Annotated in this window: 47 protein-coding genes; 12 read left to right on the plus strand and 35 right to left on the minus strand. The window is 71.6% G+C overall.

Annotated elements, in window-relative coordinates; all coding sequences use genetic code 11:
- Positions 1-157 precede the first annotated feature (157 nt).
- The 5 genes from ACFYY8_RS40950 to ACFYY8_RS40970 all read right to left on the minus strand — a co-directional run bounded on the left by ACFYY8_RS40950 (position 158) and on the right by ACFYY8_RS40970 (position 4,773).
- On the minus strand, positions 158-832 hold the full coding sequence (locus ACFYY8_RS40950) for an energy-coupling factor ABC transporter ATP-binding protein (protein WP_390050485.1): 675 nt from the start codon (positions 830-832) through the stop codon (positions 158-160).
- Complete coding sequence (locus ACFYY8_RS40955; RefSeq protein WP_390050486.1) at positions 833-1,987, minus strand: thiolase family protein; 1,155 nt, start codon at positions 1,985-1,987, stop codon at positions 833-835. It abuts the gene before it with no gap.
- A 1-nt stretch (position 1,988) separates the two neighbouring features.
- Positions 1,989-3,404, minus strand: a complete 1,416-nt coding sequence (locus ACFYY8_RS40960; protein WP_390050487.1) for a class I adenylate-forming enzyme family protein — start codon at positions 3,402-3,404, stop codon at positions 1,989-1,991.
- A 7-nt stretch (positions 3,405-3,411) separates the two neighbouring features.
- Complete coding sequence (locus tag ACFYY8_RS40965; protein WP_390050488.1) at positions 3,412-4,038, minus strand: biotin transporter BioY; 627 nt, start codon at positions 4,036-4,038, stop codon at positions 3,412-3,414.
- Between the two features lie 192 nt (positions 4,039-4,230).
- Positions 4,231-4,773 (minus strand): TetR/AcrR family transcriptional regulator, encoded by a 543-nt coding sequence (locus tag ACFYY8_RS40970; RefSeq protein WP_390050489.1) that lies wholly within the window; start codon positions 4,771-4,773, stop codon positions 4,231-4,233.
- A gap of 112 nt (positions 4,774-4,885) precedes the next feature.
- Here ACFYY8_RS40970 and ACFYY8_RS40975 point away from each other — a divergent pair, with 112 nt between their 5' ends.
- Positions 4,886-6,127, plus strand: coding sequence for an FAD-dependent monooxygenase (locus ACFYY8_RS40975; RefSeq protein WP_390050490.1), 1,242 nt, complete (start codon positions 4,886-4,888; stop codon positions 6,125-6,127).
- A 146-nt stretch (positions 6,128-6,273) separates the two neighbouring features.
- Here ACFYY8_RS40975 and ACFYY8_RS40980 read toward each other — a convergent pair whose 3' ends face one another.
- The 5 genes from ACFYY8_RS40980 to ACFYY8_RS41000 form a co-directional block, all read right to left on the minus strand.
- Positions 6,274-6,855 (minus strand): TIGR03086 family metal-binding protein, encoded by a 582-nt coding sequence (locus tag ACFYY8_RS40980; RefSeq protein WP_390050491.1) that lies wholly within the window; start codon positions 6,853-6,855, stop codon positions 6,274-6,276.
- 231 nt (positions 6,856-7,086) lie between these two features.
- Positions 7,087-8,271 (minus strand): ATP-binding protein, encoded by a 1,185-nt coding sequence (locus ACFYY8_RS40985; protein WP_390050492.1) that lies wholly within the window; start codon positions 8,269-8,271, stop codon positions 7,087-7,089.
- A gap of 3 nt (positions 8,272-8,274) precedes the next feature.
- Positions 8,275-8,937 carry a two-component system response regulator CseB gene (cseB, locus tag ACFYY8_RS40990; RefSeq protein WP_390050493.1) on the minus strand — a complete coding sequence of 221 codons (663 nt, stop codon included), beginning with the start codon at positions 8,935-8,937 and terminating at the stop codon, positions 8,275-8,277.
- 3 nt (positions 8,938-8,940) lie between these two features.
- Positions 8,941-9,393, minus strand: a complete 453-nt coding sequence (locus ACFYY8_RS40995; protein ID WP_390050494.1) for a hypothetical protein — start codon at positions 9,391-9,393, stop codon at positions 8,941-8,943.
- A gap of 62 nt (positions 9,394-9,455) precedes the next feature.
- On the minus strand, positions 9,456-9,950 hold the full coding sequence (locus ACFYY8_RS41000) for a hypothetical protein (protein ID WP_390050495.1): 495 nt from the start codon (positions 9,948-9,950) through the stop codon (positions 9,456-9,458).
- 321 nt (positions 9,951-10,271) lie between these two features.
- Here ACFYY8_RS41000 and ACFYY8_RS41005 point away from each other — a divergent pair, with 321 nt between their 5' ends.
- The gene (locus tag ACFYY8_RS41005; protein WP_390050496.1) at positions 10,272-10,805 is read left to right on the plus strand and encodes a shikimate kinase; all 534 of its coding nucleotides are present in this window, start codon (positions 10,272-10,274) and stop codon (positions 10,803-10,805) included.
- A gap of 234 nt (positions 10,806-11,039) precedes the next feature.
- Here the strand turns inward: ACFYY8_RS41005 and ACFYY8_RS41010 are convergent, their stop codons facing one another.
- Both ACFYY8_RS41010 and ACFYY8_RS41015 read right to left on the minus strand, forming a co-directional pair.
- Positions 11,040-11,258 (minus strand): hypothetical protein, encoded by a 219-nt coding sequence (locus ACFYY8_RS41010; RefSeq protein ID WP_390050497.1) that lies wholly within the window; start codon positions 11,256-11,258, stop codon positions 11,040-11,042.
- A complete protein-coding gene (locus ACFYY8_RS41015; protein ID WP_390050498.1) occupies positions 11,255-11,773 on the minus strand; it encodes a carboxymuconolactone decarboxylase family protein in 519 nt (172 codons plus the stop codon). The genes ACFYY8_RS41010 and ACFYY8_RS41015 overlap by 4 nt, the downstream gene beginning before the upstream one ends.
- Positions 11,774-11,875: 102 nt before the next feature.
- Between ACFYY8_RS41015 and ACFYY8_RS41020 the strand changes: the two genes are divergently transcribed.
- Positions 11,876-12,439: a TetR/AcrR family transcriptional regulator gene (locus ACFYY8_RS41020; RefSeq protein WP_390050499.1), complete on the plus strand. Its 564-nt coding sequence runs from the start codon at positions 11,876-11,878 to the stop codon at positions 12,437-12,439.
- A gap of 11 nt (positions 12,440-12,450) precedes the next feature.
- Here the strand turns inward: ACFYY8_RS41020 and ACFYY8_RS41025 are convergent, their stop codons facing one another.
- The 4 genes from ACFYY8_RS41025 to ACFYY8_RS41040 all read right to left on the minus strand — a co-directional run bounded on the left by ACFYY8_RS41025 (position 12,451) and on the right by ACFYY8_RS41040 (position 26,123).
- On the minus strand, positions 12,451-14,202 hold the full coding sequence (locus ACFYY8_RS41025) for a phytoene desaturase family protein (protein ID WP_390050500.1): 1,752 nt from the start codon (positions 14,200-14,202) through the stop codon (positions 12,451-12,453).
- Between the two features lie 9 nt (positions 14,203-14,211).
- A complete protein-coding gene (locus tag ACFYY8_RS41030; protein WP_390050501.1) occupies positions 14,212-15,879 on the minus strand; it encodes a phytoene desaturase family protein in 1,668 nt (555 codons plus the stop codon).
- Positions 15,869-25,225, minus strand: a complete 9,357-nt coding sequence (locus tag ACFYY8_RS41035; RefSeq protein ID WP_390050502.1) for an amino acid adenylation domain-containing protein — start codon at positions 25,223-25,225, stop codon at positions 15,869-15,871. The genes ACFYY8_RS41030 and ACFYY8_RS41035 overlap by 11 nt, the downstream gene beginning before the upstream one ends.
- 91 nt (positions 25,226-25,316) lie before the next feature.
- Positions 25,317-26,123 carry a sterol desaturase family protein gene (locus ACFYY8_RS41040; protein ID WP_390050503.1) on the minus strand — a complete coding sequence of 269 codons (807 nt, stop codon included), beginning with the start codon at positions 26,121-26,123 and terminating at the stop codon, positions 25,317-25,319.
- Between the two features lie 870 nt (positions 26,124-26,993).
- Between ACFYY8_RS41040 and ACFYY8_RS41045 the strand changes: the two genes are divergently transcribed.
- Genes ACFYY8_RS41045 through ACFYY8_RS41055 form a run of 3 tightly spaced genes read left to right on the plus strand, consistent with a single transcriptional unit; the run spans position 26,994 to position 30,444 of the window.
- Entirely contained in the window at positions 26,994-27,836 is an 843-nt protein-coding gene (locus ACFYY8_RS41045) for a carotenoid biosynthesis protein (RefSeq protein WP_390050504.1), read from the plus strand.
- Entirely contained in the window at positions 27,824-29,299 is a 1,476-nt protein-coding gene (locus tag ACFYY8_RS41050) for a phytoene desaturase family protein (RefSeq protein WP_390050505.1), read from the plus strand. The genes ACFYY8_RS41045 and ACFYY8_RS41050 overlap by 13 nt, the downstream gene beginning before the upstream one ends.
- Positions 29,296-30,444, plus strand: coding sequence for a glycosyltransferase (locus ACFYY8_RS41055; RefSeq protein WP_390050506.1), 1,149 nt, complete (start codon positions 29,296-29,298; stop codon positions 30,442-30,444). The genes ACFYY8_RS41050 and ACFYY8_RS41055 overlap by 4 nt, the downstream gene beginning before the upstream one ends.
- Here ACFYY8_RS41055 and ACFYY8_RS41060 read toward each other — a convergent pair.
- A complete protein-coding gene (locus ACFYY8_RS41060) occupies positions 30,377-31,003 on the minus strand; it encodes a glycerol-3-phosphate acyltransferase (RefSeq protein WP_390050507.1) in 627 nt (208 codons plus the stop codon). The two genes, ACFYY8_RS41055 and ACFYY8_RS41060, sit on opposite strands and share 68 nt — an antisense overlap.
- A 49-nt stretch (positions 31,004-31,052) precedes the next feature.
- Between ACFYY8_RS41060 and ACFYY8_RS41065 the strand changes: the two genes are divergently transcribed.
- Complete coding sequence (locus ACFYY8_RS41065; protein ID WP_352012598.1) at positions 31,053-31,694, plus strand: spheroidene monooxygenase; 642 nt, start codon at positions 31,053-31,055, stop codon at positions 31,692-31,694.
- 14 nt (positions 31,695-31,708) lie between these two features.
- Here ACFYY8_RS41065 and plsX read toward each other — a convergent pair whose 3' ends face one another.
- The 9 genes from plsX to ACFYY8_RS41110 form a co-directional block, all read right to left on the minus strand.
- The gene (plsX, locus tag ACFYY8_RS41070; protein ID WP_390050508.1) at positions 31,709-32,677 is read right to left on the minus strand and encodes a phosphate acyltransferase PlsX; all 969 of its coding nucleotides are present in this window, start codon (positions 32,675-32,677) and stop codon (positions 31,709-31,711) included.
- A complete protein-coding gene (locus ACFYY8_RS41075) occupies positions 32,670-33,605 on the minus strand; it encodes a phytoene/squalene synthase family protein (protein ID WP_390050509.1) in 936 nt (311 codons plus the stop codon). The genes plsX and ACFYY8_RS41075 overlap by 8 nt, the downstream gene beginning before the upstream one ends.
- Positions 33,602-35,062 carry a phytoene desaturase family protein gene (locus tag ACFYY8_RS41080; RefSeq protein ID WP_390050510.1) on the minus strand — a complete coding sequence of 487 codons (1,461 nt, stop codon included), beginning with the start codon at positions 35,060-35,062 and terminating at the stop codon, positions 33,602-33,604. Before ACFYY8_RS41080 ends, ACFYY8_RS41075 begins: the two co-directional genes overlap by 4 nt.
- Positions 35,059-36,108, minus strand: coding sequence for a polyprenyl synthetase family protein (locus ACFYY8_RS41085; RefSeq protein ID WP_390050511.1), 1,050 nt, complete (start codon positions 36,106-36,108; stop codon positions 35,059-35,061). The genes ACFYY8_RS41080 and ACFYY8_RS41085 overlap by 4 nt, the downstream gene beginning before the upstream one ends.
- A 191-nt stretch (positions 36,109-36,299) precedes the next feature.
- Positions 36,300-36,677: a hydrogenase maturation nickel metallochaperone HypA gene (locus ACFYY8_RS41090; protein ID WP_390050512.1), complete on the minus strand. Its 378-nt coding sequence runs from the start codon at positions 36,675-36,677 to the stop codon at positions 36,300-36,302.
- 60 nt (positions 36,678-36,737) lie between these two features.
- Positions 36,738-36,908 carry a hypothetical protein gene (locus ACFYY8_RS41095; RefSeq protein ID WP_390050513.1) on the minus strand — a complete coding sequence of 57 codons (171 nt, stop codon included), beginning with the start codon at positions 36,906-36,908 and terminating at the stop codon, positions 36,738-36,740.
- The gene (locus tag ACFYY8_RS41100; RefSeq protein WP_390050514.1) at positions 36,905-37,729 is read right to left on the minus strand and encodes a hypothetical protein; all 825 of its coding nucleotides are present in this window, start codon (positions 37,727-37,729) and stop codon (positions 36,905-36,907) included. The genes ACFYY8_RS41095 and ACFYY8_RS41100 overlap by 4 nt, the downstream gene beginning before the upstream one ends.
- Before the next feature lie 78 nt (positions 37,730-37,807).
- Positions 37,808-38,512, minus strand: a complete 705-nt coding sequence (locus ACFYY8_RS41105) for an SIS domain-containing protein (RefSeq protein WP_390050515.1) — start codon at positions 38,510-38,512, stop codon at positions 37,808-37,810.
- Positions 38,509-39,126 carry an SIS domain-containing protein gene (locus tag ACFYY8_RS41110; protein ID WP_390050516.1) on the minus strand — a complete coding sequence of 206 codons (618 nt, stop codon included), beginning with the start codon at positions 39,124-39,126 and terminating at the stop codon, positions 38,509-38,511. The genes ACFYY8_RS41105 and ACFYY8_RS41110 overlap by 4 nt, the downstream gene beginning before the upstream one ends.
- Positions 39,127-39,537: 411 nt before the next feature.
- Between ACFYY8_RS41110 and ACFYY8_RS41115 the strand changes: the two genes are divergently transcribed.
- The 3 genes from ACFYY8_RS41115 (at position 39,538) to ACFYY8_RS41125 (ending at position 41,369) form a co-directional block, all read left to right on the plus strand.
- Positions 39,538-39,687 (plus strand): hypothetical protein, encoded by a 150-nt coding sequence (locus tag ACFYY8_RS41115; protein ID WP_390050517.1) that lies wholly within the window; start codon positions 39,538-39,540, stop codon positions 39,685-39,687.
- 201 nt (positions 39,688-39,888) lie between these two features.
- Complete coding sequence (locus tag ACFYY8_RS41120) at positions 39,889-40,728, plus strand: metallophosphoesterase family protein (protein ID WP_390050518.1); 840 nt, start codon at positions 39,889-39,891, stop codon at positions 40,726-40,728.
- A complete protein-coding gene (locus ACFYY8_RS41125; protein ID WP_390050519.1) occupies positions 40,725-41,369 on the plus strand; it encodes a 4'-phosphopantetheinyl transferase in 645 nt (214 codons plus the stop codon). The genes ACFYY8_RS41120 and ACFYY8_RS41125 overlap by 4 nt, the downstream gene beginning before the upstream one ends.
- A gap of 95 nt (positions 41,370-41,464) precedes the next feature.
- Here the strand turns inward: ACFYY8_RS41125 and ACFYY8_RS41130 are convergent, their stop codons facing one another.
- The 9 genes from ACFYY8_RS41130 to ACFYY8_RS41170 form a co-directional block, all read right to left on the minus strand.
- Positions 41,465-42,133 (minus strand): response regulator, encoded by a 669-nt coding sequence (locus tag ACFYY8_RS41130; RefSeq protein WP_390050520.1) that lies wholly within the window; start codon positions 42,131-42,133, stop codon positions 41,465-41,467.
- Positions 42,130-44,670 carry a DUF4118 domain-containing protein gene (locus tag ACFYY8_RS41135; RefSeq protein WP_390050521.1) on the minus strand — a complete coding sequence of 847 codons (2,541 nt, stop codon included), beginning with the start codon at positions 44,668-44,670 and terminating at the stop codon, positions 42,130-42,132. The genes ACFYY8_RS41130 and ACFYY8_RS41135 overlap by 4 nt, the downstream gene beginning before the upstream one ends.
- Before the next feature lie 34 nt (positions 44,671-44,704).
- Positions 44,705-45,559 (minus strand): potassium-transporting ATPase subunit C, encoded by an 855-nt coding sequence (locus ACFYY8_RS41140; protein WP_390050522.1) that lies wholly within the window; start codon positions 45,557-45,559, stop codon positions 44,705-44,707.
- Positions 45,560-47,713 (minus strand): potassium-transporting ATPase subunit KdpB, encoded by a 2,154-nt coding sequence (gene kdpB / locus ACFYY8_RS41145; RefSeq protein ID WP_390050523.1) that lies wholly within the window; start codon positions 47,711-47,713, stop codon positions 45,560-45,562.
- 2 nt (positions 47,714-47,715) lie between these two features.
- Positions 47,716-49,377 (minus strand): potassium-transporting ATPase subunit KdpA, encoded by a 1,662-nt coding sequence (kdpA, locus tag ACFYY8_RS41150; RefSeq protein WP_390050524.1) that lies wholly within the window; start codon positions 49,375-49,377, stop codon positions 47,716-47,718.
- Complete coding sequence (locus ACFYY8_RS41155) at positions 49,377-49,466, minus strand: K(+)-transporting ATPase subunit F (protein WP_184713936.1); 90 nt, start codon at positions 49,464-49,466, stop codon at positions 49,377-49,379. The genes kdpA and ACFYY8_RS41155 overlap by 1 nt, the downstream gene beginning before the upstream one ends.
- A gap of 213 nt (positions 49,467-49,679) precedes the next feature.
- Positions 49,680-50,402, minus strand: coding sequence for a response regulator (locus tag ACFYY8_RS41160; RefSeq protein WP_390050525.1), 723 nt, complete (start codon positions 50,400-50,402; stop codon positions 49,680-49,682).
- Positions 50,399-51,511 carry a sensor histidine kinase gene (locus ACFYY8_RS41165; RefSeq protein ID WP_390050526.1) on the minus strand — a complete coding sequence of 371 codons (1,113 nt, stop codon included), beginning with the start codon at positions 51,509-51,511 and terminating at the stop codon, positions 50,399-50,401. Before ACFYY8_RS41165 ends, ACFYY8_RS41160 begins: the two co-directional genes overlap by 4 nt.
- Positions 51,512-51,521: 10 nt before the next feature.
- Positions 51,522-52,028 carry a hypothetical protein gene (locus ACFYY8_RS41170; protein ID WP_390050527.1) on the minus strand — a complete coding sequence of 169 codons (507 nt, stop codon included), beginning with the start codon at positions 52,026-52,028 and terminating at the stop codon, positions 51,522-51,524.
- 416 nt (positions 52,029-52,444) lie between these two features.
- Between ACFYY8_RS41170 and ACFYY8_RS41175 the strand changes: the two genes are divergently transcribed.
- Entirely contained in the window at positions 52,445-54,169 is a 1,725-nt protein-coding gene (locus tag ACFYY8_RS41175) for an ABC transporter ATP-binding protein (RefSeq protein WP_390050528.1), read from the plus strand.
- The gene (locus ACFYY8_RS41180; RefSeq protein ID WP_390050529.1) at positions 54,166-56,055 is read left to right on the plus strand and encodes an ABC transporter ATP-binding protein; all 1,890 of its coding nucleotides are present in this window, start codon (positions 54,166-54,168) and stop codon (positions 56,053-56,055) included. Before ACFYY8_RS41175 ends, ACFYY8_RS41180 begins: the two co-directional genes overlap by 4 nt.
- Positions 56,056-56,191: the final 136 nt, after the last annotated feature.

Genomic DNA, 56,191 nt, shown 5'->3' on the forward strand with positions numbered 1-56,191 from the left:
GTCAGAGACAACGTCAGAGACACTGCCGCGGGGCATGCGGTGGATGCGCGGGGAGGCGACCGGGTTGCCGGGCCTGTGAACCGTGAACCTCAACGTGACCTCCTCCCGGTGGGGTAGTCGCTGTTGGAATCCCCCGCCCTTCAGGCGGGGGAGGATGTCAAGCCATGAGCTTCCGGTAGTGGCCGATGGCCGCCTCCGGCTCGTCGTCGGCGACGATCCGTCCCTCGTCCAGCACCAGCACGCGGTCGAAGCCCGCCAGCAGCGGCAGATCGTGGGTGACCACCACGACCTGCTGCGGCAGCTCGCGCAGCAGGCCGGCGACCTGGCGGGAGTGACGCAGGTCGAGCAGCGTCGTCGGCTCGTCCATGACGAGGACCTCCGGGTCGAGCACCATGACCGAGCACAGGGCGAGCAGTTGCTTCTGGCCTCCGGACAGGTGGTGCGCGGGATGGTCGGCGTGCCCGGCCAGGCCGTACCTGTCCAGGACCTCCCGCACCCGCAGGTCGATCTCCTGTCGCGTCAGCCCTCCACGCCTGAGGGAGAAGGCGACGTCCTCGGCGACCGTCGGCATGACGATCTGCGCGTCGGGGTCGCTGAACAGGAATCCGACGCGGCGCCTGATCCTGGCCGCGTCACGGCGGGTGTCGAGCCCGAAGACGGTGACGCCGCCCGAGGTCGGCAGGGCCAGGCCGTTGACCAGGCGGGCGAGGGTGCTCTTGCCCGAGCCGTTGGCCCCGACCACGCCGATCCTGCGCTCGGTCAGCGAGGCCGTGATGCCGCGCAGCACCTCGCGCCGCCCGAACCGCACCCCGACGTCGTTCATCTCGATCATCTACACCACCTCGAACAACGCGGCGACGCCCAGGCCGCCGCCGACCGCGGCCGTGGCCAGTCCCAGTGTCCCGGCTGGGGCGCCCTGCCGTACGAGCCTGCTGAACAGTCTGGCGACCACCACGGCGCCGGTCGCGCCCCACGGATGGCCCAGGGCGAGCGCGCCGCCGTCGGCGCAGACCCGTTCCGCGTCCGCGTCGAGGGGGTCGAGGCCGAGTTCGTCGGTCACCGCGAGCACCTGCGCCGCGAACGCCTCCACGATCTCCACCGCGGCGACCTCCCCGAGACCGGCCCCGGCCCGTTCCAGCACCCGCCGTACGGCGGGCACCGGCCCGAGCCCGGGAAGCGCGGGGTCGCAGCCGACGACGGCTCCGGCCCGCAGCCGCAGTCCCGCAAGCCCGAGTTCGGCCCGCAGCGACTCCGGCACGAGGGCGACGGCCGCCGCCCCGTCGCTGACCGGGGAGGAGTTACCCGCGGTCACCGTGCCGCCGGGCACGAACGTGGCGGGCAGCCGGGCCAGCGACCGGGCGCGCAGCGGGCGCGGCCACTGGTCGTCGTCCCTGCCGCCGACCGTGACGATCTCCTGGGCGAACCGGCCCGCCTGCCGCGCGGCCAGCGCCTTGGCGTGGCTCAGCAGGGCGTAGGCGTCCTGACGTTCGCGGGTCACGCCACGCGCGGCGGCCAGCGCCTCGGCGGCGGGCCCCATCTCGGGGTCGTGCCACCCCGCGGGGACGAACGGCGCCCGCTCGTACGGCACGGCCGTTCCGCGGCGGGTCCGCAGCGGAGCGGTCGAGGCGCTCTCCACCCCTCCGGCGACGACGAGGTCCATCTCCCCCGCGGCGACCGCGTTCCCCGCGAGCAGGATCGCGGCCAGGCCGCTGCCGCACTGCCTGTCCACGGTGACGCCGGGGACGCCGTGACCCATCCCGGCGGCCAGCGCGCAGATCCGCGCGACGTTGCCGCCGGGGCCGGTGCAGTTGCCGAGCACGACGTCCTCGACGGGCGGGCCCAGGTGGGCGACGTCCCGGACGACGGCGTCGATGACAGGGGCGGCGAGCGCCTCGACCGTCAGTTCCCTGAAGGCGTGGAAGGCGGTGCCGATGGGGCCGCGGCGGGCCGCGACGACGACCGGCCGTGAGGATGGGTCCCGTCTCATGTCAGGTGAGCCGCCTGATGTCCGGGTCACCGTCGGCCAGGCGGGCGGCGAGCAGGCCGCGCGCCGGTTTGCCCGCCGGGGTTCGCGGCAGGCTGCGGACGGCGTACCAGCGCCTTGGCCGTTGCGCGGCGTCCAGGCCGCCGCGCGCCACCTCCTCAAGCGTGGCGCGTGAGGGGCGCCGGGGACCGTCCGCCTCCAGGATCGCGGTGACCACGGAGCCGAGCTCCGGGTGCGGTGAGCCGACGACCACGACGTCGTCGACCCCCGGCGCCCGTCTGAGGACCTCCTCGACGTCCTCGGGCACCACGGTCGCGCCGCCGGTCTGTATCGCGCCGCCGCCCCGGCCGCGCAGCCGCAGGACCTCCCCCGCCCGGTACGGCTCCGCCACGTCGCCGACCGTCGCCCAGCCGTCGCCGTCGATCCGCAGCGGACCCGCCCCGGTCGTCAGGTATCCCTCGGCCAGCCAGGGCGAACGCGCCCACACCTCACCGAGTTCTTGCCCCGGATCGGCCCTGACCTGGATCTCCACCTCGGGGAAGGGCCGCAGGCCGTGGCCGTCGGTGTCGGCGGCGACGAACGAGAGCTCGGTCGCGCCGTAGTAGGCGACCACGTCCACCCCGGCCCGCGCCGCCAGATCACGGACACCCGCGCCCAGCGCCGCCCCGCCGACGACCGCGGTGCGCAGCCGCCCCCGCGCTCGGCCGCTCTCCCGCAGGGCGTCGAGTACGGCGGGCAGCCGGTGCGGCACCACGTGGACCGCGGTCACGTCGCCCAGGTGGGCGGCCGGCCTTGTCGGCCAGCGGCCGGGGACGACGGCCGTGGCGCCGGCCGCCAGGGCGTGCACGGCCGCGAAGCCGTACAGGGAGGAGTTCAGGGGGCCGGGGACCAGCACGACGTCGCCCGGGCCGATCCCGGTGAGCGCGCTCAGGTGCGGGAACGAGTCCGTCCACGACGCGCGGGTGCGTACCACGGCGCGTGGCCTGCCGGTGCTGCCCGAACTGAAGCAGGCCCACGCCCGGTCCTGCGGCGAGGCCCCGGGTACCCCGGAGTCCGCAGAGGCCACAGCGACCACGGGGGCAGGGCCGGGTGCCGAGGGCAGTGGGGTCTCGACGCGGACGTGGGCCGGGACCGTCGCCATGATCCGCTCGCGCCGTTCCCGCTCCCAGGTGTGGTCGCAGACCAGCGGCGTGGCACCGGCCAGGTCTACGGCGAGCACGGCGACGAGCAACTCGGCCGGGTCGGCCAGGCTGAGCGCCGTCAGCGTGCCCCGGCCGATCCCCCGGCTCCGCAGTGTCGCCGCTGCGGCCTCCGTCCGCCTCGCGAGCCCGGCGTAGCTCAGGTCGCCTCCGGGAGCGCGCAGCGCGATCCGGCGCGGGTGCTCCGAGGCGTGTCGCGCCACCTGAAGGGCCACCGGCATGGGCGGGTCAACGCCTCCCCGCGGCCTTGAGCCGCTCGTACCGCACGGCGGGGACGGCGTCGGGGTAGGCCCGTTGCGTCCCCCTGACCACCAGGGAGGCGAGCACCACCTTGATCAGGTCGCCGGGCAGGAAGGTGAGGCTGAGCAGCGCGGCCTGTCCCAGGGATATGCCGGTGGCGGCCGCCTGCACGGGAATGCCGAGGAGGTAGACCATCCCGACGCCGCCGAGGAGGCAGGCGATCAGCAGGCGGACGATGCCCGGGGTGCGTCCGCCGCGCTCGACGATCCAGCCGGTCAGCATCGCGCCGGGCAGCCAGCCGATCAGGAACCCGGCGGAGGGCGCGACGAAGACGCCGAGTCCGCCACGGCCGCCGGCCAGCAGCGGCAGTCCCGTCGCGACGAGCGCCATGAGGACCGCTACGGCGAGTCCCGCCCGCCAGGTGCCCAGGATCGCTCCGGCGAGCATGACGCCGAACGTCTGCAGGGTGATGGGCACCGCGTTGCCGAAGACGTTCAGCGCCCCGGGCAGCCCGAGCACGGCGATCAGCGCGGCGAACACGCTGACCCTGGCCAGATCTCCGGTGGAGAAGCCTCGACCCGGCGAGGAGCCCCCCGTCCCTTCCTGCTGTGACACCGTCTTCCCTTCATCTGTCATGAGGTCGATCCCACACCAGGAGGTGCCGGGTGACGCATGGAGGAACCCCACAACATTCCACACGGCCGTCTGGGAGAACGGATACCGGCCCCCATCCGCGCACCACTCATACTCGTACGAAGGAGGGTATACGGTCACTTTAGGTGCCCGAAAAGCGCCTTTCGGTGATCCTCAGGGGGTCGCCTGGCCGAGCGGTCCGAGGGCGGCGAGCGCGGCCTCGACGGCGGCGGCCTTGACCTCCTCCGCAGGGAGGTCCGCGTGCTCGACCACGCAGTCGGACATGCCGCCGAGCGCCACGGTCGAGCGGATCCGGGCGGCGGCCGAGGGAGCGGGGCCGAGCAGGAGCACGGTCAGCTCCTTGCGCCAGCGCCACATCCGATCGACCATGTCCAGCTCGACGAGCACGGTCGGCGCGTGCAGCACCATCGAGATCTCCTCGCGGTAGCGCCAGATGAGATCGAAGTAGTCCTCGAGCAGCGGCCGCCCCTCCCCCGGCTCACGCCCGACGACGAACGCCTCCAGGGTGTCCATGACGGGTTGCAGGATGCTCCTGACCAGTTCCTCCCTTGAGGAGAAGTGGTAGTAGAGGGCCGGTTTGGTGATGCCGAGCCGGTCGGAGATCTGCTTGAGGCTGGTGTTCTGCACGCCCTGCTCACGGAAGAGCTCACGTGCCGTCGCCTGGATGCGGATCTTGGTGTCCGAGGGCCTCGCCATGAGCCAAGAGTATCGCTTACCTATCGTTCAGTAAGACTTGCGCCCCGCCGCCAACCGTGCTTACCTATCGTTAAGTAATTAACTTACCTCCCGTTAAGTAAGGAGACGGCGCATGCGGATCCTCATCTCCGGCGCCAGCGTCGCCGGGCCCGTCCTCGCCTACTGGCTCACCAGGTACGGCTTCGCCGTCACCGTCGTCGAGCGGGCCCCCTCCCCCCGTAAGGCCGGCGGCCACGCGGTCGACCTGTTCCGCCCGGCCATGGACATCGTCGACAGGATGGGACTGGCCGAGGCCGTCCAGGCGAGGAAGACCGACGCCGAGTGGCTCTCCTTCCTGTCGGAGAACGACAACCGCCCGCACACGCTCGACGTCGGCAGGCTGATGCGCGTCGTGTCCGACCGGCACGTCGAGATCATGCGCGACGACCTGGGCGAGATCCTGTACGAGGCCACCCGGCACGACGCCGAGTACGTCTTCGGCGACTCCATCGCCTCCCTGACCGAGGACGCCGGCGGCGTCGAGGTCACCTTCGAACGGGGACCGGCCCGCAGGTTCGACCTGGTCGTCGGCGCCGACGGGCTGCACTCCAACGTCCGGCGCCTGGCCTTCGGCCCCGAGTCGCGCTACGCGGCCTGGATCGGGGCCTACCTGGCGGTCATGTCGATCCCCAACTATCTGGGGCTGCGCGACCGCATGTCGGGCATCACCGGCGTCAACAGGATGGTCGGCGTGTACGGCGGCGCCCACCTGGACGACGCCCGCGCCGTCTTCCTGTTCCGCCCTCCGGCCGAACTCGACTATCACCACCGGGACATCGCCCGGCAGAAGGAGCTGCTGCGGGAGCAGTTCGCCGGGATGGGCTGGGAGGTTCCCCGCCTGCTGGGTGAGGAGCTCGACCGCGCCACGGCGTTCTACTTCGACTCGATCACCCAGCTGCGCATGGACACCTGGTCACGGGGCCGGGTGAGCCTGGCCGGGGACGCGGGCTACTGCCCGGGCCCCGCGGTCGGCGGCAGCACCAGCCTGGCCGTCGTCGGCGCCTACGTCCTGGCGGGCGAGCTGGCCGAGGCGGGCGGCGACCACACCCGCGCCTTCCCCGCCTACGAGCGGGAGATCGGCGACTACGTACGGCGCAGCCGCTCCTTCGCCGTCGGCGCGGCCAAGCGGCTCATCCCCACCAGCCCCGGGGCGCTGCGGACCCTGACGTGGGGAGTGTGGCTGATCAACCACATCCCCACCTCCGCCGCCCGCGCCCTGACCGACATGGGCGCCAGGGGGGTGCGCCTGCACGACGAGGTCAGGACGAAGGACTATTCACGCGGCCTCGCCCCCAGGACCGGCGTCCCCGGCTGATCCGCCCCTCCGGAGGGCCCCGCACGGCTGTCTCCGTGCTTCTTTCTCCTGCCCGGGCTCATGAAGCGGACCGTGACTCAGGACGCCTCCACGAGCCCTCTTCTCGGTCTCGGGCGCGCGGACCCGGGGCTTGCGCGCTCCCCGGCTCAGGCGGACCAGTTCGGATCGCGGCCGAACAGTCCGAGAAGGCGGTGCTGGAGCGGGGCGTCGTCGGGGACCTCGACCTCCGGCCCCAGGACGACGACCCCGGGGCCGAAGGCACCGGGGATGCGCATCTCATCGGGAATGTACTGAACATGGGGCCACATCGCCTCGACCTCGGCCGGGTCGATCGTGTCGTCCTGCCCGGTGGCCCGGGACAGATCCCAGCCGTGCAGCACCATGTCGGCGCTGACGACCTGGTCGATGTGCTGCTCGACGGACACGTTGCCGGTCGGGGTTTCCACCTTCCTCTCGGCGGTGGCCGGGTCACCGAGCAGGGCCTCCACGTCGGCGCGGGCCGCGGCGAAGGCGGCGAGCGGGTCCTCCGCGACCGACGGCGCGGGGCTCAGCGACCGGCCCAGGGGCCTGAGCATCACGGCGTGCATGTCGATGATGTGGCCGACGACGTCTCTCGCGGTCCACTCCTCACAGGGGGACGGGTCGGACCAGCGGCCGGGCTCCACAGCGGCGATCTTGGCCGCGAAGATGTCGGCACGGTTTCGATAGCGGGTGGCGATGTCACTCATGGGGTTCCCCCGGTTCTCGTCGGCGTCGCCAGGGACGCTACCGCGAGCCTCCGACAATGTCCGGGGCCGATCTCCAGCCCCGGTGTTCGAGCCGACGGCCGGTTTCGTCGTCGCGCAGACCGTGCCCGGCGACCCGGACGGCCCCCGCCCGCTCCGCACCGCCCGGCATACGACCGCTCCGGCCCCTTCCAGGAAGCACCACGCCGCCGGGCACCTACGGGCGCCACCGGGTCAGGCGAGGTCCAGCCGGACGATCGCACCGCCGTCCGGGGCGTTGGCGAAGCTGAGGTGCGCCCCGAGGACGCGGGCCTGTCCCGCGGCGATGGTCAGTCCGAGGCCGACGCCGTCCTCGCGTGCGGCCGAACCGGTGCCGAAGCGCTGTGGGCCGTGCTCGCGGAGCGTGACGAGCATCGGTTCGGGGAAACCGGGACCGTGATCCCTGACCGTCACGCTGAACCCGGTGACGTCGACCCGAACGGGCGGGGCGCCGTGTCTTGCCGCGTTGGTGACGAGGTTGGCGAGGATCCGCTCGACCCGCCGCGGGTCGGTCTCCACCTCGGCCTCACCTGCGACGACCACCTCGACACCCGGCACCCCCGAGGCCGCGACCGCCCGTCTGGCCAACGCCCCCGAGGAGCGGACCTCCCTGACCGGTGTCTCGGCGGAGGCGTCGAGCCGGGCCACCTCCAGAATGTCCTCGACCAGGCGACGCAGCGTCGCGGCGCTGTCCCTGACCAGCTCGGCGGGGCGTCCCGACGGTAACAGCCCTGCCGCCGTGACCAGGCCCGCGACGGGGGTGCGCAGCTCGTGGGCGATGTCGGCGGTGACCCGCCGCTCCGCTTCGAGCCTGGCCCGCAGCGCGTCGGCCATCTGGTCGAGCGCCGCTCCGACGGCTGCGATCTCGTCCCGGCCCCGCGCCTCGACCCGGGCGGACAGGTCCCCCTCGGCGATGTGGGCGGCCGTTCTCGCCACCGCGCGGATCCTGCTGCTGAGGCCCCCCGCGACCACCAGCCCCACACCGGAGGCGAACAGCGCCGCCGCCAGGCCGGAGCCAAGGAGGATGCGGTCGAGCCGGGCAAGCTCCGCGTTCTCCGCCTCGTAGGAGCGGCGCAGCGAGAGCGTCTGCCCGTCGGCCCTGGTCGCCGCCCAGAGAGTGGTGCCGTCCTGCAGGTAGGTGGCGCGCGTCCCCTCGCCGAGGGCCGCGGCCAGCGGCGCGGGAACGTCTCCGGCCGTCAGGGGGGTGTCCTGCCCCTCCTGGTAACGGACCAGGGTGCTCGTCAGCTCGGCATCCAGGCCGCGTCGTGCGGAGTCGAGTGTGACAACGGCCGTACGCGTGTGGACCAGGAGACTCAGGACCGTGGCGACGAGCACCGACATTCCCACGATGACCAGGCTGAGCTTCGCGCGCAGACCCATGCGTCATCTCCGCAGTTTGTAGCCGAAACCGCGCACGGTCTCGATGCGGTCGTTACCGATCTTGGCTCTGAGCCGTTGCACGTGGACGTCGACGACCCTGGTGTCCCCGTCCCAGGCGTAGTCCCAGACCCGGTTGAGCAGAGTGTCCCTCGACAGCACGACCCCCGGCTCCGCGGCGAACTCCAGCAGGAGCTTCAGCTCGGTCGGCGTCAGCGCCACCCGCTCGCCGCGCAGCCGTACCTCCATGGACTCGACGTCGATCGCGAGGTCGCCGAAGGAGAGCGGCGTGTTCGCCTGCCCTGGCATGGCGACGCGACGGAGCACGGCGCGGATTCTGGCGTGGAGCACGGCGGCGTCGAACGGCTTGGTGACGTAGTCGTCGGCCCCGGCCTCCAGGGCGTTGATCACGTCGATCGCATCGGACCTGGCGGAGATCATGATGATCGGGGTCTCGCCGTCCTCCCTGATCCGCCGGGCCAGGCTGACCCCGTCCAGGTGCGGAAGCATGACGTCCAGCAGCGCGACATCCGGTGGGCGGGCGCGGAACTCGGCCAGGCCGCCCAGTCCGTCGGACGCGGTCCGCACCCGCATGCCGTACAGCTCCAGGGCCATGCCAGTGGCCTCGCGGATCACCGGGTCGTCCTCGACCAGGAGCACGTCGATCATGTCTCAGGACTCCGGCACCGTGAGTTTCCCGCCGGTCAGCTCCTTGGCCTTGTCAGGAGGGAGGCCGTCGGCCCTCACCGTGAACCGGCCGTAGTATCCGGCCCGCTCGTGCCAGATCAGTTCACTGAGCGTGATCGTCCCCCGGTAGGGCCTTTCCTGGCAGTCGGGCAGGCACCACGTGCCGCTCAGCTCACCCGTTCCCACGGCGCTCTCTCCTCCCCAGGACTCCCAGCGAATCCCCGTGACGCTGTTGAACTCGTCCAACGCGAGCCTGCTCGGCCGTCGCAGCGGATCTCCCAGGTAGGCGATCACGTAGACGGGCCCTCTGGGGGGCTTGGAGGGCGGCGCCGACCCCTCCACCCGCACCCCGCCGTCCGCTCCGCACCCCGCCACCGCCGGAATCATCGTCAGAACCGCGGTCAGAACGGCGGAGCACAGGGGGGCTGCTCGCTTCACACCGGTCATCATCGTGTGGAGGGTATGCGACCCGCTGACCCCTCCGCTCAGAAACCCGCAGTTCAGGGGGTGGAGAACGGCAGCGGGAGCGTCCCGCTCAGAGTGTCCTTGGGGCTGTCCGGCCGGGGGAAGTCACCGGTGATGTCGAACTTCGTGAAGTAACGCCTCCCCCCGACCTTCCTGGCCTTGCTGAGAGTGATCGTCGCCTCGTACGGCCTGGCCTGACAGCCGGGCAGGCACCACGTCCCGCTCAACCTGCCGCCGCCGACGGCCTCCTCGGGGCCCCAGCTCCGCCAGGTGATCCCCTTGAGGGTGCTGAACTCGGAGGCGACCAGGTTCGCCGGGCGCCGGGCGGGCTCCCCCTCCTCGGCACCGTACAGATTGATCACGTAGACCCCGCTCTCCTGCGGGACCTCGTGGGAGACCGGCTCCGCGTCCTCCGGGGACAACGTCTGGGCCAGTGGCCGCCTGACCTCGTCGGCCCCGCAGGCCGCCGTGCAGGCCAACGCCACGAATCCGAGCAGCGTGACGGCCACGGCCGTTGTGATCCTTCTCATCGTCTCCCCCTTGGGCCTCGTACGCGCCGGGACCCGGCGAGGGGCGTGTCAGCACACCCCGCCCGGCACAACGGTGACGGTAGGAGGGAAACTTCTCGGTCTTCCTGCGGCTTTGTAACAGCCCTTCATCGAGAGGTTCACCGTGGAGGGCCGTCGCGTGGCGTGTCCGTTTTCCGGTCCTCCGGCAGGACGAAGCAACCGGTCTGTTCTTCCATGAGGCCGGGAAGCCGATGGGAGAGGAGAAACCAGGGTGGATGGGACGGTGTTTTCCGGGCAGGGGGCCGACGGCAGGGATCACCTGGGCGCCGGGAGGAGGGCAGCATGGCGAACGACATCCCGATCGTCGTGGTCGGCCTGATGGGGGCGGGAAAGACCAGCGTTTCGCGACTGCTCGGCGAGAGTCTCGGCAGGCCCGTGCGCGACAGCGACGAGTATCTCCGGGAACGCTACGGCGCCACGGCCGCGGAGATCGCCGAGCGTGAGGGGATGGAGGTCCTGCACGCCAGGGAGGTCGAGCACCTGCGGGCCTGCCTCGCGGAGCGGCCCGCTCCGGTCATCGCCGCCGCCTCCAGCGTGCTCGACGACCCCGGCGCCCGGGCCGAGATGAAGCCCGCCCTGGTCGTCTGGCTGGACGCCGCCCCCGAGTTCGTCGCCGAGAAGATCGCCGCCAAGCCGTACCGGCCGCGGTTCGGCATGGAGCCGCTGGTCCTGGCGACCGAGCTGCACGAGCGCAGGGCCGCCTTCTTCGAGGAGGTCGCCGACCTGCGCTTCCAGCGTCCCTCGACCTCCAAGCGCGAGGTGGCGCGAGCCGTCCTGGACCACCTGGAGCGACGGCGGTCCCGTCTGACGCCGTGATCCGGCTCGCGCGCCACCTCGTCGGCCCCGCAGGCCACCGTGCAGGCCACCGCGCAGGTCACCGCCACGGACTCAGCCTCGTCGCCTCCCCCGGCCCTCCCGAACCTCCCCCCGGCCCTCCCGACGAGGGGCGTTCCGGCACGCCCCCTCCCGGCACAACGGTGACAGCCCGCGGAAGACCTCCCGGTCTTCCCTCGGCCGCGACGACCCCCGCCGGGAGGTTCACAATGGGCATCACACGGCGCAGGCGTCCCCGGAACGGTAGGTGACCAGGCGGATCGCCGGGGCGGAGAGCACCTCGACGCGACCGCTGCCCGGCACCTCGACGTGTGCGAACCCCCCTTCGAAGGCGACGCGTGCCTCTCCCACGCGGGTGGTGGGTGCGCCGTCCTCGCCGGTCAGCAGATATCCCTCGACGAGCTCGACGGAGGCGGTGCGCCAGGTGAGGGTCATACGGTCACCTCGGGGAAGTCCAGGTCGGGCCGGGCCAGGTGGTTGAAGTGGTTGGACAGGGTGTTGAGCGCCACGTGCGCGACGATCTCGGCGAGCTCGGCGTCGGTCACCCCGGCCTTCCTGGCCAGGGCGAGTTCCTCGTCGTCCACCCTGCCTCCCGTCCTGACGACCTGCCTGGTGACGCGCAGCACCGCCTCGGTGTGCGGGTCGTCGTCACGGGCGTCGCGGGTGTGTTCGAGCCGCCGCCCGTCCATGCCCATCAGGCCGCCGCGCAGTGTGTGCGCGCTGACGCAGTAGACGCAGCGGTTCTCCTGGGCGACCAGCAGGGCGATCTGCTCGCGCAGCCTGGCCCTGAGCACTCCGCGGGACAGCGCGTCGCGCATGGCCAGATAGCCGCGGAGCGCGGCGGGGCCGTTGGCCAGCGCGGCGTACAGGTTGGGCACTCTGCCCAGTTGCCGTCGCGTCTCCTCAAGCAGGCCGTCGGGATCCTCGGTCAGCTGCGGCAGCCTCGGCATGGTGTCCTCCGGAATCAGAGCCAAAACGGTACCGATCGGTTCCGTTTGAGAAGACGGTACCGATCGGTTCCGTTTGCGTCAACGGCGGATAGAATCGACGACGTGCCGACCCGAGCCCGTGAACGCCTGCTGGACACCGCCGAGGAGCTCTTCTACGCCCAGGGGGTGCGCGCGGTCGGCGTCGAACAGATCCTGACCGTCTCCAAGGTCGGGCGCGCTTCCTTCTACCGCCACTTCCCCGGCAAGGACGACCTGGTCGTGGCCGTGCTCGAACGCCGCGACCGGCGGTGGCGCGAATGGCTGGCCGAACGGGTCGCCGCGCACGGCGGCGGGCCGCTGGCGGTCTTCGACGCGCTCGCCGAACGGTTCGCTCGCGCCGACTTCCGCGGCTGCGCGTTCATCAACACGATGGTGGAGGCGGCCGACCCCGCGGGTGCCGCGCACCGGGTCGCGGCCGGCCACAAGGACCGGGTGACCGGCTACGTCGAGTCGTTGCTCACCGCCGCCGGGCATCCCCGGGCCGCCGCGCTCGCGCCGCAGCTCGTCATGCTCATGGACGGCGCCATCGTCACCGCGCTGCGTGAGCGCTCCGCCGTTCCCGCCCTACGGGCCCGGGCCATCGCGGAGACGCTCGTGGGGGCGACCGGCGAGCCGGCCGCCCCCTGAGGATCGGTGCCCTACCGGCCGGTGGGCACGGCCTGCCTGCGGGATTCCGCCGGGGCGTCCGCCCTGCCGGGACGCGGCCCGACCGGTATCACGAGGTGGGTCGGCGGCGGAGCCGTGTCGTCGATGGAGGCGGTGAACTCCTTGCCGTCGTCACGGCAGACGAACTGCATGACGTGCCTGCCCGCCGCGGCGGCGCGGATCAGGCCGCCGGTGGTGGCCCACACGCCCGACTGGTAGAAGTTCTCCAGCCCGGGCAGGCCGGGCCCGTGCTTCTTGACGAGTTCCTCCAGGGTCTCGCCGCTCTCCACGAACGGCTGCCAGCCCAGGACGGTCCCGTCGTAGTTGCCGGTGTAACGGACCTGGGTGAGCGGCGTCGACACGTCGCGCACGGCCACCGCGTCCGTGATGCCGGGGAAGCGCCGTTCGAGGAACTCCATGAGCGCCAGCCGTGCCCGGCGCTTGGCCGCGGAGTACTCGCGGCCGCGCCGTACCGGCATGGTGTGGATCTCCTCTCCCTTGTGCTTGCGGCTGGACTGCTCCGGCCCCTCGGCCAGGGCGCGCCAGGGGGCGATGTCGCAGAAGTAGGTCGCGTAGACCACGGTGCTGTCCCCCGGCGACAGCTCGGGGTAGTGCATGCTGCGGAACTGCACGTTGATGCTCGGGTGGCGGATGCCGGTCAGGTCGGCGGCCTCCTCCTCCGTGAGCAGGTAGGTCGTGCAGGGGTCCCCCTCGGGGAAGGGCCGCCGCAGGCCGAGGAACAGGCAGAAGTAGCCGGGGAAGACCATGCCCGGCTCCTTGATGGTCGTGGTGTACAGCTTCCGGTAGGCCTCGTTGAGGTAGCGCCCCTTGAGGAACTTCGTCATCGTGGTGTGGCCGTCGCATGCGGAGACCACGATGTCGGCGCGGTGTTCGCTGCCGTCGCTGAGCCGTACGCCGACCGCGCGGTCGTCCTCGACCAGCACCTCCTCGACCTTGGCGTTGTAGGTCACCTTGCCGCCGAGCCGCAGGTAGCGCTGCTCGATCGACGTGGACAGGCCGAGCGAGCCGCCCTCGGGAACGCCCGCCGACAGGTTGGCGTGCGAGGCCAGCTGGAAGTAGAACGGCAGCACCGGGAAGGCCGCGTGCTTCTCGTAGAGAATGAAGTTGAACGCCTCCCGCAGCAGCGGGTCCTTGAACCTCGCCGAGTACTCCGTCATCAGCACCGCCATCGACTTGCGGATGACGTTGAAGTAGGGGACGAAGGAGGCCAACATCCGCAGCCGTTCGACCCGGCCCATCAGGCCGACCGGCTTCAGGAAGGGGTAGACGGCCAGGCACTTCCTGAACGCCCGCAGCCCCGCGCAGAAGTCCTTGATCAGCTTGGCGTCGGCCGGCGAGAGGTCGAGCAGGTGCGCCTGGAGCCGGTCGGGGTCGGAGTAGAAGTACACCGCCCTGCCGTCGCGTCCCCGCACGATGTTGAACACGTCGAAGTGACGCATCTGCTTGCCTTGGAGCGCGCCGAGTTCGAGCCAGATCTGGTGCATCTGGTTGCCCGGCCCGTTGCCGAGCAGCCAGCTGATGCAGCAGTCGAGGGTGAAGTCACCCCGCTCCCACGCCGTACAGCAGCCGCCGGGGATCTCGTGCATCTCGAAGATCTGGGTCCTGTACCCGTTCATCTGCGCGTAGCAGCCGGTGGACAGACCACCGAGACCGGCGCCGATGATGATCATCGTCTCTCTGTTCTGACCGGGCCGTGACACGTCCCTGTTCTCCTTGGTGATCACTGTCGCCACCTATCGCACGAGCCGCTTGTCGAGCTGTGGCATGTGGCCGAACTTCCCCGGGTGCCAGGCCTCGTCGTTGTCGCTCTCCCAGGCTTTGAACTCCAGCCCCAGTTCCTCGCACAGGTACTGCACGACGAAACGCCCGGTCGAGGCGGCGCGGATCAGGCCGCCCATGCCGACCCACTGACCGGCCATGGAGAAGCCGCGCAGCCCCGGCAGCCGCATACGGTCCTCGTTGACCAGCTTGGTCGCGAGGTCGTCGGCGTCGGAGAAGGCCTTCCAGGCGAGGATGCTTCCGTTGAAGTTGCCGGTGTAGCGCCTGGTCGTCGCGGGCGAGGCCACGTCGACCAGGTCGATGCGCTCACCGAGCCCCGGATAGCGCCGCTCCAGGAAGTCCCGGACGAAGTCGGCGACCTGCCGCTTGCGCGCCCAGTACTCCTTGCGGTTCTCCGTGCGCAGCGTCCTCCAGTAGCCGAAGTCACTGAAGTAGGTGCAGTGGATCACCGACTTGCCCTGCGGCGCGAACCCGTCGGAGTAGCGCGAGCGCAGTTGCACGACCAGGCTGCTCTGCAACGCGCCGGGCAGCCTGGCCCCTTCCTCCTCGGGCAGGAGGTAGGTGGTGCTGTGCGCGTCGCCGGGTTCGAAGTCTCCGTCGATGCCGACGAAGGCCGAGACCACCGCGGGGAACAGGATGCCGGGGCGGTTCAGCATCTCGTCGTAGAGCTTCTCGATCCGCGGGCTGGTGTACTTGCCCTCCAGCAGGCCGTACACGGTGGTGTGGCCGTCACAGGCCGAGACGACGTGGTCGGCGTAGTACCGCTTGCCGCCCCGCATCTCGACCCCGACCGCGCGCCCGTCCTCGACCAGGATCCTGTCCACCCTCGCCCGGTAGCTGATCGTGCCGCCCAGTGAGGTGTAGCGCTCCTCGATGGAGCGGGCCAGCCCCAGCGATCCCCCCTGCGGGAAGCCTGCGTTGCCGTTGTGGGCGCTGGCCATGTTGAACAGGTACGGCAGCACCGGGAAGCTCTCCGGGTCCTGGAAGAAGATGTTGCGGAAGGCCCGGCGCAGCAGGGGGTCCTGGAACCTGTCGGCGAAGGTGTGCATCTGCGTCGCCGCGGTGCGCCAGAACAGCCGGAAGGCGGGCAGGACCGTCCGCAGCGTGCCGAGCTTCTCCCGCGCCGTCTGCAGCGGCGGCGGCTTCAGGAACGGGTACAGGTCGATGTTCACGAAACGCCGCAGGTCGCGGCAGAACGACCGGATCAGGGCGGCGTCCGCGGGAGAGACCTCCAGCAGGTGCCGCTCCAGGCGGTCCGGGTCGTTGTAGAACGTCACCGACCTGCCGGTCTCGTCGGTGACCTTGTTGAACATCTCGAAGTTGGTGATCGTCTTGCCGTCGAGCGCGCCGAGCTCCCGCCACACCTGGTTGGCGTTGTTGCCCGGGGCGGTGCCGATCAGCCATTCGATGCAGTAGTCGAAGACGTAACCGTCACGCGCCCAGGCGGTGCAGCAGCCCCCCGGCAGGACATGCCTTTCGAGGACGCGGGTCTCCATCCCGCTCATCTGCGCGTAGCAGCCGGTGGCCATGCCCGCGACACCCCCGCCGATGACGAGGACCCGGGGCCTGCCTCCTGGGGGTCGTTCGCGGACGCTCCAGTCCTGTTCGGTCTCAGCCGGCATAGGTGGCGCCTCCCGCGAGGATCTCGCGGACCAGGTCCGCGTTGCGTGCGATGTGGTCCTGGCCGAGCATCTCGGCGTGCGTGCCCGAGCCGCGGAAGACCTCGGTGCGGGCCTCGGAGCTGCCGTGCCAGGTGCCGCTCTCGGCGGCGGCGTAGAAGGAGACCTTCTCCTCGTCGGAGATCACGCTGACCGCGGCGGAGACCACCCCGAGGTTCGGCGTGCGGCTGGAGAAGTCGATGTACTCCCTGGCCTGACCGAGCGTCTCCTCGGCCACGATCTCCGAGCCGGTGTGCCTGAGCAGGTGCTCGCTCAGCTCACGCTCGAAGATCGCGAGGTGCTCCTCCCCGAGCTCGAAGGACTCGGAGATGCGGTAGGAGTCCATGATGACCACGTTCGGCACCTCGCGCCCCCGGCTCTGGAGCACCTTGGCCACCTCGAAGGCGAGGTTGCCGCCGAGCGAGTAGCCGAACAGGTCGCAGGGGCCCTCGGGCCTCAGGGACTCGATCAGGTCGGCGTAGTGGGTGACCTTGTCGTCTCCCGCCACGTAGTTGAACGCGACGAACCGGTACTCGGGCAGGTGCGCCGCCAGCTGCCGGTAGACCAGGCCGTGGCCGCCGGCGGGCGGGAAGCAGAAGATCGTCCGGTCCTGGTCGGGGTTGAACCACAGGTACGGCTGCGCGCCGCCCAGCCTGCCGGTGATGATGTGCTCGACCGTCTTGGCCATGCCGTGCAGGGTCGTGACCTTGAACAGGTGGCTGACCGGGATCGTGATGTTGAACTCGCCCTGGAGCCGGTAGATGAGCTCGATCAGCTTGATCGAGCTGCCGCCGACCTCGAAGAAGTCGTGCTGCAGGCCGACCTGCTCAAGGCCGAGGAGCGCCTTCCAGTGCTCGGCCATGCGCATCTCGTACAGCGTCACCGGCGCCTCGTAGGCCCGCTCCCCGGCGTCCGCCTCGGGCGCGGGCAGCGCCGCGACGTCGACCTTGCCGTTCGGCGTCAGCGGCAGCTCGGGCAGCTCGACGAAGTAGGACGGGACCATGAAGGTCGGGAGGTACCCGGCCAGGTGCCTGCGCAGCTCGCGCCAGTCCAGGGACTCTCCCTGGGCGGGCACGCAGTAGGCGCACAGCGCGCTCTCGCCGCGCGCGTCCGCGACGACCGTGACCACCGCCTGCGCCAGCGTCGGCCAGGCGGCGAGCCGCGTCTCGATCTCGCCGATCTCGATGCGGTGGCCGCGCACCTTGATCTGCGCGTCGACGCGCCCGAGGAGCCGCACGTCGCCGTGGGCGTCCCAGCTCGCCAGGTCGCCGGTGCGGTAGAGCCGTAATGGCTCGGCCCCGTCCCCGCGGCCGAGGGTCACGGTGACGAAGCGCTGCGCGGTCTGCTCGGGGTCGCCGAGGTAGCCGGTCGCGACGCCGTCGCCGCCGACCCACAGTTCACCGGGGACGCCGGGCGGCACCGGCTCGCCGTGCTCGTCGAGGATGTACAGCGCGCTGTTGGAGAAGGGCCGCCCGATCGGCACCATCTGGCTGGGATCGAGTTCGTCGGCCGGGCCCTCGAAGTAGGCGCTGTCGATGGTGGCCTCGCTGAGGCCGTAGGAGTTGACCAGACGGGTCCGTGACCCGCACAGGGCGCGCAGGCGCTGGTACTCCTCGACCTTCCAGGCGTCGGAGCCGACGATCAGCAGGCGCATGAAGTCCAGGCGCTCGCCCTCCCGCTCGCAGTAGGCCGTCAGGCCGCGGACGATCGCGGGCACGAACTCGCCGCAGTCGACCTTCTCCTCCAGCATCGTCCGGTACAGCCGCGCGGTGTCGAACAGCAGCTCACGGCGGACAAGGACCAGGTTGCCGCCGGAGCACAGCGCGCGGACCAGGTCACCGGTGAAGACGTCGAAGGAGAAGCTCGCCATCTGCAGGTGCACCCGGACGTCCTCGTCCAGGCGGTAGGCCTCCCGCCAGGCGGCGTTGACGGAGGCCAGGTTGCGGTGGGTGACCTGCACGGCCTTCGGCCTGCCGGTCGATCCCGAGGTGTAGATGACATAGGCGAGGTCGTCGAGCCCGACCTCGGGCTCCGGTTCGCCGCCGTCCCGCGTCTCCCCGGTGTCCCGGTGCAGTTCCTCCAGGGTCAGCGTCATCCCGGCCGCCCCGGCCAGGCTCTCCCTGCCGGACTCGTCGACGACGGCGAGCGCGGCGCCCGCGTTGCGCACCATGTAGGCCAGGCGCTCGGCGGGGTAGTCGGGGTCGAGCGGCAGGTAGGCGCCGCCGGCCCGCAGCACCGCCAGCAGGGTGACGATCAGGTCGGGGGACTTGTCCAGGCACAGCGCGACCACCGCGCCGTCACGCACACCCAGGCCGCGCAGCCTGCCCGCCAGCGTCCTGGACCGCTCCTCAAGCTCGGCGTAGGTCAGCCGGACGGTCTCGCCCGTCTCCGAGGGGGCCGTGACCGCGACCGCGCCGGGGTTCCTGGCGGCGGCCCTGCTGATCAGCTCGTGCACGGGGGTCTCGTGCAGCGTCCTGCGCCTGGCGCCGCTCCAGGTCTCCAGGACCCGCTCGCGCTCGTCGGCGGCGAGCAGTTCGAGGCGGGTGGCGGGCTGCGCCGAGGAGGCGCGGGTCAGCGCGTCGAGCAGGTTGACGTAGTGCGAGGCCAGGCGCCGCGCCGTCTCGGGCAGGAACAGGTCGGTGTTGTACTTGAACACGCAGTGGAAGCGCTGCTCGGCCTCGTCCTCGTAGGCCGAGAGCGTCAGGTCGAACTGCCCCTCCTCCTCGGGCAGCTCGATGTACTCCAGGCGATAGCCGTACTTCTCGGTGGCGACCTTGTGGGCGAGCAGGATGAACATCGCCTGGAACACCGCGGAGCGGCTGGGGTCGTGCTGCAGGCCGAGCTTGTCCACCAGCAGCACGAACGGGTACTCCTGGTTGTCCAGGCCGTTGAGCACCGTGGCGTGGACCTGCGCCAGCAGCTCGGAGACCGACGGCTCACCGGCGAGGCTGACGTGCAGCGGCAGCGGGTTGACGAAGTAGCCGTACAGGGAGGCGAACTCCTCCTGGGTGCGGCCCGTCACCGGGCTGCCGACGATGATGTCGTCCTGTCCCGAGTAGCGGTGCAGCAGCAGGTAGTAGGCGCTCAGCAGCACCATGAACACGGTCATCTTGTTCTCACGGGCCAGCGCGTGGACGCGGGCGCTGAGATCGGCGTCGAGCACGAAGAACTCGGAGGCGCCGTTGTTGGTCTGCACGGCCGGGCGGGGCTTGTCGACGGGCAGGCTGAGCAGCGGCACCTCGGCCGGCAGGTGGCCGCGCCAGTAGTCGAGCATCCGCCGCGCGTCGGGGCTGGCCAGGAAGCGGTTCTGCCAGTTGAGGAAGTCGAGGTAGGTGGCCGTCAGCGGCGGCAGCTCGACCTGCTCGCCCCGGCGCAGCCCCTCGTAGATGGCCAGCAGTTCCTCGATGAAGGTGAAGGTCGAGATGGCGTCGGAGATGATGTGGTGGACCGCCTTCATGATCACCCAGCGGTCCTCACCCCGCTTGAACAGACGGAAGCGGACGAGCGGGTCCCGTTCCAGGTCGTACGGCCTGCGGTACTCACGGATGATCATCTGATAGATGTCGTCCCACTCCTCCTCCTGCACGTCGAACAGGGCGAGGTCCTCCCTGGCCTCGGCGGAGATCCGCTGCAGCGCCTGCCCGTCCTGCAGGACGAAGTTGCCGCGCAGGATGGGGTGGCGCCGGATCAGCGCGCGGACGGCGTCGAACATCAGCTCGGGGTCGAGCTCGACCCGCACCTCGACCGCGCCGCCGATGTTGTAGGCGAAGCCGTCGGGGTTGAGCTGCTTGAGGAACCACAGCGCCTTCTGGTTCTGGGTCAGGGGGTACTGGTTCTCGTCCAGGTACACCTCGACCGCGGCGTCGGCGCCGTCGTCGTCCGCGTCCGCGGCGACCAGGGCGGCCAGGCCGTCGTGCAGCTGGGTGACCAGGTCTCCGACGGAGGTGCCGCTGAGCAGGGCGACCACCGGCAGCGCGACCTTGAGGTCGGCCTGGACCCGGGCCCGCACCTCCATCGCGAGCAGGGAGTCCAGTCCCAGGGTGTTGAGGCTGACCTCGGGCTCGACCTGCTCGGCCCGCACCCGCAGCACGCCCGCGACCAGCGCGGTGAACCGCTCGGTCACCAGGAGCCTGCGCTTGTCCTCGTCGGCCTCGCGGAAGGTATCGAGGAAGCCTCCGCTCTCCGCGGGCGAGGAGGTGTCCGCGGTCGCGGCCAGCTCGGTCACCAGCAGCGGCGGCGAGTCGTACCAGGCCATGAAGACCGGCCAGTCGACGACGGTCGCGACCAGCAACTGGGCCTTGTCCTGGCCGATGACGCGTTCGAGCACCGCCATGCCCGCGTCGGGCGGCAGCGAGCTCATTCCCCGGCTGTTGCGGTAGTGGTCGATCAGGCCGAGTTCCTCGATCATGCCGGTGGCCCAGGGACCCCAGTCGAGGCTCAGCGCGGGCAGCCCCTTGGCGCGCCTGTGGTGCGCCAGCGCGTCCAGGAAGGCGTTGCCCGCCGCGTAGTTGGTCTGGCCCGCGGTCGTCAGCAGCGAGGCGATCGAGGCGAACAGCACGAAGTGCTCAAGCGGTTCGTCCCGCAGGTGGCGGTGGAGCAGGTAGGCGCCCGCGACCTTGGGGCCGTGGACGGCGTCGAAGACCTGCCGGTCCATCTCGGGGACGAGCGTGTCGCGGACGTGGCCCGCGAGGTGGAACACGCCGCGGATGGGCGGGGAGTCGTTGCGCCGGTAGTCGTCGAGCCAGGCGGTCAGGGCCGCCTCGTCGGTGATGTCGAGCGGCGCCAGGATCACCTGGGCGCCGAGCGCCTCAAGCTCCTTGACGAAGCGCACGTTGCGGCCCGCGGTGGTGTCCGGGTCCGTTTCGCGCCATCGGTCTCGTTCCGGCAGCCGGGTGCGGCCGACGAGGATCAGCCTGCGGGCGCCCCGCGCGACGAGCGTGCGGCACAGCAGCCTGCCGAGCGCGCCGAACGCGCCGGTCACCAGGTAACCGCCGTCGGCGCGCAGCCGCAGCGGGAGCGGGCTGGTCAGGTCCGCGGCCTGCGCGAGCCTGCTGGTGTGGCGTTCGCCGCCGCGCAGGGCGATCTCGTCCTCGTCGTCGGTCAGCAGCTCACGCAGCAACGCCTCGGCCTCGGCCTTGACGTCCCCGCCCGCGGGGTCGAGGTCGACGAGCTTGCCGCGCCAGGCGGTCAGCTCCTGGTGGCGCAGCACCCGGGTGACGCCCCACGCGGGAGCGCCGAGCGGCTCGGCCGCCTCGTCCGCGGTGACGGCCTGGGCGCCCCTGGTGACGACGTGCAGCCTGCTGTCGTCCCGCCCTGCGGGGAGCGTCTGGGCCAGTGCGACCAGCGAGTAGGCGCCGAGGCCGTTGTGCCCGGCGAGTGAGTCGCGGTCGGTCTCCTCGATCGGCGGCAGGTCGAGGTTCCACAGGTGCGCGACGGTGCCGAACGAGGTGCCGCTCGCCTCCAGTCCGTCGAACAGAAGGGCGAGGTCGTCGGCGGAGCCGGGGACGACCGCGGACTCGCCGTCGGCGTCCTCGAGACGGTAGGCGTCCGAGGGGCGGACCAGGTGGCAGCGGGTGCCCCGGGCGCGCAGCAGGCCCGCGAGCTCGTCGGCGACCCCCCGCGAGTCGGCGAGGATCAGCCAGTCCCGCGTGGTCTCACCGGCGTTCTCCGCCGCGCCCTCGCCGCTCTCCTCCGCGGGCTCGCCGTACGGCCTGCGGACCCAGGTCACCTCGGCCAGCCAGCCGTCGATGGTGCTCCTGCCGACCGCCGTCGAGGCCTTCTCGATGTCGGCGGCGCGGAAGCCGCTGATCCGGCCGAGCGAGGCGCCGCGGGCGTCGTGGACGGCGATGTCGCCGACCAGTTCGTCGCCGCCGCGCCGTACGACGGTCGCGTGCACCCACAGCGGCCGGTCGCCGACGGGGCGGACGCGCACCTCCTCGATCGACAGCGGCAGGCGGATGCCGGTCCCCTCGGTGTGGCTGAGGACCAGCGGAGTCAGCAGGGTCTGGAAGCAGGCGTCGAGCAGCGCCGGGTGGAAGTGCGCGTTGGCCGCGTCACCGCCGAGGGCCTCGGGCGGGCGGATGCGGGCGAGCGCCTCGTCTCCGCCGATCCAGACCTCCTCGATCCCCTGGAAGGCGGGGCCGTAGTGGTAACCCATGTCCGCCAGCGCCGCGTAGCAGCCCTCTCCCTGGAGGTGGCGTTCGCTGCGCGCCTTGATCCCCTCGACGTCGAGTGCCGGGTTGAGCCTGCGGTGCTGACCCGCGCGCACGACGCCGCCCGCGTGCACGACCCGGTCGCCCGCGCCGTCGGGCACCGTGGCCACGGTGAAGGACGCCCCCTCCGAGGAGAAGGACAGCTGGACCGTCCTGACCTCGCCCTCGGGCAGGAACAGCGCCTTGCGCAGCTCGACGTCGGCCAGGGTCGCCTCGGTGCCGCCGGTCATCGCCAGCACCGCCTGGGTCGCCATCTCCAGGTAACCCGCCGCGGGGAACAGCGCGTTGCCCTGGATGCGGTGGTCGTCGAGGTACGGCAGCGCCTCGGTGTCGAGCTTGACCTCCCAGGTGGGCTCGGTCATGGCCAGGCGGCGGCCGAGCAGCGGGTGGTCGAGCCTGCCGAGCCGTACCTGCCTGACCTGCTCGGGCTCTGTCCAGTAGCGGTCGCGCCGCCACGGGTAGCGCGGCAGCGTCACCGTCTCGCCCGAGGGGTAGAGCCTGTCCCAGGCGATGTCGACGCCCAGGTTGTGCAGGGCGGCCAGCGACATGGTGAAGCGCGCGTTCTCGTCCTCCTGGCGGCGGATGGAGGGCAGCGTCCTGCCCTCGACGTCCTTGGCCTCCAGGCACTCCTTGATCGAGTGGCCCAGCACCGGGTGCGGCCCGATCTCAAGGAACAGGCCGTAGCCGTCGTCGGCGAGGCGGTCGACGGCGGCGCGGAAGCGGACGCTGTCGCGGACGTTGTGCCACCAGTACTCCGCGTCCAGCTCGGGGCCGCGCGCGAGGCCCTCCTTGCCCGTCAGGTAGAGCGGGACCCGCGCGGGGCGTCCTTCGAGGCCGGCCAGCGAGGACAGCAGCTCGTCCTTGATCAGGTCCATCTGCGCGCTGTGGTAGGGCACCCGCACGGTGAGGAACTTGGCGAAGATCTGCTCGGCCTGCAGTTCGGCCTGCAGCCTGCCGAGCGCCTCCTCCTCGCCCGCCAGCGTGATCGCGGTCGGGCTGTTGACCGCGGCGACCGAGATCAGGTCACCGTAGGGGGCGACGCGGTTCCGCGCCTCGTCCTCAGGCAGGCTCACGGCGAGCATGGTGCCGGTGCCGACCAGCTTCTGCTGCAGGCGGCTGCGGTGCAGCACGACCCTGACCGCCTCGCGCAGGTCGTAGACGCCCGCCTCGTGGAAGGCCGCGACCTCGCCGGTGCTGTGCCCGACGATGGCGTCGGGGTACACGCCGTAGGAGCGCCACAGCGCCGCCAGGCCGATCTGCACGGCGAAGTTGGCGGGCTGCGCCAGCCAGGTCTCCGCCATGTTGGAGTCGGCCTCGGCCGCGCCCATCTCCTCGATCAGCGACCAGCCCGCCTGCTCACGGATCTCACGGTCGCAGTCTTCGATCACCTCGCGGTAGACCGGCTCGCTCTCAAGGAGCTGGCGGCCCATGGCCCACCACTGGGGGCCCATGCCGGTGAAGACCCACACCAGCTCGGGCCGCGGCCCCTCGCGCCGCTGGTCCTGCAGCACGTACGGCCCCTGCTCACCGCGCAGGAAGTCGGCCAGGCGCTCGTCGAGCGACTCGGGCGAGGAGTAGACCACGGAGAGCCGTGATTCGAGGTGCTGACGGCGGCGGGCCAGCGTGTAGCCGAGGTCACCGGGCGAGACGCCCGCCGCGAGCTCCTGCCTGACGCCCCTGACCAGCTCGGGCAGGGCCTGCGGGTCGCGCGCGGTCAGCGGCAGGATGGCGTGTCCCGTGTCGCGCCCGTGGGGGGCGGGGGCGGGCTCGGCCGGGCGTGACGGAGCCTCCTCGAGCAGGACGTGCGCGTTCGTGCCGCCGAAACCGAAGGAGTTCACGCCGGCGCGCGCCGGTCCCTCGTGCTCGGGCCAGTCGGTCGGCTCCGCCGGGATCTCGTACGGCATCGACTCCAGGTCGATGGCCGGGTTGACCTGTTCGAGGTTGATGTGCGGGGGGATCTTCCTGTGCTTGAGGGCCAGGGTGGTCTTGATCAGACCGGCGATCCCCGCGGCCGACTCGGTGTGCCCGATGTTCGTCTTGACCGAGCCGACGTAGCACTTGGCGCCGGGTTTGCGGCCGATGGACAGCGCGCGGCCGAGCGCGCCCGCCTCGATCGGGTCGCCGACCGGTGTCGATGTGCCGTGCGCCTCCATGTACTGCAGGCTGCCGGGTTCGACGCCCGCCTCGGCGCAGACACGCTCGATCAGCCTGACCTGGGCGTCGGGGTTGGGCACCGTGATGCCGTTGGTGCGGCCGTCCTGGTTGACCCCGCTGCCCACGATCACCGCGTGGATCGGGTCGCCGTCGCGCAGGCTGTCCTCAAGGCGTTTGAGGGCGACCACGGCGACGCCCTCGGCGCGCACGTAGCCGTTGGCCGAGGCGTCGAAGGTGCGCGAGCGCCCCTCGGTTGACAGGAAGCCGCCCTTGGTCTCGGCGACGGTGTACTGCGGCGTCATGTGCAGCAGGGTGCCTCCGGCGAGCGCGAGGCTGGTCTCACCCCTGCTCAGGCTCTGGCACGCCAGGTGCACGGCCACCAGCGACGAGCTGCAGGCCGTGTCGAGCGAGACGCTGGGGCCGCGGAAGTCGAAGCAGTAGGAGATGCGGTTGGAGACCATCGTCATCATGGTCCCGGTGGCGGTGTGCGCCGCCAGGGTCTCGAAGCTCAGGTCGGCGAACTGCAGGATCTTGTAGTCCAGGGTGAAGGCCCCGACGAACACTCCGACGTCGGTCCCGGCCAGTTCACCGGGTTTCTGGCCGCCGTCCTCGAGAGCCTCCCAGGCCACCTCGAGCAGCTTGCGCTGCTGCGGGTCCATGTGGTCGGCCTCGCGGGGACTGATGCCGAAGAAGGCGGGGTCGAACTCGTCGAAGCCGTCGATGTAACCGCCCCTGCCGCCGACGAGCCTTCCCGGCTTCGTCTTGTCCCGGCTGCCGAGCGTCGCGACGTCGTAGCGGTCGGCGGGTGTCGGCGTGATGCAGTCCTTGCCCTCGATCAGGTTCTGCCAGAACGTGCGGTGGTCGGAGGCTCCTCCGGGGAATCTACACCCGATACCGATAATGGCGATCTTGTCACGGAGAGTAGCATTACTGAGGTCCGTCACGATTGATCCTTGTGTGATGGCGCTGTGCGCGAGCATGAGGGGAAAGCGGACAACAGTGGACGCGCCCGTACGGCGCGCGTTCCCGGCCTGGTCAGACGGCCGGGCCACCGGCCTCGGGCGACGACACCGCGGGGCGTCGGCGCCAGGGGTGGGAGAAGGTGGCAAGGACTGCGTCCGTCCTGGGGAAGGACGCGGGGTCCGTCAGCCCTACGGCGACCGGTGTGCGGCCGGAACGCCATGTGAAGCTGCCGAACATGAGATCCCAGATCGACAGGTCGGAGCCGTAGTGACCGGCTTCCGACAGGTCGGCGCTGTGATGGAGACGGTGCTGCTCTGGACTCGCGAAGACGTAGTTGAGCGGGCCGATGCGGATGTCGGCGTTGACGTGTACGAAGTAGCCCTGCGCGGCGACGAACAGGCCGACCGCGAAGACCGCCTCCTGGGAGAAGCCGGCCAGCGCCAGCGACAGCTGAACGATTCCTTGCTCGAACAGGACGTCGAAGACGTGGTTGACGCCGTTGTTGGCGACGTTGACCTTCTCGGGGACGTGGTGGACACCGTGCAGGCGCCACAACAGGGGGCGGGTGTGCGCGAGCCGGTGGACCACGTAGCTGGCCAGCGAGCCGACGAGAAGGGCTGCGGGGATCTCCACCCACAGGGGGAGCATCGGGACCCGGACCGCCAGGACGCCGACGAGGGTCGTCACCAGGAACTGCGCCACGCTGCTGGTGGCGAGCGTCAGCACGAGGTAGAGACCGTACCAGCCCCATTCGCGGCGGTCGGGATGCCAGCCACGCTCGTAGGGGACCACCCGTTCGAGCAGTGCGAGGTATGCGATCGTGCCGGCCAGGAAAAGAGCGCTGACCTGACCGAGATCCAGGTGGCGGCCTATGGCCACCACGGCTGTCGAAACGACGGCGACGAGAAGGACGGGGTAGGCGCAACGGCGCACGAGACGGCGCGCCGGAAACGTGAAACTGTTTAATCTTCGCCGCCGTTGCGACACTTGTTCGAACATAATACCCATGCCACGCATCCACCTAAAAAGACTCGAACGACCGCAAATCGGTCAAGGGAACGGCGGATACGGAAATCACGGCGGCGACCTCCGGTGGAACGGGAGAGCTCCCCCGAAGCCCGTCATCTTCACCCCCCCTCCCCCGAAGACGCTCTCGCGCATGACATCCCTCTATCAAGAGTCCGGACAACGTCACAGTACTCCAAAATGGCTTTGACCTGGGCAGATTTGGGCTGGCGACAATTTTCCCATGTGCGGACAATGCGGTAATTCACCCCCCATCGTTCGACATTCAGACGTAACCACAGGCACCAACTGGAATCAATATGACGCGGACCAGATTTTTTGCAGGCCACCCTCAACCTATAGATGCAATGACAGAAACCCGGGTTTGAGGGCACGGTTAATAATCTATTATTTCAGCCCCAAATCAGGTTTACGGACAACCCTTTCTAGTTTTACATGAGCAAGTAATGTACATAAGGTACATGCAGCGCAAACCATGTAAATGATTGGTTAAATTAGTATTTCGCGCCAACCTTTGAGGCATATTCGTGGTGGCGGATAACCTCGTCTCGGATTTCCGAAAAAGTTTCGGCCGCGACACCCTCCGTTCCCCTCCCGTGCCGCGCCGCTCCGCGCGTGGAGCGGCGCGGCACGGCGCGGGCGGAGGGAAAACCGTGAGGAACAGCACGGACTCCGGGAGGCCAAAGTGAATCTGACCATGGGGCAACGCTCGAATGACCGTTCGTGGGGCACAGCGAGAAGATGAGCAGCGGACGGCCGGGTCCTGGCACGACGGCGGACGCCCGGGGCGCCCCGCGCACCAGACCGTCCCTTCCTGACGCGACGGGCGGGATCCTGCTGACCGCCATGGTCGCGGCGCAGGTCGTGTCCGGGCTCGACTCCCGGCCCGCCCGGCTGACCGGTCTGATCGTGCTGTTGCTCACGGTCTGCGCCCTGGCCTTCGCCGCCGGGACGTACGGTCCGTTCAGGGCTTCCGCGGCCCTCTGCGCCGCAGCCGCGGCGGGGTACGCCGCCGAGTGGGTCGGCGTCAGAACAGGGCTTCCGTTCGGCGACTACGACTACACCGACGTCCTTTGGCCGCGGCCAGGCGGGGTTCCCGTGATCGTGGCGCTCGCCTGGGGCGGCATGGGACTGGCCGCGCACGCTACGGCACTGGCCGCCACGACGGTTTCACGGGGCGGCCGGGCCACCCGGATCGTGCTCGGCGCCTGCGCGCTCACCGCCTGGGACCTGTTCCTCGACCCGCAGATGACGCGGCTCGGCCTGTGGACCTGGCATGTCCCCGGGCCCTACCGCGGTGTCCCGCTGAGCAACTTCGTCGGCTGGCTGCTGGTCTCGCTGCTGGTCATGGTCCTGATCGACGGAATCACCGCGGGAGGCACCACGACGAGCGCGGGGCTCGTGGGTCTCTACACCGTGATGGCCCTGATGGAGACGGTCGGCTTCGCGGTGGTCTTCACCCCGCCCGACCTCCTGGTGGCCGTCCTGGGAGGGGTCTGCATGGGGTGCTTCGCCGTGGCCGCCTGGTCGGGCATCAGAAGAAGGAGTCGCGCGTGGCAGACGTGATCGTGGTGGGAGGCGGCGTCGGCGGGATGGTCTCCGCCCTTCTGCTGGCCGGACGGGGCCACCGGGTGCGCCTGTACGAGCGGCTTGACCGCCTCGGCGGCAAGCTGGCCGAGCACCGGCGCGACGGCTTCGTCTTCTCCCTCGGCCCATCGCTGCTGACCATGCCGCATCTGTTCGCCGGGCTCGGCCTCGACCTCGTCGAACCCCGGGAGCTGTGCCGCTACCGCTTCGCCGACGGCTCGGTGCTGACGGCCCGCCGGGATCCCGGCGCCATGGCCGCGGAGGTCGACCGGCTCGCGCCCGGGGAGGGCCGAAACTGGCTGGCTTTCCACCGCTGGGGGCAGACCTGTCTTGAGGCGTCGCACCGCACGTTCTTCGCGGGTCCGATCGACCGGCCGCCCGCGGAAGCACGACCGTCCGACCTGTTCGCGGTCGCGCCAGGCCGTACGCTCGACGGTCTGGCCAGGCGTTTCTTCACCGATCCCCGCCTGCGGCAGTACACGGGACGGTACGCGACCTACGCGGGGGCGAACCCCTACCGGGCTCCTGCGGCGCTGGGGTGCGTCCCCGCCCTCGAGCACGGACAGGGCGGCTGGTACGTGCGTGGCGGCCTGCCCCGTCTGGCGGACGCCCTGCGGGCACGGCTTGAGGAGGCCGGGGTCGAGGTGGCACTGTGCACCGAGGTCACCGACGTGCTCGCCGACTCGGAGCGTGTCCTGGGGGTACGGCTCGCCTCGGGAGAACGCGAGCGGGCCGACGTGGTGATCGCCAACGTCGACGCGGCGGCGCTGTACGGGCGGCTCCTGCCTGACCGGCGGCGGCTGCGTCGGATCGCCAGGCTCGGCAGGTCGTCCTCGGCGTTCCTGCTGCTGGCCGGCGTCGAGGGCAGGACCGAAGGGCTGGCGCACCACTCGGTGGTTTTCTCAGCCGACTACCGGCGGGAGTTCGCCGACATCTTCGAGCGGCACAGGCCTCCGGAGGATCCGACCGTCTACGTCGGCTGCTCGGCCGTCGACGACTCGTCGCAGGCACCGGACGGCGCGGAGAACTGGGTGATGCTGGTCAACGTCCCCGCCCGTGATCCGCTGCGATGGCCGATGTCGCCGCCCGCCTACCGGGACCTGGTTCTGGAACGCCTGGCCGCGCGTGGTCACGACCTGTCGGGAAGGCTGCGTTTCGTCGACCTGTTCACCCCCGCCGATCTGCGGGACCGTTACGGCGCATGGGGTGGGGCGATCTACGGCGGCGCCTACGACGGCCCGCTGGCGCCCTTCAGGCGTCCGGGCAACAGAGGGCCCAGACGTGGCCTCTACCTGGTCGGCGGTTCCGCGCATCCCGGCGGCGGGCTGCCGCTGGTGACGCTGGGCGGTCGCATCGTGGCCTCACTCGTGGAGGAGGACCTCTCCCTGAAGGAGGACGTCCGCCGTCCGCGTATCCGGGCACGCCGACGAGGACTCCGATGAGGGCACTGACCGTGCTCCAGGCGGCGGCCGCGGTCACCGCCGCGGTGCGACTCGCCCGCGGCCGTGACCGCCTGCCTCCGCTGAATCCCACGGCGGCGGCGGACGCGCCGGTCTCCGTGGTCGTACCGGCCCGCGACGAGGAGGAGCGCATCGGTCCCTGCCTGAAGGCGCTCCTGGCCGATCCCGCGGTGGCCGAGGTCGTCGTCGTGGACGACGAGTCACGGGACGGCACCGCCGCCCTGGCGGCCGGGCTCGGCGCCAGGGTCGTCGCGGGCACGCCGCCGCCCCGTGGCTGGGTCGGCAAGCAGTGGGCGCTGCGGCAGGGGGTCACGGCCGCGGTCAACGACGTCGTGGTGACCCTCGACGCGGACACCAGGCCCGCCCCCGGCCTGGTCGGGGCGCTCACCGCCGCCCTGGCGCACCACGACCTGGTCAGCGCGGGTCCGCGCTTCGTCTGCGACGGGGTCGCCGAGCAGGCACTGCACGCCTCCTTCCTGGCGACGCTGGTCTACCGGTTCGGCCCGATCGGGCCGTCCACGCCACCGCCTCCCCACCGGGTCGTGGCCAACGGCCAGTGCATGGCTTTCCGCCGTACGGCGATGCTGGAGGCGGACGGGTTCGGCAGGGTGCGCGGGCACATGACCGACGACGTGGCGCTGGCCAGGCTCCTCGCGGCGGACGGCTGGGCGGTCACCCTCCTGGACGCGGGCGGGCTGCTGGAGGTGGACATGCACGAGTCCGCCGCCGGGGTGTGGCGTGAGTGGGGCAGGTCGCTGCCGTTGCGCGACGTCACCGGGCCCGGCTGGCAGGCCGCCGACCTGGCGGTCGTCTGGCTGACGACCGCCCTGCCCGTCCTGCGGCTGCTCTCCGGCAGGCCGACCCGTCTCGATCTGGGACTGCTGGCCGCGCGGACACTGCTGGCCCGCGCGTTGCGCGGCAGCTACGCCGTACCGGGGCCCGGCGTGCTGCTTTCTCCGCTGCTGGATCCGCTGACGGCCGTACGGCTGACGCAGGCGACGCTGCGCCCCGTGCGCTCGTGGCGTGGCCGCCGCTACCCCGCGGCGGAGACGGGCGGTCTCACGTACCGTCCGCCGCCCGGCCCGCGTGGGAGGACCGGGCGGCCTGCCCGAAGCGAAGGCCGATGAGACACATCAGCGCCCCGGTCGCGGCCACCTGCCCGATCGGGGTGAAGAACAGCTGGAGCAGCGGCAGGCCGAAAACCGCGACCCTGGCCCCGGCCGCGAAGGAACGCGCGGGCAGAGCGGTCAGGACCAGGGCCGCGACGCCCAGCAGGAAGGCCGGGGGGCAGATCACGGCGAAGCCGCCGACGAAGGCGAGGACGGACCGGCCGCCCCTGAATCCGGCGAACACCGGCCATGCGTGCCCGGCCATCGCGGCGGCCACCGCCAGGTACACCGGCACGACGCTGCCGCCGGCGACCACACCGGTCCCCGTGGTGTGCGCGCCGCTCACCGCCAGGGCCAGCCCTCCGGCGAGCGTGCCCTTGAGGGTGTCGCCCGCGAAGACGGGTACGGCGGCCCGCCAGCCGAGACTCCGCATGACGTTCCAGAAGCCGGGGTTGCGGTCCCCCGTCTCACGGGGATCGAAGCCGTGGGTCCGCCCGACCAGTACGGCGACCGGCACGGATCCCAGGAGGTAGCCGCCGATGAGAGTCACCAGCGCGCAGAGCGGTCCGGGAGTCATCGCCTCATTCCATCTCGTCAGATATGCGGATCTGGGGGCTGTCGGTCACATGGCCTTCGACCGGCCTTCACTCACGGGCACCGACGGGCTGGTGTTCTGGCGGCTGCTCGGCACCGGCCGTGGCGCGTCGATGAGCCTGGGCGCGGACCTGCGCCGCTGGGCGCTGTTCGCGGTCTGGCGGCACGAGGCCGCCCTCGACGGCTTCCTCGCGACCTCCCCGATCGTGGCGCGCTGGCGCGGGCGGGCCGTGGAGGCATGGCAGGTGCGGCTGAGACCGCTGGCCTCGCGCGGGAGGTGGGGCGGCGTCGAGCCGTTCGGCTCCGGCATACCGGAGGCGGGCGGAGACGACGCGGCGGGCGGCGGGCCGGTGGCCGTACTCACCCGGGCGTCGATCCGGCCGTCCCGGCTGGTGGCGTTCTACCGGTCCGTTCCCCGCGTCGACCGTCTCCTGCTGGGCCAGGACGGCTGTCTGGCCTGCGTCGGCGTCGGCGAGTGGCCGCTGGCCAGACAGGCGACGTTCTCGCTGTGGCGCGACACGGGCGCGGTACGGGACTTCGCCTACCGGGGACGGGCGCATCGGGAGGTGATCGAGCGAACCAGGGCACAGCGGTGGTACTCCGAGGAGTTGTTCGCCCGGTTCGCGCCGTACGCCAGTGAGGGGACCTGGAACGGCGCCGACCCCATCGCCTGAGGGGAGCGCCCGGCTCATCGAACGGACTCGGCGGCGGACCGGTCCTCGGGACGGCCGATGACGCCGCCGTCCGCCAGGGCACGGGCGACCACGCAGGCCCGTGCGATCGTCGCAGCCCCGGACGCGCCGTGCGCGACGACGACGGTGCCGCGCAGACCCAGCAGCGCCGCCCCGCCGTGGGTTTCGGGGTCATAGCGGCGGGTGACCTCACGCAACGCCTCGGAGGTGGCGATTCCCCCCTCCGCGACCAGGGTGAGCGCCGCGCGCACCGTCCCTTCGACGTTCTTGAGCACGATGTTGCCGGTGAACCCGTCGGTGACGATCACGTCCACGGTCCCGGCCAGCACATCGTGTCCCTCGACGTTGCCGTGGAAGCGCAGGGGCAGGCCGGACAGCAGCTCCCCCGCCCCACGGGTCACCCGGTTCCCCTTCCCGGGTTCCGAGCCGATCGACAGCAGGCCGACGGACGGGTCCGGCACGCCGAGGACCAGCCGGGCGTAGGAGGTGCCGAGCACCGCGAACTGGGCGACCATCTCCGGCACCGGATCGGCGGTCGCCCCGGCGTCGATCAACACGGTCGCGCCACCGGTCACCGAGGGCAGGGCGACGGCCAGGGCGGGCCTGAGCACGCCCGGCGCCCTGCCGATGCCGCGGACGGCACACGCCACGACGGCCCCGGTCGGACCCGAGGACACGAACGCCGAGGCGTCGCCCCGCCCGACCAGTTCACAGCCGATCCTCAGGCTTGAGGCGGCCTCGGTGGCCGCCGCGCCCGGCTCGTCCATCGGGATCACCTCCTCCGCGTGCACCACGCCGATCTCCCCGAGGGCGCCGTGGCGCGCCAGGTGCCGGCGGATCTCCCCGGCTCTGCCGACGAGCACGACGGGGACGCCGTACTCGCGGCTGGCCACGACCGCGCCGCCGACCGTCTCGGCTGGGCCGTGGTCTCCGCCCATGGCGTCGACGGCCACCGGATCAGGCATCGCGCCCTCCTTGGGGACTCCGGGTGCTCACCCGGCGTTCGGCCCTGTCCGCCACGCAGGCCGCGTACAGGTGCCGGGTGAAGACGGCCAGTCTGCGGCCCAGCGGCACGACCGCCCTGGTTCCGAGGACGTCGTGGCGGGCCGCCTCAATACGGCTGAGGATCTCGCCGTACAGCTCGTGGGCGGCGCGGACGCACGGTTGGGAGGAGGGGATCAGCAGGTCGATCCCCCCGGCCGCGCGTCTGTAGTGCTCACGGGCCCGCTCGGTCTCGAAGGCCAGCAGCTCGCGCAGGGCGCGGGTCGGGGTGGGCCGCCCCAGGTCTGCGACCCGTACCCCGAACCTCTCCAGATCCTCCAGCGGCAGGTAGACCCGGCCGCGTCGCAGGTCCTCGGACACGTCACGCAGGAAGTTCGTCAGCTGGAAGGCGAACCCGAGCTGCCTGGCGGGTTCGCGGGCCCGTTCCCCCATACCGGGCAGCGCCTCCAGAACCGGCAGCATCATGGTGCCGACGACCGCCGCCGACCCCTCCATATAGCCGAGCAGGTCGTCGTAGGTGGTGTAGCGGCTGACGGTCAGGTCGGCCCGCATCGAGGCGAGGAACGCCTCGATGTCGCCGTGGTCGATGCCGAACGAGCGCACGGTCTGCGCGAACGCCGGAAGCACCGGATCGTCCTGGGGGACACCCGTGAGGGCGTGGGCCGTACGTACGGCGAAACCGTCCAGCGCGGCCGCCCGGTCCCCGGTCACCGCGAAAGAGTCCACGATCTCGTCGGCACGGCGCGCGAAACCGTACAGGGCGTGCACGTGGGGACGTTTCCAGGCAGGCAGCAGCCGGGTCGCCAGGTAGTAGGAGCGGCCGTGGCGGGCGTTGAGTCTGCGGCAGAGTTCGTAGCTGGTGGTCAGCGTCACCGGAGGCGCCAGGGTCATCGGGGTGTCCTCAGGATGCGTTCCGCGGCCAGCCTCCCGGAGATCAGCACCGGTGGCACGCCGACGCCGGGGGCGGTGTGCATTCCAGCGAAGTGCAGGCCGGGGACACGGCCGGCCGCGCCCGCCGGCCTGAACCAGGCCGTCTGTGTGAAGCGGTGGTCCAGGGCGAAAGGGGTGCCCGCCGAGTGGCCGAGCCCGGCCCAGGCGGGCGGGTCGAAGGTCAGCCGGGAGGTCTGCGAAAGGTCGCCGTAGCCGAGGTCGGCCAGTCTGCCGAGCAGACGTTCGCGCAGGTACGGGGTCAGACGGGTCCAGTCTCCGTCGCCACGCAGGTTCGCGGTCGGTTCCAGCACGGTGAGCGTCGCGTGGCCCTCGGGGGCGGCGGAGGAGTCGGACTCGGGGTAGGTGACCAGCAGGCTGGGGTCGGGCTGTGGCCTGCCCGCGCGCAGGGCGGAGAAGCCGGAGTCCCAGTCGTGGCCGAAGTGCAGCGTGTGGTGAGCCTGGTCGGCCAGCCTCCGGTCGAGGCCGAAGTGCATGACCAGGCACGAGGGCGAGAAACGGGGGCGGCGCAGGCGCCAGTCCTTCGCCTCGGGCGGCAGCAGTCCCTGATGGGCGCCGGGCAGGTCGCAGGCGACCACGACGTGCCGGGCGGGCAGGCGTTCGCCGGTGTCGAGCCGTACCGCGCGGACCCCGTCGTGGCCGGTCTCGACCTTGACGGCCCGCGTGCCGTACCTGATGCGCGCCCCGGCCTTCCGCGCCACGTCGGCCAGTGCCTGCGGGATGGCGTGCATGCCGCCGTCGGCGGGGAAGAAGACACCGCCGACGGTGTCCATGTGCGCGATCACGGCGTAGATGCCGAGGGCCTGACGAGGGGACAACCCCACGTACAGAGACTGGAAGGTGTGCGCCCTGATCAGCCTGGGGTCGGTGAGGTGGGCCTTGACGAGCCGGTCGAGGCGTCGCAGTCCCCCCAGAGAGGCCAGCCTCGCCAGGGCGAGAGGGCGCAGCAGGCTCCGCAACCGTGTCACGTCACGGTCGATGAAGTCGTGCCACTCCGCGGTGAAGAGCTCGCCGAGCCTCGCCCTGAAACGGAGATACCTGTCGGCCTCGGCCGCTCCGCACAGCTCGCGTACCCGTTCGGCCATGGCATCCCGGCCGGCGACCACGTCCAGGTGGGAACCGTCGTGGAAACGCAGCCGGTAGTAGGGGTCCAGACGCCGCAGCGGCAGCAGGCCCTCCATGTCGTGCCCTGCCGCGGCGAAGACGTCGGCCAGCACCTGCGGCATGGTCAGCACGGAGGGGCCGGTGTCGAAGCGGTAGCCGTCCAGGCTCACGGAGCCGCAGCAGCCTCCGGGCACGTCCCTGGCCTCGACGAGCGTGACGTCCCTGCCCGCCGCGGCCAGCCTGACCGTCGCCGCCAGGCCGCCGAGCCCGGCGCCGACGACCACGACCGGGCTCATGCCCGCCTCCGCGTCGCCAGGTCGGCCAGTTCGCCGAGCCCGCGCACGACCTCCGTCGGCAGGTCCGCCCCGTCCAGGGCCGTCCTGGCCAGGGAGACCAGGTCCGTGATGCGTTCCTCGGCCGTCTCCAGGGCTCCCGTGGTGACGATCAGCCGTCGGGCCGCCGCGACGTCCGCCTCGTCGTGGACGTCGTCGAGCAGCGCGGCGTCGTACCGGCCCGCCCGCTCCCTGGCCGTCGCGGTGAGCCAGGTGTGTTTGCCCTGGCGCAGGTCGGCGCCGACGGGTTTGCCGGTGACCTCCGGGTCGCCGAAGACACCGAGCACGTCGTCGCGCAGCTGGAACGCCTCCCCGAGCGGCAGGGCGTAGGCGCTGAGCGGGGCGCGCAGCCTCGGGTCGCCACCCGCGACGGCGTGGCCGAGGTGCAGGGGGCGCTCGATGGTGTACTTGGCCGACTTGTAGGTCGCGACCCGAGCGGCCTCGACCGGGCTGCTCGCTCCCCCGGCCGCGTAGGCGAGGTCGAGATACTGACCGCCGACGACCTCGGTCCTCATCCGGGTGAAGACCTCGAACGCGTCGGTGAGGTGGGGCCCTGCGCGCAGCAGCGCCGCGTCGGCCCAGGTGTAGGCGAGCATGCCGAACAGGGTCGCGGCCGACTCCCCGAAACGCCGCCCGTCCCCCCGCCAGCCCCGTTCGCCGTGGTGCTCGGCGAGCGCGAGATGCACGGCGGCCCTCCCCCGCCGGGTCTCCGCCTCGTCCATCACGTCGTCGAGGATCAGCGCGCACGCGTGCACGAGCTCGACCGCGCAGCCCGCGGCGAGCACGGCCTCGTCCCCTGGTTCGCCTCCCGCCGCCCGGTGCCCCCAGTGGACGAAGGCGGGCCTGAGGCGTTTGCCGCCCTGGCGGACGAAACCGAGCAGGGTGCGCCGTAGTAAGTCGAGGTCCTCGCCCAGGAAGGTCATCTCCGCTGTCTCCCGCTCCAGGAACTCGTCCAGGTAGCGGCTCATCCGCTCGCGAAGATGATCGATTTCGCGGGTGACGGTGACCATGGGCGTCGCTCCTCTGTCTTGTTGGGGGTAACTTCGCAGCCGCAACCGCATTCGGATGCGCCTACCGGAGAGCGAGCCGGAATGGGCCATGATCGTCGCATTCTCTGACGATCCATCCCCGGGCTCCGTGTTAATAAATCACCCCATCACGCAAGAAGTCGCAAAAAAGGCCATAAAACACCCTGGTGCGATCAACCGTGCTCCGGCACGTCCGCAGGCCCGGCGACCTGGGCGGACTCCAGGAACTGGACGGAATCGAGGAAGAGGTCGTCGCCGCCCACGGTCTCGACGTCGGTGCCGTCGCACTCGACGCAGACAGCGCGCGGGACGAACGCGGCCGCGGTCTGGCCGCACCTGCGGCAGATGAGCTGGGCGGGGACGATGAGCAGCTCCACCTTCGCCCCCTCGGCCAGCGAGCCCTCCGCGACCTTGGCGAAGGCGTGGTTGATCTCCGGCTCCGTCACCCGGAGGAAGGCGCCCGCGTGCACTCTGGCCCGGCCCACCCTCCGGCCCTCCGCGCGTTCCTCGACCGCGATGAGGATCGCCTCCGCGACCCCGAACTCGTGCATGCCCGATTCCCTCGTTCCCGATTCGTCCTGTTCCTCAGCGGCTTCCCTCTGCGCGGAGTGTCACATCCCGCCGTTCTCCGGGCCGCCTCGGCGTCCGAGACGAGGCAGGACCCGGTAGACCACCCAGCCGGTCCCCGTCACCAGCGCCCTCGTCACCGCTGTCGTCACCGCCGTCGTCACCGTGGTCAGCGGACGTCGCGGCAGTCCTCCTCCCGTGGCGAAGCTCCTCACGCGATGGCCTCCTCATCCCCCGCCTGCGCGGGGTCGTCCGGGTGGTCGGGCAGGACCACGGGCGAAGAGAGCACCGCGTCACGGTGCCCCGGCTCACCGACCAGCGCGGGCCAGGTGTGCTCGTTACGGCAGGCGCGGGCGAACGGCCCGGCCCATTCGGGGGGATCGGCGAGCGAGACGAAGCCCCCGCCGTCGGTCTCGACGATCAGATGCGCCGAAAGCAGCGACCGCCGCAGCGCGTACTCGCCCGAGACCCCCCGCCCGATCAGGAGCGCGGTGTTGCGCGCCACGACACGCAGCCGGATGAGCCCGCACGGCCCGGCCAGGCGTTCGGCACTCGTCGTGAGGGCCGCGTTCAACGGCAGGTGCTCGCAGACCACACGCCCCTCCGGTCCGCCGCGGGGACCGCGGATCTGCTCGGCGAAACGGTCCCCGGGAACGTTCACCTCCGTCGTCCGCTCCCCGCCGAGCAGTACGGCCAGCGGGAAGGACACTCCGATCTCGCGCTCGGTCGCCTCGTCGTAGGACAGGAAGGTCCCCTCCCCGGGTTCCGGCCGGGTGCGCTCGACACCGCACCTCCTGAGGTGCAGGAAGCGCAGGCACAGGTGGACCGAGGCGTCCTGCGCCCGTTCGAGCAGGCACTCGGTCACGCTCCACGAGGTGCCCTCCTCCTCGGGACGTCCCGGCGGCACCAGCGTTCCCGGCCGCTCCCCCGGCGCCGCGGGCGATCGGTCCCGGTACAGCACGGCGTCGGCGACCCTGCGGGCGATCCGCGCGGGCACGCCGGAGGGGGTCCCGTCCTGTCCAGTCCGCGCCGTCATGCCGCCTCCCGCCACCTCGCGCCCGTCGCCCGCCGATACCCCGTCGCCGCTCTGTCGCCGCTCTGTCGCCGCCCGCCCTCAGCCCGTGCCCGGCGGGTTCACCCCGAGCGCTCGCTGGGTGAGCTCCCACAGCACGTGGTAGACCGTCGCCTGGGCCTCCTGGACTCGGTGCGCCGACGACGACGGGATGACGAAGAGATAGTCGAGCAGGCCGAGCCCGGCCATCCTGCCGCCCTGGTCCCCGGCCAGGCCGATGGTGAGCATGCCCTGGTGCGCGGCCTCCTCCAGGGCCCGGAGGACGTTGAAGGAGCCGCCGCTCGTGGACAGGCCGAGGGCGATGTCGCCGCGCCGCCCGAGCGTGGCCAGCTGACGCGCGAAAACGGCCTCGAATCCCACGTCGTTCGAGATAGCGGTGACCACGGCGACGTCGCCGGTCAGGCTGAGGGCGGGCAGCGACAGGCCGTAGGCCGGGTGCAGGAAGGCGGTCGCGACCTGCTGGGCGTCGGTGCTGCCGCCGCCGTTGCCGAAGGCGAACAGCCTGCCTCCCGCGGCGAACCTGATGGCCATCTCCTGGGCGCACTCGGCCAGTTCGTCGCCCGCGACCTCGGCGACCTGCCAGCGCAGCCGTACGATCTCGGCCGCCTTCTCCTCGGCCGACCTGCGGGCCTCCGCCAGCGCCGCGCCGGAGTCGGATCGCGCGGAGGCGGCGATCCGCCGTGCCGGGACGGGGAGGGGGTAGAGGGCGGGCACCGCCCCGGCGGCGGGCTCCTCAAGCGTGCTCATCGCGCCCCCTCGCCCACGGGTCCCGCCTTCTCGAAGAACACGTGGACCAGTTCCCACAGCAGGTGGCAGAGGGTCACGTGGACCTCCTTGACCACGGCGGGGTCGTCGGAGTCGACGGTCAGCAGGTGGTCGGCCGCGCCTCGCCCGGCCACGGCCCCGCCGTCGCCCCCGGTGAGCGCGACGGTCAGCAGGCCCAGTTCCCCCGCCGTCTCCAGACCTCGCAGCACGTTCTCGCAGCGGCCGTCGCGGGAGATCCCCAGCGCCATGTCGGCCGGATCCGCCCAGCGGCGCACCTGGTGGGCGAAGGCCTCGGCGAGGCCCTCCCTTCCGCTCACCCCGGTGACGGTCGCGCAGTCGTTGCTCAGCGCCAGCGCGGGAAGCGTCCGTCTGCCGACGATGACCGGGTGCATGAACTCGGCGGTGATGTGGGCCGCGTCCGTGCCGCAGCCGCCGTTGCCGAAGACGATCAGTTTTCCGCCCCTGCGGAACCGCGACGCCATCTCACGGCAGGCCAGGGCGACGCGTTCCGCGTCCGCGGCGAGTGCCCGGCCCGCACGGTCACGTCTGAGAAAGGCCGCGCCGACAGCCGGATGCATGGTCGATGTCACTGGCATGGGTGAACGCTCCGTTGTCCGCGGTAGTCGTCAGGCTACGACGCGTGTCCGAGACGCCGACACCTCCGGCGCTGCAAACCGGGGTAAAGGTCTGATCATGGGCATGCCGCCACCGGTCTCCCGCGCCCGAGGCCGCACACCGCAGAGATACCCTGTAAATCGGTAGGTAATATTGACATTATGGAGCCGGTCTGGTCGGGTGATGGCGTGGCGGGCGATAAGTCGGCGGTCCAGCGGAAGCGGGTCCGCACCACGCGTGAGAGAAGCACATGCGAGAGAACCGCGCACGGAAGACGGGCGCGGCCACGGTCGGGCTCGCCCCCCGAGGGGACGGGCCGGAGCACCGCCGCGAGACCCACGCGTACGGAGCACGAGCACCTGACGGCCCTGGGCGAGGCCGCCGTGGCGGTCATGGAGTCGGCTCCGGGGGTCGCCGCCTGCTGGCTGCGGGCCGCGCTGAACGCCTTCCCCCCGGAGCACCGCGGCGGCCGGGAGCACGCCCGGCTGCTCGGCCTGCTGGAACGCGCGCTCACCCTCTCCGGGGACCGGCGCCCGCCCTGACCCGCCCGTGCCGTACGGCCGTGGCTCCCCGAACCCACCCTCTTGGTGATCGCGGAGGTTCCGGATATCTTCCTGGCATCGGGGCGGACGGGGACGGAGGCGGCGACGCCGTACGGCGCGGCCGCGTGGGCCCGCCCCGGCGGACGACCCCGGAGCCGCCGTGGCCCGGGAGACCTCTGAACCACCGAGGGCGGTGCAAGCATGACCTCGCTGCTGGCCATCAGCGACCTGCACATCGGATACCAGGAGAACCGGAGGATCGTCGAGGGGCTGCGACCGGACTCCCCCTCCGACTGGCTGCTGGTCGCCGGGGACGTCTCCGAGGCGGTCGCCGACGTCGAGTGGGCACTGCGCCTGCTCTCCGAGCGCTTCGCGAAGGTCGTGTGGGCGCCGGGCAACCACGAGCTGTGGACCCATCCCAGCGACCCCGTCCAGCTGCGCGGCGAGGAGCGCTACCGGCATCTGGTGAAGGTCTGCCGGAACCTGGGGGTGGTGACCCCCGAGGACCCCTATCCGGTGTGGGACGGGCCCGGCGGGCCGGTGGCCGTCGCCCCGCTGTTCGTGCTCTACGACTACACCTTCCGGGTGCCCGGCGCGGCGACCGAGGAGGAGGCACTGGCCCTGGCGTACGAGAAGGGGGTGGTGTGCACCGACGAGATGTTCCTGCACCCCGACCCGTACCCCTCCCGCGCCGCCTGGTGCCGGGCCAGGATCGCCGAGACCGAACGCAGGCTCGCCGAACGCCCCGCGGGCGTGCCCACCGTGCTCGTCAACCACTATCCACTGGTCCGTGAGCCGACCAGGATCCTGCGGCACCAGGAGTTCGCGATCTGGTGCGGCACCGAGCTGACCGCCGACTGGCACCTGCGTTTCGACGCCGCCGCGGTCGTCTACGGCCATCTGCACATCCCCAGGACGACCTGGCACGACGGCGTGCGCTTCGAGGAGGTCTCCCTCGGCTATCCCCGTGAGTGGCGGCCCCGGCCGACCCCGCCCGGCAGGCCGCGCCTGATCCTGTCCTCCCCCGGGGCGGCCTCGTGATCGACAGGATTCTGCCGTCCTGGGTGGCGAGCGCCGAGGCCTTCGACGACCCGCCCGAGGCCACGCTGTTCCCCGAGGAGGAGGCCGTCATCGCCCGCGCGGTCGGCAAGCGGCGGGTCGAGTTCACCACCGCGCGCCACTGCGCCAGGCGGGCGCTGGCCGGTCTCGGGCTGCCGCCCGTGCCGATCCTGCCCGGCGAGCGGGGGGCGCCCACGTGGCCCGGCGGGGTGACGGGCGCCATCACTCACTGCGCGGGCTACCGCGCCGCCGCCGTCTCGCTTGAGGCCCTGACCGTCGGCATCGACGCCGAGCCCCACGAGCCGCTCCCCGAGGACGTGCTCGGGGCCGTCTCCTCGGAGGGCGAGCGCAAGGAGCTCGAGCTGCTCGGCGGGGACGTGCACTGGGACCGGCTGCTGTTCAGCGCCAAGGAGAGCGTCTACAAGGCCTGGTATCCCCTGGCCCGGCGCTGGCTCGGCTTCGAGGAGGCCCACGTCACCTTCGACCCTTCGGGCGTCTTCAGCGCCCGCATCCTCGTCGAGGGCCCGCTGGTCGAGGGGCGCCCGCTGACGGGGTTCGACGGCCGTTGGCTGGTGTCCGGCGGCCTGCTGATGACGGCCATCGCGCGCCCCCGTGCGGCATGAGCCGTCTTTCCTGATTTCTCTGGATTACGGTGCTGTCCCGTCGCCACGCCGGCGTCGTCGGCGTGGTCGCCCCGCCCTTCCAGGACGGGGTTCGTTCAGGGCTGGAAGCGGTAGCCCATGCCGGGTTCGGTGAGCAGGTGGACCGGGCGGGCCGGGTCGGGCTCCAGCTTCCTGCGGATCTGGGCCATGTACTGGCGCAGGTAGTGGGTCTCCCTGACGTAGGCGGCGCCCCAGACCTCGGTCAGCAGCTGGCGCTGGCTGATGAGCTTGCCCGGGTTGCGCAGCAGGATCTCCAGCAGGTGCCACTCGGTCGGCGTCAGCCGTACCCCTCCGGAGATCGTCTTGCCCGCCAGGTCGACCACGTGCGCGCCGACCTGGACGTGGGCGAGCTCGGCCTCGTGAACGGCGGTCCTGCGGGTGACGGCCCTGATGCGGGCCAGCAGTTCGTCGATGTTGAACGGCTTGGTGACGTAGTCGTCCGCCCCGGCGTCCAGGGCCTCGACCTTGTCCTGGTTGCCCGCCCGCCCGGACAGCACGATGATCGGCACCTTGGTCCAGCCGCGCAGCCCGTGGATGACGTCGATCCCGTCGATGTCCGGCAGCCCGAGGTCCAGGACGACGAGGTCGGGGCGCCAGTCGGCGGCCTCGCGCAGGGCGGCGCCGCCACCGTCGGCGACCGCGACCTCGAAGTGCCTGGCCAGAAGGTTGATGCGCAGCGCGCGCAGGATCTGCGGTTCGTCGTCGACGACGAGGACGCGGGTCATGTCCGCCCCTCGGGGGCGATGGGCAGTTTCAGGATCATGGTGAGACCTCCCCCTGGTGTCTCCTCCGGCGTGAGCGTCCCGCCCATCGCCTCGGCCAGCCCTCTGGAGAGGGCGAGGCCGAGGCCGACACCGGTGTGGTTGTCGCGGTCGCCCAGGCGCTGGAAGGGCATGAAGATCCGGTCGTGCGCCTCCCTCGGCACGCCGGGGCCCCGGTCGATGACGCGGACCTCGACGCTGTCGCCGTAGGAGCTGGCGGTGACCAGGACCCTGTGGCCTCCGGGGGTGTGGCGCACCGCGTTGGACATCACGTTGACCAGGATCCGCTCGACCAGGGCCGGGTCGGCGACGACCTCGGGCAGGCCGGGCGGGATGTCGCCCTCGACACGGTCGCCGAGCGGCCCGAGGTCGTCGACGGAGCGCGGGACGACCTCCCCTACCGCGACGGGTTCGAGGGCCAGTCCGAGCACCCCCGCCTGCAGGCGGCTCATGTCGAGCAGGTTGGCGACCAGCCGGTCGAGCTTGACCAGCGACTCGTCCGCGGTGGCCAGCAGTTCCCGCCGGTCCGACTCGCTCCAGTCGATCTCGGTGCTGCGCAGGCTGTCGACCGCGATCCTGGCCGAGGCCAGCGGGGTGCGCAGGTCGTGGCTGACGGCGGCGAGCAGCGCGGTGCGCATCCTGTCGGCCTCGGCCAGCGGCCCGGCCAGGTCCGCCTCACGCCGCAGCCGCTCCTGGCGCAGGGCGACCGCCGCCTCCGCCGCGAAGGCCTCCAGGACCCTGCGGTCGGCCGCGTCGAGCAGCCTGCCGCGCGCGGCGAGCACCAGGTCGCGGTCGATCACCACGTCGGTGTCGGCGGTGCCGGGGGTGGCGCAGGGCGGGCCTCCCGAGGTGGCCGCGATCCGCCACGCCGCGGGCTCTGAGCGGTCGTCGGGAGCGGGCTCACCGGTGCGTTCGAGCAGCGTGACGGAGGTCAGCCCGAAGGTCTCGCGCAGCCTCGCCAGCAGGGACGCCAGCGCCGCCTCCCCTCTGAGCACGTGTCCCGCCAGGGTGGACAGCACCTCGGCGTCCGCGCTCGCCCTGGCCGCCTCCCTGGTCCGTCTGGCGGCCAGGTCGACCACCGCGCTGACCATGACGGCGACCAGCACGTAGACGCTGAGCGCGAAGAGGTTCTCCGGGTCGGCGATGGTGAACCGGTCGACCGGAGGGGTGAAGTAGTAGTTGAGCAGCATGAACCCGGCGACGGCCGCGGTGACCGCGGGCCACATCCCCCCGGCGAGGGCGACGCAGACCACCATGAGCAGGAACATCAGGATCGCGCTCGACAGCTTCAGGCCGTCCCTGAGCGGGACCAGCAGCGCGGTGATCGCCGGGATGCCCAGCAGGGCCATGGCCCAGCCCGCGATCCTGCGGCCGAGGGTGAGCGCCGCCCTCGGCCGGTCGCGCCCGGCTCCCCGGCCCACCTCGCCGTGCGTGATCATGTGGACGTCGATGGAGCCGGACAGCGCGGTCGTCGTGACCCCGACCCCCCGGGAGAACAGCTGCGCGAAACGTCCCCTGCGGGAGGCGCCGAGCACGAGCTGGGTGGCGTTGACCCCGCCCGCGAAGTCGAGCAGCGCGCGCGGGACGCTGTCGCCGACCACCTGGTGGTAGGTGCCGCCCAGGCTCTCCACCAGGGCGCGCTGGCGGGCCAGATGCGCCGGGTCGGTGCCGTTCAGCCCGTCGGAGCGGGTGACGTGGACGGCCATCAGGTCGGCGCCCTTGGTCCTGGCGGCGATCCTGGCGGCCCGCCGTACCAGCGTGTCGCCCTCGGGGCCGCCGGTCAGCGCGACCACGACGCGTTCACGCGCCTCCCAGGTCCCGGCGATGCCGTGCTCGGCGCGGTAGCGGTCGAGCTGGTCGTCGACCTTGCCCGCGACCCACAGCAGCGCCAGCTCCCGCAGCGCGGTGAGGTTGCCGACCCTGAAGTAGTTCGACAGGGCGGCGTCCACCTTCTCCGGCAGGTAGATGTTGCCGTGGGCCATCCTGCGGCGCAGCGCGTCCGGCGCCATGTCCACCAGCTGTACGGCGTCGGCCTGCCGTACCGCCTCGTCGGGGACGGTCTCGCGCTGCGGGACGCCGGTGATCTCCTGGACGACGTCGTTGAGCGACTCCAGGTGCTGGATGTTGACGGTGGAGATGACGTCGATCCCCGCGTCCAGGATCTCCTCCACGTCCTGCCAGCGCTTGGCGTTGCGTGAGCCGGGCACGTTGGTGTGCGCCAGCTCGTCGATCAGCGCCAGTTTCGGCCTGCGGGCGATGACGGCGTCCACGTCCAGCTCGGTGAAGCTCGCCCCCCGGTGGACCAGGGTCGCGCGGGGGACGACCTCCAGGCCTTCGAGCAGCGCGGCGGTGCGGGGCCGGTCGTGGGTCTCGACGAGCCCCACGACCACGTCCGTGCCGCGCCCCAGGCGCCGGTGCCCCTCGTCGAGCATCGCGTAGGTCTTGCCGACGCCGGGGGCAGCGCCCAGGTAGATCCGCAGTTTCCCGCGCGCCCCGCTCATCGCCCGCTCACCTCCTTCTCCCGTCCTCCTACGATCATCCCCTGTCGAGGGCGAGGTTGAGTTCCAGGACGTCGACCGCCGCCTCTCCCATGAAGCCCAGGGACCTGCCGGTCGTGTGCTCCCTGATCAGCTCCCTGACCCTCGTCACGCCGAGGCCGCGTTCCCCGGCCACCCGGGGGGCCTGCAGTTCGGCGTAGGCGACGGAGATGTGCGGGTCGAGGCCGGAGCCGCTCGCGGTGACCGCGTCGGCGGGCACGACCGCGACCGCCGTGCCGCGGACCGGAACCGTACGGCCCGCCGACAGGTCCTCCCCCGGCCTGGCGCAGGTGACGCCGACGCCCCGGTAGACGGCGAGGAAGGGCACTGCGGGGCAGGCCTGGTTGGCGCTGACCACCCGCCGCGGGGCGCCGGTCGCGGGGAAGACCTTCAGCACCGCGCCGACCCCGTCCTGCGTGCAGTACGGCCTGCCACCGCTGACGCCCTCCAGCTCCCCGACCGCCCTGGAGCGGGCGCAGACCTGGGTCAGCAGGGACCGTCTGCCGGCGTCCTCGGCGCCCGGCACGGGAAGGACGTCCAGGACGTCCTCGGGCCCCAGGTTGCTCGCGCCGCTGGCCAGCGGGTCGTAGCCGTCGCCCGCGGCGGAGGGGCGGCTCTGGAAGTACCTCCTGACGGGGACCCCGTCCGCGTCGGTGAAGCTCTGGCCGATCAGCTCGCTGCCGACGTCGTGGCCGTCCTTCCGCAGGAGGGATCCGTCGGCCCGGTGGCCGAACACGGCCTGGGCGGCCCCGGTGACGGCCAGGGGGTAGGCCAGCCCGAGGAGCAGGGTCAGGACGAGCAGCGCGCGCAGGGCGGCGAGGTGGCGGCTGAGCCAGCCGGGCAGGCGTTCCATTTAAGACATCCCCGGAAGGAACTGGATGAGCAGGTCGATGACTTTGATCCCGGCGAACGGCGCGACGACGCCGCCCAGGCCGTAGACGTACAGGTTGCGGCTGAGCAGCCTGGAGGCGCTTGCCGGGCGGTAGCGCACCCCGCGCAGGGCCAGGGGGATGAGCGCGACGATGACGATCGCGTTGAACACCACCGCCGACAGGATCGCCGACTGCGGGCTGGCCAGCCGCATGACGTTGAGCGCGTCCAGGCCCGGGTAGACGGCGGCGAACATCGCCGGGATGATCGCGAAGTACTTGGCGACGTCGTTGGCGATGGAGAAGGTGGTCAGCGCGCCCCGGGTGATGAGCAGTTGCTTGCCGATCTCCACGATCTCGATGAGCTTGGTGGGGTTGGAGTCCAGGTCGACCATGTTCCCGGCCTCCTTGGCGGCGGAGGTGCCGGTGTTCATGGCCACCCCGACGTCGGCCTGGGCGAGGGCGGGGGCGTCGTTGGTGCCGTCGCCGGTCATCGCGACCAGCCGCCCGCCCTGCTGTTCCCTGCGGATCAGCGCGAGTTTGTCCTCCGGGGTGGCCTCGGCCAGGAAGTCGTCGACCCCGGCCTCGTCGGCGATGGCCCTGGCGGTCAGCGGGTTGTCGCCGGTGATCATGACGGTGCGGATGCCCATCCTGCGCATCTCGTCGAACCGTTCGCGCATGCCCTGTTTGACGACGTCCTTGAGGTGGATCACGCCGAGCACCCTGGCGGTGCCACCGGGGCCGCCCGTGATCTCGCCGACGACCAGCGGGGTGCCTCCCGAGGCGGAGACGGCGTCCACGATGGCGCCGACCTCGCCGGTCGGGTGGCCGCCGTGGTCGCGCACCCACTTCATCACCGCGGTCGCCGCGCCCTTGCGGACCTGGCGGCCGTCCACCCCGACCCCGGACATGCGGGTCTGGGCCGTGAAGGGCACCCACTCGGCGTGGGCCAGCTCACCGGGGGCGCGTTCGCGCAGGCCGTAGGCCTGTTTGGCGAACACGACGATGGAGCGGCCCTCCGGGGTCTCGTCGGCGAGGCTGGACAGCTGGGCCGCCTCGGCCAGTTCCCCGGCGGAGACGCCGGGCGCCGGGACGAACTCGGCGGCCTGCCGGTTACCGAGCGTGATGGTGCCGGTCTTGTCCAGCAGCAGTGTGGAGACGTCCCCCGCGGCCTCGACCGCGCGGCCGCTCATGGCCAGCACGTTGCGCTGCACGAGCCGGTCCATGCCCGCGATGCCGATCGCCGACAGCAGGGCGCCGATCGTGGTGGGGATGAGGCAGACCAGCAGGGCCGCGAGCACGATCCCGCTGACGCCGTCGGCGGTCAGCGCGAGTGAGTCGGGGACCCCGGGGTTGACGGCCTTGGAGTAGACGGCCAGGGGCTGCATGGTGACGGTCGCGGTCAGGAAGATGACGGTCAGCGCGGCCAGCAGGATGTTGAGGGCGATCTCGTTGGGGGTCTTCTGCCGGTCGGCGCCCTCGACCAGGGCGATCATCCGGTCGATGAAGCTCTCCCCCGGTCTCTGGGTGATCCGTACGACGATCCGGTCGGAGAGCACCTTGGTGCCGCCGGTGACGGCGGAGCGGTCGCCGCCGGACTCGCGGATGACGGGCGCGGACTCGCCGGTGATGGCCGACTCGTCCACGCTGGCGATGCCCTCGACCACGTCGCCGTCGCCGGGGATGATCTCCCCCGCCTCGACGACCACGTGGTCGCCCTGCCGCAGTTCGGGCGCGCCGACCCGGTCGTAGGGGGTCTCCTCGGCGCCGGGCCGCCAGTCCTTGAGCCTGCGGGCGACGGTGTCGCGCTTGGCGGCGCGCAGGGTGGCGGCCTGCGCCTTGCCCCGGCCCTCGGCCACGGCCTCGGCGAGGTTGGCGAAGAGCACGGTCAGCCAGAGCCAGACCACGACGGCCCAGGCGAAGAACGAGGGGTCGAGGATCGCGAGGGCGGTGGTGAAGACCGCGCCGACCTCGACGACGAACATGACGGGGTTGCGCCACAGCGTGGCCGGGTTGAGCTTCGTGAACGCGGCGGGAAGGGAGGTGATCAGTTGTGCGGGGTCGAGCAGGCCGCCGCCGACCCGGCTCTCCTTGCGTGGGTTGCCCGGGGCCGGGGCCTGGAGCGTTGGGGTGGACACGTCTACCGGATTCCTTCTGCGAGCGGGCCGAGCGCCAGGGCGGGGAGGAAGGTCAGCGCGACCAGGACGACCGTCACGCCGACGACCATGCCGACGAACTGCGGCCGGTGGGTCGGCAGCGTGCCCGCCGAGACCGGGACCGGGTCCTGGCGGGCCAGGGAGCCGGCCAGGGCCAGGACGAACACGATCGGCAGGAAGCGGCCCAGGGCCATGCACAGCCCGAGCGCGACGTCGTACCACGGGGTGCCCGCCGACAGGCCGCCGAAGGCCGAGCCGTTGTTGTTGGAGGCGCTGGTGAAGGCGTAGAGCACCTCCGACAGGCCGTGCGGCCCGCCGTTGAGCATGCTCGCGCGTTGTTCGGGCGAGCCCATCGCCAGCGCGGTGCCGACGAGCACCAGGACCGGGGTGACCAGGAAGTACATCGAGGCGAGCTTGATCTCGCGGGCGCCGATCCGCTTGCCCAGGTACTCGGGGGTGCGGCCGACCATCAGCCCGGCGACGAACACCGTGATCACCGCCAGCACCAGCATGCCGTACAGGCCGGAGCCGACGCCGCCGGGCGCGACCTCGCCCAGCATCATGTCGACCATCGTGACCATGCCGCCGAGCGCGGTGTAGGAGTCGTGGAAGGAGTTGACGGCGCCGGTCGAGGTCAGCGTGGTGGCCGCGGCGAAGGTCGCGGAGTTCGCGACGCCGAAACGCACCTCCTTGCCCTCGGTCGCGGCTCCCACTGCCTGCGGGACGGTGCCGCCGTGGGCCAGTTCCAGTCCGGTCAGCACCGCGACGCCGACGACGGCGATGGTGGCCATGATCGCGACGATCGCGTATCCCTGCCGCCGGTCGCCGACCAGGCGGCCGAAGGTGCGCGGCAGCGCGAACGGGATCAGCAGGATCGCGAAGATCTCCACCCAGTTCGTCCAGCCGGTGGCGTTCTCGAACGGGTGGGCGGAGTTGGCGTTGTAGAAGCCGCCGCCGTTGGTGCCGAGTTCCTTGATGATCTCCTGGCTGGCCACCGGACCGCCGGTGATCGCCTGGGTGCCGCCGGTCAGGGTGGTCACCTCGTACGGCGCGGCGAGGTTCTGCACCAGGCCGCCCGCCACCAGCACGAGCGCCCCGGTGAAGGCGATCGGTAGCAGGATCCGGACCGAGCCGCGTACCAGGTCGACCCAGAAGTTGCCCAGTTCCTCGCTCCCGCCGCGGGCGAAGCCGCGTACCAGGGCGATCGCCACGGCCATGCCGACCGCGGCCGAGACGAAGTTCTGCACCGCGAGCCCGGCCATCTGCACCAGGTGCCCCATGGTCGACTCGCCGGAGTAGGCCTGCCAGTTGGTGTTGGTGACGAAGCTGACCGCGGTGTTCCAGGCGACGTGGCCGGTGACCGGGGGCATGCCCAGGCTCAGCGGCAGCCGGTCCTGCAGGCGTTGCAGGCCGTACAGCAGCAGGACCGAGACCGCGGAGAAGGCGAGCACGGCGCGGGCGTAGGCGCTCCAGCGCTGCCCGGCCGCGGGGCGGACCCCGGCCAGCCGGTAGATCACCCGTTCCGCGGCCAGGTGCCCGGGGGCGGTGTAGACGCGGTACATGTAGTCGCCGAGCGGGCGGTGGACCACCGCAAGCGCGACGATCAGGGAGGCGATGAACACGATCCCCGACAGGGCCGGTGACATCAGAAGCGCTCCGGGAACAACAGGGCGGCGACCATGAGGGCCGCCAGCACGACGGCCACGGCCAGGCCGATGGCGTTGACGGCGCTCACAGCCGTTCCACCGCCTTGACGGTGAGCCCGAGGACCGCGAAGACCGCGATCGTCAGGGCGACGAAGATGACGTCGGCCATCCTCACTCCTTGTTGGCGCATACGTTCCCGGCCGCCGTTTGGCGGCCATGCAACAAGGAAATCGCGGGATTTATGGATTTTTGCGCGCCTTGATGGGTTCCATACGCCTTCGCACCGTTTATTGACGCGTTCCCTACGCCCCGCCGGTCTCCGGCTCCGCCAGGCCGACGCGGTAGGCGTAGGTGACGGCGTGGACCCGGTCGCGCAGCCGGGCCTTGGCGAACAGGTTGTTGATGTGCGTCTTGACGGTGGCCTCGCCGATGAACAGGACCGCGGCGATCTCGGCGTTCGACAGTCCCCTGGCGATGAGGCGCAGCACCTCCGCCTCACGCGGGGTCAGCCCGTCGGGCAGCGGCCCCGGCTCCCGCCGCGCCCGTTGCTCCTGTGTCCTGGGCCGGGTACGGCCCGGCGGCGCGGCGGGCTCCCCGGCGCCGTCTCCCATCACGGCGGTGAGCAGGCGGCGCTGCACGCCGGGGTCGAGCTGGGCGTCGCCGTTGACGACCGCCGCGACGGCCCTGCCGATCTCCTCCGCGCCCGCGCTCTTGGTGAGGAAGCCGCGCGCCCCTGCGCGCAGCGCCGCGAAGACCGACTCGTCGTCCGAGTAGGTGGTCAGCACCACGACCTGGGTCGCGGGGAAGGCGGCACGGATCTCCCGGGTCGCCTCGACCCCGTCCATCCTCGGCATCCGCAGGTCCATCAGCACCACGTCGGGACGCAGTTCCGCGACCAGCCGCAGCGCCTCAAGCCCGTCCCCGGCCGAGCCGACCACCTCGATGTCCGGCAGCAGGCCGAGCAGCAGGACCAGCCCCTCGCGGACCACGGCCTGGTCGTCGGCCACCAGCACCCGGGCCCTCACGCGGGCACCCGCAGCCGGACCAGGAAGATCTCCTCACGCTCCCCCGACTCCAGCGTCCCGCCGAGAAGCTCGGCCCGTTCCCGCATGCCCACGATCCCGTATCCTCCCCCGGGTGTCCCCGGGGAGTCCGCCAGAGGGTTGGTGACCTCCAGCTCGCACGAGCCGCCGTGGAAGCCGAGCCGTACGGTCGCCGGGGAGCCGGGCGCGTGACGGCGCACGTTGGTGACGGCCTCCTGGGCGGTGCGGATCACCGCCAGCTCGGTCTCCGGTGGCAGCCGCCGTTCCCTGCCGGACGTCAGCAGGGTGCACTCCTGCCCGGTCGCGGCGTGGAACTCCTCGGCCAGCCTCCGCAGCGCCTCGGGCAGCGGCGGCTGGTTCTCCCGCAGCGCGGACACGGCCCTTCGTGCCTCCTCAAGCCCGTTCCTGGCCAGGTCGCCGGCGCGCTCGACCCGTTCCAGGGCCTCTCCCGCCCGGTCGGCGCGCAGCAGCATCCTGGCCCCCTCCAGATGCACGATCTGCGCCGACAGGCTGTGGGCGAGGATGTCGTGTATCTCCCTGGCGATGCGGGCGCGCTCGGCGAGCACCGCCTCCCGATCCTGCGCGGTCCTGGCGGCCCTGCGCTCCCTGATCGAGTAGGCGATCATGAAGACCATACAGAGGCTGAAGGCCAGGCTGAGATCCCGCTCCAGGGCACCGGCCGCCGCCCCGGCCGTCAGCAGCCCGCCCAGCCCGAGCCCTCCGATCGGCAGCGAACGGGCGAGGGGATGCCTGACCGCGGCGGTACCCACGCCGAAGAGCAGGACCGCGACGGCCGGTCCGTCGACGGCCACCGCGTCCAGCCAGACCGCGAGCAACACCGTCAGGCCGAGGGCCGCGACCTTGACGGGCACCCCGAGGAGCGGCAGGCGCGGCGAGGGTCCGGTCGCCGACGGCAGGATCGCCACGGCGAGGGACCCGGCGACGGCGAAGGCCAGGAGCGTGACCGCGAGCCTCTCCCCCGCCAGGCCGAACCCGGCCCCGGAACCCGCCTGCGCGATCAGGAACAACACGATCACCCCGGCCCGCAGGACAACGGGGGCGATCGTGGTGTCCCTGAGTCGCGTCGTCACGCCACGGACGTTACCGATCCCGTCCGGCAGGCTGCGAGGCGGGCACCCACGCCGGTACGGCCTCACCGAGCGTCCGCCCCCTCCTGGCGACCAGAACGGCCTGGGCCGCGACGGTCAGGCCCGCGAAGACGAGGGCGGCGGCAGGCCGGTAGGTGAGGCCGAGCGCGCCGCCCGCGGCGAACAGGGCCAGGCGGGCGGCGAAGGAGACCACCCAGGCCGCCAGGGTCCATTTGGTGCCCTTCGCCCAGGCGACCCCGTCGGCCTCCCGCCACACCCGCACGGTCCAGGCGCGCAGGGCGCCGAAGGCGACGGCCAGGACCGCCTCGACGGCGATCACGACGACACCGAGGACGGACGGTCCCTCCTCGAGGAGGCCGCCGCCGTACACCCCGGCCACCGTCAGGATGAGGCCGAAGACCAGCAGGCCGCGTCCCTCGGCGGGCCGGGTCCGCATCTGGCGGTAGACGACGAGGGCGAGGACGGCGAGGGAGAAGACGGCGATCTGCAGCGAATCCATGTCACCGACGGTAGGGACGGCGGCCGTGGCGCGGATCGGAGCACGGGTGGAGACCGGAGAACTCCACCCGTGGGTGGAGACGCGGGTCGTGTGGCCCCGATGTCAGGGGAGGCCCACTTTCAGGACAGTTGTCGGCGTCTGAACCGTTGCGGACACTCTGATGGTCGCCGCACGCCGGACGGGGGGACCGATCCGGCGTGCGTTCACCGGGGTCCGTGACGCGGAAAACCGTTTGACGGGGGTTTTAGCTTTTACGGGCCCTTCTGCGAGGACGGTGCTGAACCCAGTAAGGAGTGTGCTGCCTGCTGATGCCCCCCGATACCGTCGCCCCAGCGCGAGAATCCGGTACCACCCGTTCCCCTCTCCCCCAACCCCACCCCCGCCGCCACCGTGCCAGGATCTCGTCGCTGTGGCGGTTGCGGCCCTACCTCCGTCCCTACACGACCCGGCTGATCGTCATCTGGCTGGCCGCCCTGGCCGGGGTCGGGATCGGCATCGTCATCCCGCTGATCGGCAGGGAGGTCATCGACGGCCCCGTCGCCAGCGGTGAGACCGGCGCGCTGCTCCCGCTGTTCCTGCTCGCGCTGGCCCTCGGCACGGGTGAGGCGCTACTGGTCCTGCTGCGCAGATGGATGCTCGGCGAGGCCGTCCTCGGTGTGGAGACCAGCATCCGCGACGACCTCTACGCCCACCTCCAGCGGCTGCCGATGGGCTTCCACGGCTCCTGGCAGTCCGGGCAGCTGTTGTCCCGCGCGACGACCGACCTGTCGGCGATCCGGCGCTTCCTGGGCTTCGGCATGCTCTTCCTCGTCCTGATCAGCGTCCAGATCGTGACGGTCACGGGCCTGCTGCTGAACATGTACTGGCCGCTCGGCCTGCTGGTCGCCGCCTCGGCGTTGCCGATCGCCCTCATCTCGCTGCGTTTCGAGCGGGGGTACGTCGACGCCTCACGCCGGGTCCAGGACCAGCAGGGCGACCTGGCCACCGTGGTCGAGGAGTCCGCGGCGGGCATCCGCACGATCAAGGCCTTCGGGCGGGGGCCGTACGTCGGCGGCGTCTTCGGCGACATGGCTCTGAAGATCTACCGCACCGCGATGGAGAAGGTGGGCCTGTCCTCCCGCTTCTTCACCTTCCTTGAGGTCGTCCCCAACGTCACCCTCGCCGTGGTGCTGCTGACCGGCGCGCTCGCGGTCGGCACGGGAGCGCTGACCCTGGGCACGATGGTGGCCTTCACCACGCTGATGCTGCAGTTGGTGTGGCCCATCTCCGCGCTCGGCTTCATCCTGGTGATGGGCCAGGAGGCCATGACCGCGGCCGACCGGGTGATGGAGGTCCTGGACACCGAGCCCGCCATCGTCGGCGGCACGGACGTGGTCGAACGGCCCCGCGGGCACCTGCGCTTCGAGGGGGTCGGCTTCACCTTCCCCGGCGCGGACAGGCCGGTGCTGCGCGACGTCTGGCTGGACGTCCGTCCGGGGGAGACGGTGGCGGTCGTCGGCGCGACGGGGTCGGGCAAGACCACGCTGACCTCGCTGGTGCCCCGCCTGCACGACGTCACCGAGGGCCGGGTCACCCTCGACGGCCACGACGTGCGGGACCTGTCCCTGACCGCGCTCCGCACCATGGTCGCCACCGCCTTCGAGGAGCCGACGCTGTTCTCGATGAGCGTCAGGGAGAACCTCACGCTGGGACGGCACGACGCCACCGAGGAGGAGATGGCGGCGGCCGTCGAGATCGCCCAGGCCGGGTTCGTCCACGACCTGCCGTGGGGGCTGGAGACCAGGATCGGCGAGCAGGGCATGTCGCTGTCCGGTGGCCAGCGCCAGCGTCTGGCCCTGGCCCGCGCCGTGCTGGCCAGGCCGAAGGTCCTCGTCCTCGACGACACCCTCTCCGCCCTGGACGTCGAGACCGAGGCGCTGGTCGAGGAGGCGCTCAGGCGGGTGCTGCGGGACGCGACCGGGATCGTCGTCGCGCACCGCGCCTCGACGGTGCTGCTCGCCGACCGGGTCGCCCTGCTGCTCGACGGCACGATCACCCACGTCGGCCCGCACCACGAGCTGATGGCGACCGTGCCCGAGTACCGCGAGCTGCTGTCGGCGGCCCTCGACGAGCCGCTGGACGAACAGGAGGCGCTGCTGTGAGCGGGACCACGAAGGAGAACCAGAAGACGGACAGGACGACGACCGGCGAGAGCCCGGGCTGGCGGGGCGTCGCCGCGGAGAACCAGGATGAGCTGTCCGAGCGGGCCTCCTTCCTGCTGCGCGCCCGGTCGCGGCGGCTGCTGGCCGAGCTGCTGCGGCCGTACCGGCGGGAGATCGCGGTGCTCGTCGCGGTCATCGTGGTCTGCAACGGGGCCTCGCTGGCCATCCCGTTCCTCGTCAAGGTGGGCATCGACTCGGGCATCCCGCCGATGACCTCGGGGCGGGGGCCGGGCACGCTCGTCGCGGTGGTCGTGGCGGTGCTGGTGGCCGCGGCCCTCCAGGCGGCGACCCGGCAGGTGTTCCTCAGGCGCTCCGGCCGCATCGGCCAGGACGTCCTGCTCGAACTGCGGCGGCGGGTCTTCGCCCACTTCCAGCGGCTGTCGCTGTCCTTCCACGAGGACTACACCTCCGGCCGGGTCGTCTCCCGGCTCACCTCCGACATCGACGCCATCTACGAGATGCTCGAATCCGGCTTCGACGGGCTCGTCACCGCGGTGCTGACGCTGACCGGGACCGCCGTCCTGCTGCTCGTCCTCGACGTACGGCTCGGCCTGGTCGCCCTGCTCCCGCTGCCGGTGCTGCTGCTGTTCACCCGCTGGTTCCGGCGGCAGTCGAGCATCGCCTACCGCAGGACACGGGAGACGGTCGCGCTGCTGATCGTCCACTTCGTGGAGTCGATGGCCGGTGTCAGGGCGGTCCAGGCCTTCCGCAGGGAGCCGCGCAACCAGGAGATCTTCGGGCGGCTCAACGTCGACTACCGCGACGCCAACATCCGGGGCATGCGCCTGATCTCGATCTTCGCACCGGTCGTCAAACTGATCGGGAACGTCACGATCGCCGTGATCCTGCTCTACGGCGGGTGGCTGGCGCTCGGCGGCGACGTCACGGTCGGCGTGCTGGCCGCCTTCCTGCTCTACCTGCGTCAGTTCTACGAGCCGATGCAGGAGATCTCGCAGTTCTACAACGCCTTCCAGTCGGCGGGCGCGGCGCTGGAGAAGCTCTCCGGCGTGCTGGAGGAGAAACCCGACGTCGCCGAGCCGCGTGAACCCGTGCCGCTGGTACGGCCACGCGGCGGCGTCCGGTTCGAGGCGGTCGAGTTCTCCTACCTGGACGGGACCCCCGTGCTGCCCAGGATGGACCTGACGATTCCCTCCGGGCAGAGTGTGGCGCTGGTCGGCACGACGGGGGCGGGCAAGACCACCCTGGCCAAGCTCGTGGCCAGGTTCTACGACCCCGTCGCCGGGCGCGTGCTGCTGGACGGGGTCGATCTGCGCGACCTGGACGACGAGACGCTGCGCACGGCGGTGGTCCTGGTGACACAGGAGAACTTCCTGTTCACCGGGTCGGTCGCGGACAACATCAGGTTCGGCAGGCCGGAGGCGACCACGGCCGAGGTCGTCGAGGCCGCCAAGGCGGTCGGCGCCCACGGGTTCGTCTCCGCGCTCGCCGACGGCTACGACACGCAGGTCGGCAAGCACGGCGGACGGCTCTCCGCGGGACAGCGGCAACTCGTCGCCTTCGCCAGGGCCTTCCTCGCCGACCCGGCGGTGCTGATCCTCGACGAGGCGACCTCAAGCCTCGACGTGCCGGGGGAACGGCTGGTGCAGCGGGCGATGCGCACGATCCTCGCCGACCGGACCGCCCTGATCATCGCGCACCGCCTCTCGACCGTCGAGATCGCCGACCGGGTCCTGGTCATGGAGGGCGGCGAGATCGTCGAGGACGGGCCGCCCGATCGGCTCGTCCGGGACGCGGGCCGGTTCGCGGATCTGCACCGGGCCTGGCTGGAGAGCGTCTCCGACCTGCCGGGGAGGCCTCCCGGATAACGGCGGGGGCGGGGGGGGGGGCCCCCCCCCCGGGGGGGGCCCCCCCGGGGGGGGGGCGGGGGGGTGGGTGGGGGGGTGCCCCGGGAAGAGGTGGGTAAAGGTGTTTATGAAAACCGGTTTGACAGGGAAGATTTGG

Origin of the sequence: Streptosporangium sp. NPDC001559 (assembly GCF_042893955.1) — a bacterium.
Classification (GTDB): domain Bacteria; phylum Actinomycetota; class Actinomycetes; order Streptosporangiales; family Streptosporangiaceae; genus Streptosporangium.

Coding starts and splice junctions, on each gene's coding strand:
- ACFYY8_RS40950 (WP_390050485.1), bottom strand. CDS start 832: ATGATCGAGATGAACGACGTCGGGGTGCGGTTCGGGCGGCGCGAGGTG.
- ACFYY8_RS40955 (WP_390050486.1), bottom strand. CDS start 1,987: ATGAGACGGGACCCATCCTCACGGCCGGTCGTCGTCGCGGCCCGCCGC.
- ACFYY8_RS40960 (WP_390050487.1), bottom strand. CDS start 3,404: ATGCCGGTGGCCCTTCAGGTGGCGCGACACGCCTCGGAGCACCCGCGC.
- ACFYY8_RS40970 (WP_390050489.1), bottom strand. CDS start 4,773: ATGGCGAGGCCCTCGGACACCAAGATCCGCATCCAGGCGACGGCACGT.
- ACFYY8_RS40975 (WP_390050490.1), top strand. CDS start 4,886: ATGCGGATCCTCATCTCCGGCGCCAGCGTCGCCGGGCCCGTCCTCGCC.
- ACFYY8_RS40980 (WP_390050491.1), bottom strand. CDS start 6,855: ATGAGTGACATCGCCACCCGCTATCGAAACCGTGCCGACATCTTCGCG.
- ACFYY8_RS40985 (WP_390050492.1), bottom strand. CDS start 8,271: ATGGGTCTGCGCGCGAAGCTCAGCCTGGTCATCGTGGGAATGTCGGTG.
- cseB (WP_390050493.1), bottom strand. CDS start 8,937: ATGATCGACGTGCTCCTGGTCGAGGACGACCCGGTGATCCGCGAGGCC.
- ACFYY8_RS41000 (WP_390050495.1), bottom strand. CDS start 9,950: ATGAGAAGGATCACAACGGCCGTGGCCGTCACGCTGCTCGGATTCGTG.
- ACFYY8_RS41005 (WP_390050496.1), top strand. CDS start 10,272: ATGGCGAACGACATCCCGATCGTCGTGGTCGGCCTGATGGGGGCGGGA.
- ACFYY8_RS41010 (WP_390050497.1), bottom strand. CDS start 11,258: ATGACCCTCACCTGGCGCACCGCCTCCGTCGAGCTCGTCGAGGGATAT.
- ACFYY8_RS41015 (WP_390050498.1), bottom strand. CDS start 11,773: ATGCCGAGGCTGCCGCAGCTGACCGAGGATCCCGACGGCCTGCTTGAG.
- ACFYY8_RS41030 (WP_390050501.1), bottom strand. CDS start 15,879: ATGCCGGCTGAGACCGAACAGGACTGGAGCGTCCGCGAACGACCCCCA.
- ACFYY8_RS41055 (WP_390050506.1), top strand. CDS start 29,296: ATGAGGGCACTGACCGTGCTCCAGGCGGCGGCCGCGGTCACCGCCGCG.
- ACFYY8_RS41060 (WP_390050507.1), bottom strand. CDS start 31,003: ATGACTCCCGGACCGCTCTGCGCGCTGGTGACTCTCATCGGCGGCTAC.
- ACFYY8_RS41065 (WP_352012598.1), top strand. CDS start 31,053: ATGGCCTTCGACCGGCCTTCACTCACGGGCACCGACGGGCTGGTGTTC.
- plsX (WP_390050508.1), bottom strand. CDS start 32,677: ATGCCTGATCCGGTGGCCGTCGACGCCATGGGCGGAGACCACGGCCCA.
- ACFYY8_RS41075 (WP_390050509.1), bottom strand. CDS start 33,605: ATGACCCTGGCGCCTCCGGTGACGCTGACCACCAGCTACGAACTCTGC.
- ACFYY8_RS41080 (WP_390050510.1), bottom strand. CDS start 35,062: ATGAGCCCGGTCGTGGTCGTCGGCGCCGGGCTCGGCGGCCTGGCGGCG.
- ACFYY8_RS41085 (WP_390050511.1), bottom strand. CDS start 36,108: ATGGTCACCGTCACCCGCGAAATCGATCATCTTCGCGAGCGGATGAGC.
- ACFYY8_RS41090 (WP_390050512.1), bottom strand. CDS start 36,677: ATGCACGAGTTCGGGGTCGCGGAGGCGATCCTCATCGCGGTCGAGGAA.
- ACFYY8_RS41100 (WP_390050514.1), bottom strand. CDS start 37,729: ATGACGGCGCGGACTGGACAGGACGGGACCCCCTCCGGCGTGCCCGCG.
- ACFYY8_RS41105 (WP_390050515.1), bottom strand. CDS start 38,512: ATGAGCACGCTTGAGGAGCCCGCCGCCGGGGCGGTGCCCGCCCTCTAC.
- ACFYY8_RS41110 (WP_390050516.1), bottom strand. CDS start 39,126: ATGCCAGTGACATCGACCATGCATCCGGCTGTCGGCGCGGCCTTTCTC.
- ACFYY8_RS41115 (WP_390050517.1), top strand. CDS start 39,538: ATGGAGTCGGCTCCGGGGGTCGCCGCCTGCTGGCTGCGGGCCGCGCTG.
- ACFYY8_RS41120 (WP_390050518.1), top strand. CDS start 39,889: ATGACCTCGCTGCTGGCCATCAGCGACCTGCACATCGGATACCAGGAG.
- ACFYY8_RS41130 (WP_390050520.1), bottom strand. CDS start 42,133: ATGACCCGCGTCCTCGTCGTCGACGACGAACCGCAGATCCTGCGCGCG.
- ACFYY8_RS41135 (WP_390050521.1), bottom strand. CDS start 44,670: ATGAGCGGGGCGCGCGGGAAACTGCGGATCTACCTGGGCGCTGCCCCC.
- ACFYY8_RS41140 (WP_390050522.1), bottom strand. CDS start 45,559: ATGGAACGCCTGCCCGGCTGGCTCAGCCGCCACCTCGCCGCCCTGCGC.
- kdpA (WP_390050524.1), bottom strand. CDS start 49,377: ATGTCACCGGCCCTGTCGGGGATCGTGTTCATCGCCTCCCTGATCGTC.
- ACFYY8_RS41170 (WP_390050527.1), bottom strand. CDS start 52,028: ATGGATTCGCTGCAGATCGCCGTCTTCTCCCTCGCCGTCCTCGCCCTC.